This window comes from Micromonospora mangrovicola, from assembly GCF_047200535.1.
Taxonomy (GTDB): domain Bacteria; phylum Actinomycetota; class Actinomycetes; order Mycobacteriales; family Micromonosporaceae; genus Micromonospora.
Window position 1 is genome coordinate 56,735 of the sequence record NZ_JBJZOG010000001.1, and the last position, 56,717, is coordinate 113,451.

The window sequence follows — 56,717 nt, forward strand, 5'->3', positions numbered from 1 at the left end:
TTCGCGGTCTACTCCGACGCCTGACCCGGCTGCCCGGCCTCGCCGGGCCCCGCCGTCACGGCCCGGTTGGCCGCCGCGATCACCTCGGTCAGCACCGTGTGCAGGTGCCGCAGGTCCGCCAGCGGCAGGCCGAGCCGCGCCACGATCGCGGGCGGAATCTGCTCGGCCTGCGCCCGGAGGGCCTGACCGCTGGCCGTGAGCGAGACGGCGAGGCTGCGCTCGTCCGACGCATCCCGCTCCCGTCGTACGTAGCCTGCGGCTTCGAGCCGCTTGAGCAGGGGTGACAGGGTGCCCGGATCGAGCTGGAGCAGCCGGCTCAGCTCCCGCACGGACAGCGGCGCGTACTGCCAGAGCGCCAGCATGACCAGGTACTGCGGATGGGTCAGCCCCATCGGCTCCAGCAACGGGCGGTAGACCGCGACCACCCCCCGCGCGGCGACGGAGAGCGCGAAACACACCTGCTGCTCCAGCGCCAGGGGATCGCCCTCAAGCCTGTCGGCCACCCTCACCCCTCCTCATCGTCGTTGCGATCGTACCAACAATTGGTGTACCAATTATTGGTACACGAATGATGTCCGGTGGCGAGAGGGAGGCCAGGCGGATGAGCAGCGACGAGCAGGTGGGCGACGCTTCCGGTAAGGGCGGCCGCCTCATGGGCTGGGTGTTCCGGAACCTCGCCGGCCCGCCTGAGGTGCGGGGGGCGGTGCAGGGCGGCTCACGGCAGGCCCGCGACGCGTGGAAGCAGGACCTCGAGCAGCGCCGGCAGTGGAGCCGCGAGCAGCGGGAGCGCAAGCACGCCGAGCGGGAGGCCCGGCGCGCCGAGCGGTGACCGTCAGCCGTACGTGTCGCGGGGTCCGCGGCCGCGGACCCGGCGCGGCCCACGCGACCAGGACGGCGCGGCCGGGCCGTGGATGTGCAGCTTGCGAACCACGTTGTGGCCCACCTCGCGGGCGATCTGCTGGAGCAGCGAGCTGGCGAGCAGGCGCAGCTGGGTGGCCCACGCCGTCGAGCGGGCCTCCACGGTCAGCTCGCCGTTCTCCAGCTTCACCGGGCGGCTGTGCTGCGCCACCTCCGGCCCGACCACCCGCTCCCAGGCGCCGAAGACCGTCGCCTCGGCCGCCGGCTGCTGCCAGCCGCGCGCCTTGACCAACTTGTCCAGCACCGCGCCGAGCAGTTGTGGATCACGCGGATCCGGCCCGGGACCGGAGTAGCCCCGCAGCCGCCGCTCGCCGTCGCCGCGTACCGCGCTGCGCCGCCGGGCGGGAGCCGCCGCCTGCCGCCGGGCCTTCGCCGCGTCCAGCACCGCCCGGGCCAGCTCCGGTCCGGACGCCCCGGCGGGCAGGTCACCGGTCGCTTCGGCCGCGTCCGCCCCGGCCGCCGAGGGGCTCCGGCTACCGGGGGACGATCCGTCCCCGTCCGCGCCCCCCTCGGGCGTACGTGACGACCCGGCGTCCGGTGCGGCCCGCCGGCCACGAGCGGTCCCTGCCGTGCCGTCGCCCCTCGACCGTCCGGCCGAGCCCTCAGGAGTACGTCCCGGCCCCAGCCGGGCCGGCGGGAGCTGAACCTCGTCATCCGACACGGCGTACCGTCCCCTCGCCCACCGCGTACCGGGCGCCCCGCAGGGCCGCCGGCACGTCGTCGTCGACCGCGCAGGTCACCAGGAGTTGGCTGGCCCCGCCGACCAGCTCGGCCAGGCGCTCCCGGCGGCCGGCGTCCAGCTCGGCGAAGACGTCGTCGAGCACCAGCACCGGCTCGATGCCGTCGGCGCGCAACAGGTCGTACCCGGCCAGCCGCAGCGCGAGCGCGTACGACCAGGACTCGCCGTGGCTCGCGTACCCCTTGGCGGGGAGCGGGCCGAGCGTTAGGGCGAGGTCGTCACGGTGCGGGCCGACCAGCGTGGTGCCGCGTTCGATCTCCGCCGACCGCTGCGCGGTCAGCGCGGTGGACAGCGCCTCGGTCAGCACCGCCCGGTCGGTGGTCGGCTCGGACAGCTCCACCGACGGCCGGTACGCGATCCCCGCCGCGCCCCGGCCCGCCGCCACCGCGTCGTACGCCTTGGCCACGTGCGGGGCGAGCGCGGCAACCAGCTCCAGCCGGCCGGCGAGCAGCTCCGCGCCGTGCTGCGCCAGATGGGTGTCCCAGACGGCGAGCGTGGACAGGTCCCCGCCCCGCGAGCCGCCCGTCTTGCGGGCCAGGTACGCCGTGCGCAGCAGGGCGTTGCGCTGCTTGACCACCCGCTCGTAGTCGGCGCGCACGCCGGCGTACCGGGGCTGGCGGGTGACCAGCAGGTCGTCCAGGTAGCGACGGCGCTCGGCCGGATCGCCGCGCACCAGCTCCAGGTCCTCCGGGGCGAAGAGCACCAGCCGCAGCGCACCCAGCACGTCCCGGGCACGGCGGGTCGCCGAACGGCCCAGCCGGGCCCGGTTGGCCTTGCCGGGCACGATCTCGAGCTCCACCAGGAGCTCACGGCCCTCGTGCAGCACCGCACAGCGGATCACCGCCGAGGAGGCGCCCATCCGGACCAGGGGGGCGTCCGTGGCGACCCGGTGCGAGTCCAGGGTCGCCACGTAGCCCAGCGCCTCGACCAGGTTGGTCTTGCCGACGCCGTTGGCGCCGATCAGCACGTTCGGGCCGGGCTCCAGGTCGACGCCGACGCGCTCGTACGAGCGGAAGTCGACCAGTTCGAGCCGGCGGACGTACACAGGCTGTGGATGCCGGTCAGCGCTTGCGGACGGCGTGCCCGCCGAACTGCTGGCGCAGCGCGGCAACGGCCTTCATCGCCGGCGAGTCGTCCTGGCGGGAAGCGAACCGGGCGAAGAGGGAGGCGGTGATCACGTTCAGCGGCACGGCGAGCCGGACCGCCTCGTCCACCGTCCAGCGGCCCTCGCCGGTGTCCTCGGTGTAGCCGCTCAGCTCGGCCAGCTCCGGGTCCTCGTCCAAGGCGCGGTCGAGCAGGTCGAGCAGCCAGGACCGGACCACGGTGCCCTCGCGCCAGGACTTGAAGACGCCCGGCACGTTGGTCACCAGCTCGGACTTGGCCAGCAGCTCGTAGCCCTCGGCGTAGGCGTGCATCAGGCCGTACTCGATGCCGTTGTGCACCATCTTGGCGTAGTGCCCGGCGCCGACCGGGCCGGCGTGCACCAAGCCGAACTCGCCGGCCGGCTTGAGCGCCTCGAAGATCGGCATCAGCCGCCCGACGTGCTCCTCGGAGCCGCCGACCATCAGGGCGTACCCGTTCTGCCGGCCCCAGACCCCGCCGGAGACGCCCACGTCGATGTAGCCGATGCCCTGCTCGTTCAGCCGCTCGGCGCGCGGAGCGTCGTCACTGAACCGGGAGTTGCCGCCGTCGATGATGATGTCACCCTCGCCGAGCACGCCGGCGAGCTCGTCGATCGTGGCGTCGGTGACCCCCGCCGGGACCATCACCCAGACCGCGCGCGGCGACTCCAGCTTCTCGGCCAGCTCCGCGAGGCTCGCGACGTCGCTCAGCTCCGCGTCGCGGTCGTAGCCGACCACCTCGTGCCCGGCGGCGCGCAACCGCTCGCGCATGTTGCCGCCCATCCGGCCGAGTCCTACCAGGCCGAGCTGCATCTGCTGCTACCTCCGTACGTCTGGGTCTTGCTGCTGCGATCAGCGGGACACGCGGATCGGCATGATGAGGTACCGGTACCCCGGGATGACCTCGCCATCCTCGCCGGCGGGGGAAATCACCGCGGGCTTGAAGGCGTCGACGAACGAGAGCACAGCGTGCTGAGCGCCCAGGTTGGCCAGGCCGTCGATCAGGTACTGCGGGTTGAAGCCGATGGTCAGCGGGTCGCCGCTGAAGGTGGCCTCCATGGCCTCGCTGGCCCGGGCCTCCTCGGTGCCGCCGGCCTCGACGACGAGCCCGTCGGCGCTGAAGCTGAGCAGCACCGGGGTGGTTCGCTCGGCCACCAGGGCGACGCGCTTGACCACCTCGATCAGGGTGCTGACCGGCACCCGGGCCTCGGCGTTGTGGCTGGCCGGAAAGAGCGAGCGGACCGGCGGGTAGTTGGCGCCGTCCAGCAGCCGGCTGGTGGTCCGCCGGGTGCCGCCGGAGAAGCCGATCATGCCCTCGCCGGCGCCGCCCTGGGACAGCGCCATGGTCACCTGGCCGCCGAGGGGGCCGAGGGCCTTGGCGGTGTCGTGCAGCGTCCGGGCGGGTACCAGCGCGTTGAGGCTGATCTCCGGGTCGTCCGGGTTCCACTCCATCTCGCGCAGCGCGAGTCGGTAGCGGTCGGTGGCGAGCATCGCCAGCGTGCTGCCGGAGAGCTCGATCCGGACGCCGGTCATCATCGGCAGCGTCTCGTCCCGGCCGGCGGCGACGGCCACCTGGGCCACCGCCGCGGCGAAGGCGGCGGCGTCGACGGTGCCGGCGCTCTCCGGCATCTCCGGCAGGGCCGGGTAGTCCTCGACCGGCATGGTCGGCAGGGTGAAGCGGGCGCTGCCGCAGACAAGTTCCAGATGGGCACCGACGGCGGCGATGTCCACCGGCTTGGCCGGCAGGGCCTTGGTGATCTCGGCGAGCAGCCGACCGGAGACGAGAGCGGCGCCGTCGGCGTCACCCTGCACCTCGACGGTGACCTGGCTGGAGACCTCGTAGTCGAAGCCGGAAACCTGGAGGTTGCCGTCGGTGACCCGGAGCATCACTCCGGCCAGCACCGGTACGGAGGGTCGGTTGGGCAGGCTCTTGGCGGTCCACGCGACCGCCTCGGCGAGCGCGTCGCGCTCCACTCGGAACTTCATCAATGCCTCCGCGTCGACGTCAGCGACAACTCTCTCATGCCGACCGCTGCCACCCGTCCCGCCCGACCGTGCGGGTACCCATCGCACCTTAGGGCGCGTGGGCATCGGCTGTGCGCCCGACCCCGTGGATCCAGGTGCCGGAACGGGTGCCGACGGCAGCGTTCCGGCCCGATCCACAGGAAGTCCAACGGTGATGATTGGTTTTTGTTGTTTAGAAGAGATAACTCATCGTCTTCATCGCACCTGTGCAAACTGTGGAGAACCGACGTCCGCGCAGGTCAGACACGTTATCCACCGGTGGTTTGACTGTGGAGAACCAGGGGCAGAAACCGTGTTCCGGTCCACAGCCCGGCGCCGCCCCCAGGTTGTCCACGGCTGTCCACCGGTTGTCCACCGCTAATCCACGGGGTTTCTCCCCAACGTTGTGGACACCGTGGACGGCGTTGATCCGCGTCGTCCCCAGAACCTTCAACAGGCAACCCACAGGTCGACCGTCGTCGGTGGACAACGGGCCCGTCATCCCCAGGCGTCCACAGCACCTTCCCCAGGAGTTGTCCACAGTCTGTGGGTAACCGGCTCCAGACTGAGCGTGGTTTTCCACCGACTGTGACACAGGGGGTGTGGACAACCGGGCCGTGATGTGGACGAACATGACGTCGATCGTGGGCCCTGCACCAGGTCTAGGGTCAAGCTCGGGCCGTCCACGGGCATGAAAAAACCCGGCCGGGTGGGTCCGGCCGGGCGCTGGCGCTGTGACGTACGAGTCAGGTGGTCTGCTTGATCCGGTTGGTCAGCTCGGCGATCTGGTTGTAGAGCGAGCGGCGCTCGGCCATCTGCTGGCGGATCTTCCGGTCGGCGTGCATGACCGTGGTGTGGTCCCGGCCGCCGAACGCCTGCCCGATCCGGGGCAGCGACAGGTCGGTCAACTCCCGGCACAGGTACATGGCGACCTGGCGGGCGTTGACCAGGACCCGGGAGCGGGAGTGGCCGCGCAGATCCTCCAGGCTCACCCCGAAGTAGTCGGCGGTGGAGACCATGATCTGATCGGCGGTGATCTCGGGACCGGCGCCGTCGGGGATGAAGTCCCGCAGCACCTCCTCGGCGAGCGAAAGCTCGACCGACGAGCGGGTCAGGCTGGCGAACGCGGTGACCCGGATCAGCGCGCCCTCCAGTTCCCGGATCGAGTTCGACACCCGGGAGGCGATGAACTCCAGCACGTCCGGCGGGGCGTAGAGCCGCTCCTGGGCCGCCTTCTTCTGCAGGATCGCGATCCGGGTCTCCAGGTCCGGCGGCTGGATGTCGGCCAGCAGGCCCCACTCGAACCGGGTCCGCAGCCGGTCTTCCAGCGTCGCCAACTGCTTCGGCGAGCGGTCGGAGGTGATCACAATCTGCTTGTTGGCGTTGTGCAGCGTGTTGAAGGTGTGGAAGAACTCCTCCTGGGTCCGCTCCCGGTTCTCCAGGAACTGGATGTCGTCGATCAGGAGAATGTCCACGTCCCGGTAGCGGCGCTGGAACGCGCTGGTCTTGTCGTCCCGCAGCGAGTTGATGAAGTCGTTGGTGAACTCCTCGGTCGAGACGTACCGGACCGAGCGGGCGTTCCCGAGCGTGGTGGCGTAGTGCCCGATGGCGTGCAGCAGGTGGGTCTTGCCCAGCCCGGAACTGCCGTAGATGAAGAGCGGGTTGTACGCCTTGGCCGGCGACTCGGCCACCGCGACGCTGGCGGCGTGCGCGAAGCGGTTCGAGGATCCGATGACGAACGTCTCGAACATGTACTTCGGGTTGAGCCGGTTGCCGCCGGACTCCGCCCCGCCGGGCAACCGCCGGTCGGGCGACGCGCCGGGACGGTGATCCGGGCCACCCCGCCCCGGACCCGAGTCGGTGCCGCCGTCCCGGGGCAGGCCGCGCAGGTGCGTCGGGTCCGCCGGTCCGGCCGCCTCGCGGTAGCGGGGTTCATAACCGCGGCCGTCGGTGGCGGGCGCGTCGACCCGGGCCGGCTCGTCGAAGCTCCGTCGCTCGGGCGTGGCCCGCAGCGGCTCCGCGAAGGCAGCACTGAACAGGTCGTCCTGACCGTCCCGGCTGGCCGGGATGAGCTGCGGCCGGCCGCCGTCGGGCGTGCGCTGCCGGGAGGCCGGTTCCTCGGCCGAGGGCTCCGGCCGCGACTCGGTGTATCCGGGGGCCTCCGGCCGGGCCGGGAAGTCCAGCTCGGGGAAGCCGGGCGCCTCCCCGGAGGGGGCGGGCCGGTCGAAGCCGGTGTGCCGGTCCCGGGGGCCGTCGGGCTCGCCGGCCGGTTCCGGGCCAATCCGGTAGACCGTGCCGGCGGGGCGGGCCCCGGGATCCTCGGCGAGCCGCACGGTGACGGCCACCTGGATCGGCCGGCCGAGCCGGCGGCTCAACGCCTCGGTGATGGCCGGGCGGAGCCGGGACTCGATCACGTCCCGGGTGAAGGCGTCGGGCACGGAGAGCAGCGCGGTGTCCTCGACGATCGCCCGCAGCCGGGTGAGCCGGAGGTACGCCCGCTGCTGCGCGGAGATGATCTCGTCGGCGAGTTCCTCGGTCGTCGCCGTCCACACCGCGGCAAGGTCGGTCGCTCCGGTCACCGTCGTGCCACCCCCTCGCCTCTGCTCACGCCCGCCCGGACGGCTGACCGGTCGTCATCCACAAGTTATCCACAGCCTGTGTGTACCGACCGATTGTGGCCGCCCACCGGAAGCGGGTCGGACCTGCCCCCTGGTCTCCGGAGGCGTTGAAGCGGGTTCAACGTGCCGAACGATTCAATACCTTGTCCGGTCTTGCCGGTCAGCGACAACCCGGACCCCCCGACGCTGACCGCAATCGCGCACGCTAACAGCGCGGACCCCGCGCCATCAACCGTCGACGCCCTGGCAGCCTTGTCAACATCAGTGAAAACCGCCCCTTCGGTGTGCTCGGGGCGGATCGGCGGCGGGGTGTGATGTTTGACGGTCATTGCGCCCCTGCGTAGGCTGGAGCGGCTGCTCTTTCGCCCTCTGCTAGGGTGATGGGTGCTTGCTGTCCGCGGCCACACTCCCCGCATCGCCGAGGACCCGCGTCGGCGGGCAGCACCGAATCGGAGGCCACCGCCGAGGTGGCCTGGACCACCAAACGACCCTGGGCGATCCCCCGCGCGGGGCGTACGACAACGGAGAGCCTGACGTGAGCAAGCGCACCTACCAGCCGAACAACCGCCGGCGCGCGAAGACCCACGGCTTCCGGCTGCGCATGCGCACCCGTGCCGGCCGCGCCATCATCTCGACCCGTCGCGCCAAGGGCCGCACCCGCCTGTCGGCCTGAGGCCGACCGGTCCGGTCCGGGGACGTGGGCAGTCGTGCTGGCCGCCGCGCAGCGACTGCGGCGTAGTAGCGACTTCGCCGCAGCGGTTCGGGGTGGCCGACGCGTCGGACGTGGTGCCGTCGTGGTCCACCTGACCCTCCCCCAGCAGAACGGACAACCCGGAACAACCATGCCGGAGCCGGCGCGTGAGCGCGGTGCGGAGACCTCCGCGCCGAGCCGCGCCGGCTTCGTCGTGTCCAAGGCCGTCGGCAACGCCGTGGTCCGCAACAAGGTCCGGCGGCGCCTCCGCCATCTGGTCCACGAGCGCCTCGCTGCGCTGCCCGCCGGGAGCACCCTGGTGGTACGCGCCCTGCCGCAGGCCGCCGAGGCGTCGTATGCCCGGCTCGGGGCCGACCTGGACGCGGCTGTCGCCGCCGCGCGGGCCCCCCGGGGTCGGCGGTCCCGGTGAACGGTGGGACCGCCGCGCCGCGGCCGACTACTACCGGTGCCCGCATGCTGCTGGCACCCATCATCGCGTACCGTCGGTGGATAAGTCCGGCACTGCCGGCCCGCTGCCGCTTCTACCCGTCGTGCAGTGCCTACGCCGTCGAGGCGGTGTCCCGGCACGGTGCGCTTCGGGGAGCCTGGCTGGCGGTCCGGCGGCTGTCGCGCTGCCACCCCTTCCACCCCGGTGGACACGACCCGGTGCCGGAGCCGGGCGACCGCCGCCGTGCCGACGTGACTGGAGCCTGAGTGTTTAGTCTCGACTGGATCTACTACGCGATCTCGTGGATCCTGCTGACCTGGCACTCGGCCTGGGACGCCATCGTTCCGGCCGAAGCGGTGATCGGGACGAACTGGGCCTGGATCTTTTCGATCATCTTCCTGGTGGTCACGGTCCGGGTGATCCTGTTCCCGGTTTTCGTCAAGCAGATCAAGTCGCAGCGGGCGATGCAGGCGCTCCAGCCCAAGGTCAAGGAGCTTCAGGAGAAGCACAAGGGTGACCGGGAGACGCTCCAGAAGGAGATGATGGAGCTCTACCGGAAGGAAAAGGCCAACCCGTTGATGGGCTGCCTTCCGATGTTCCTCCAGATCCCCGTCTTCCTCGGCCTGTTCCACACGCTCAAGCGGCTGACGCCGGAGAACAGCCAGAAGACCCTGTACGGCTGGACGGTGCAGCAGTTCGAGAGCGCCTCGAACGCCAAGCTCTTCTCCGCGCCGATCTCCGGCCGCTTCGGCTCCACCGCCGAGCAGCTCGCCGGCCTGGGCGCGAGCACCAACACCGTGAAGATCGTCGCCGGCATCCTGGTGCTCATCATGATCGCCACCACGTACCTGACCAGCCGGCAGATGATCCTGAAGACCGGCTGGGCCGAGGACCCGCAGCAGCGCATGGTGCAGCGACTGATGCTCTACGGCATCCCGGTCTCGCTGCTGGTCTCCGGTTCGATCTTCCCGATCGGCGTGATCATCTACTGGGTCACCAACAACCTCTTCACCCTCGGCCAGCAGCAGTGGGTGCTCCGGAAGTTCCCGCCCCTGGTGCCCCCGAAGAAGGCCGGTACCGCCGCCCGGAACGGCCAGCCGGTCGCCAAGAGCGGCGGGCTGCTCGGTCGCAAGACCGCCCAGCCGGCGGCGAAGGCACCGGCGGCCGCCCCGAAGGTGGCCGCCCCGAAGCCCGGCGCCAAGCCGGTCAACCCGAAGAAGGGCCGCCCCGCCAAGCGACAGGGCTGAGCCCTCGGGCCGCCACCGACACCGGTGGCGGCCCGCTCCGGCGCCTGAGCTGCCGCCGTACGGTCGGCGCCGGGCCGGAAACCGCCGCGCGCAGCGCGGTCACGGGCGAAACTGGCCCGTACAGACGTGCCCGAGGGCACCGGCGAAACCTCCCGCCGGCCCCGGGAGACCAGCGGACCCGACGGTCCGGCCGAGCGAGTACGGAGATGACACCGTGACCGACACCAGCATCCCCAGCGCCGACCCGTCCGTGGACGAGGAGACCGTGCCGGCCGCCGCGGCCGAGGTGCAGGAGAACCAGGCCGAGTCGGAGGCCGGGGAGAAGAAGGCCCCGGCGGACAGCGACCTGTTCCGGCAGAGCGAGATCGCAGCCGACTACGTCGAGGGCCTGCTCGACATCCTCGACTACGACGGCGACATCGACGAGCTGGTCTCCGGCGGCCGTCCGGTCGTCGAGGTGGTCGGTGATCGCCTGCAGAACCTGATCGGCCAGCGCGGCGCCACCCTGGAGGCGCTCCAGGAGCTTGCCCGGCTGGCAGTCTTCCGGCAGACCGGCTCGCCGAGCCGCCTGCTGCTCGACGTCGGCGGCTACCGGGCCACCCGACGCAAGGAGCTCGCCGCCGTCGCCCGCAACGCGGTCGAGAAGGTCAAGGAGTACGGCGAGCCGGTGAGCCTGGAGCCGATGTCCGCGTTCGAGCGTAAGTGCGTGCACGACGTGGTGAACGCGATGAGCGGGGTGGAGAGCGAGTCCGAGGGCGTCGAGCCGAACCGCCGTATCGTCGTCCGGCCGGTGGACTGACGGGGTGACCCACGACGAGACGACGGCGGGTGCCGTGTCCGGCCCGGGTGGTACGCCGCCCGGGCCGTCGCCTGTGCAGCCGGACCCCACCGTCGACCCGGTTTTCTCCGACGGCGCCGTTGGCTCGGCGGCCGACCTGTCGCTTTCCGCCGCACCGTCGGCCTCGGCCGACCCGGCCTTCTCCGGCGAACCGGGGACGCCGGCCGGCCCCGCCTTCCCGGCCGACCCGGAGGCACCGGTTGACCCCACCTTCTCCGGCGAGCCGGACGCCTCGGCCGTGCCCGCTGGTCCGGCTGAGCCGTCGGTCCCTGCGGCGGGGGCGTCCGCGGCGGTGACCCCGGCCTTCTTCGGCGAGCCGGTGCCCGTCGCCCCCGGAACGGAGACCCCGGCCGGCGGCGAGAACCCGGTCGCACCGGCGGGCTCCGTGGACGCGGTGTTCGCCGAGCCGACCGCCCCCGCCGAAGCAGCCGGTCCGTCCTTCATGGACGCTCCCGACCGGCCTGCCGACGGGCATTCGGGCGAGCGTCCCGTGCCGGCCGACGTGACGTTGCCACCTGAGCTGGCGGGGGCTGCCCGTACCCTCTTCGGCGACCGGCTCGACCTGGCCGCCGCGTACGCCGAACTCCTGGCCACGGAGGGCGTGGTGCGGGGCCTGATCGGCCCGCGCGAGACGCCGCGGATCTGGGAGCGGCACCTGCTCAACTGCGCGGCAATGGCCGAGCGGATCCCCGAGGGCGCGAGCCTGATCGACGTCGGCTCGGGTGCCGGGCTGCCCGGTCTGGTGCTGGCCATCGCCCGGCCCGACCTCACCGTCACGCTCGTCGAGCCACTGGCCCGGCGGACCGCTTTCCTCGTCGAGGCGGTGCAGCAGCTCGGGCTGACCCGGACGGTCCGGGTGTTCCGCGGCCGGGCGGAGGAGGCCGCGGCTGGTACGCGCGACACCCCACCGCTCAGCGCCGACATCGTCACCGCCCGGGCGGTGGCCGCACTGGATCGGCTCGCGGCGTGGTGCCTGCCGCTGGCGGTGGCCGGCGGACGGCTGGCTGCGCTCAAGGGCGCCTCGGCAGCCGAGGAGATCGCCGAGCACGGTGCGGCCGTGGCGCGGCTCGGCGGCGGTGAGCCGGAACTGCACCGGTGCGGCGTCGGCGTGATCGACCCGCCCGCCACCGTGATCGAGGTGGTTCGGGAGCGGGCGGTCGGTCCGGTACGGAAGAAGGGGCCGAAGCGTTCGCGCGGTGGTCGACGCCGGGGTGGCCGTAACCGCGATCGCTGATCCCACCACGGCTTTCGGCCACCGGCCCGGTGTCGGGTCGGGTCCGGAAGAGTGGACCGATCAGAACCCGACGTGGACCGGCTGCGCCCGTCGGCCGTAGGCTGACCGCGCGTCGATAGTGTGGAACGGCGGTGCCGGGCGGCACCCGAACCCGACCGTTCCCGCCGGGCCGTGACGCCGCGCCATGGGGCGCGGGGCCTGATTTGACGGGTGCGGACCGACCATCCGGAGCGGGCAGGGATGACAGGTGCATGACGACGGCAGGTACGACGATCCACGGGTGAGCGGGCCGGAAGGGCGACCCTCGGCGGCCGACCCCGTTTCACGTGAAACCGACTACCAGGGTTGGCCGGGGAGCGGCGACTCCCGCGGCCCGTCCACGCGTCCGCCGGAGGGTGACCCGGCGGTCCGCCGGGACCTGCCCGGCCGACCGACCTCCTCCGTGCCGGCGAACGTCCCGCTGTCGCGGGAGCCGCACGACCCGACCGACGGGCCGGCGAACGCGCCCAGCGCCCGACCGGCCCCGGCGCGGGGCAACGCGGTCGTCCCCGGCCGGTACGAACCGCAGCCGCCGGTCTCGGGCGTGCCGCACCAGCCCGCCCCGCAGGCGGCCCCGGACGTGGTGGCCGGCGTGGTGGTCCCGTCCGACACGCCACCGATCACCGGCTACGACGCCGAGGCCGCCGGCAGCACGTACGTTTCACGTGAAACCCCGACGCGCGAAGAGGATGACCCACCGTTGGCTATGGAGGCTATGCGCGCCGTGCAGATCCTGAATCCCAGTGGCGAGGTGACCATGCCTCGCCCCGACCGGACCCGGGTGATGTGCGTCGCCAACCAGAAGGGCGGCGTGGGCAAGACCACGACCACGGTGAACCTGGCGGTGGCGCTGGCCCTGCACGGCAACCGGGTCCTGGTGGTCGACCTCGACCCGCAGGGCAACGCCTCCACGGGGCTGAACGTCCCGCACCACACCGGCATCCCGGACGTCTATGACTGCCTGATCGACAGCGTGCCGCTTGAGGAGGTGGCGCAGACCGTCGAGGGGATCCCGAACCTGTGGTGCGTCCCGGCCACCATCGACCTGGCGGGTGCCGAGATCGAGCTGGTCTCGGTGGTCGCCCGGGAGTCCCGGCTGGCCCGCGCCATCGCCGCGTACCCGGGGCACTTCGACTACGTCTTCATCGACTGCCCGCCGTCGCTCGGCCTGCTGACGGTCAATGCTCTGGTCGCCGCGCAGGAGGTGCTGATCCCCATCCAGTGCGAGTACTACGCGCTGGAGGGCCTCAACCAGCTGATCAACAACATCAACCTGGTTCGCCAGCACCTCAACCCGCGGCTCGAGGTCTCCACCATCCTGCTCACCATGTACGACCGGCGTACCCGGTTGGCCGACGCCGTGGAGCAGGACGTCCGGAACCACTTCGGCGACAAGGTGCTCCAGTCCGTCATTCCGCGGAACGTGCGGGTCTCCGAGGCGCCGAGCTACGGCCAGTCCGTCATGACCTACGATCCCGGTTCGCGGGGGGCGACGAGCTACTTCGAGGCCGCCCAGGAGATCGCCGAGCGGGGCGTCAAGGAGCCGGTGAGCCGGAATGCGTAGTGCGGAAGAGTCGCTGGGAGGCGTCGCATGAAGAACCGTCCTCGTGGCGGTCTGGGGCGAGGGCTCGGTGCCCTCATCCCCACCGGGCCGGTGCCGGGCAGCACCCCGGCGGCCACCGATGCCGAGAGCGGTCCCGCGACGGCCCCGGCCGTGCCGGTGGCCGGCGCGGCTGCCGCCATCGGAGTGCCCGTCCCGGTTGCGGAGCCCGAGCCGGAGCTGAGCCCGGTACCGGGAGCCCGCTTCGCCGAGATCCCCGTCGACGCGATCGTGCCCAACCCGAAGCAGCCGCGGCAGGTCTTCGACGAGGAGGCGTTGGAGGAGCTGAAGACCTCGATCCAGGAGGTCGGCTTCCTCCAGCCGATCGTGGTACGCCAGCTCGACGGCGAAAAGTTCGAACTCGTCATGGGCGAGCGGCGCTGGCGGGCGGCCCAGGCGGTGGGCCGGGAGAGCATCCCCGCGATCGTCCGAGACACCAAGGACGACGCGATGCTCCGCGACGCGCTGCTGGAGAACATCCACCGGGCGAACCTCAATCCGCTGGAAGAGGCGGCCGCGTACCAGCAGCTGCTGGAGGAGTTCGGCGCCACCCACGAGGAACTGGCCCGGCGGATCGGCCGGAGTCGACCGCAGATCTCGAACACCATCCGGCTGATGAACCTGCCGGCCCAGGTGCAGCGGCGGGTCGCCGCCGGGGTGCTCTCCGCCGGCCATGCCCGGGCGCTGCTCAGCCTGGACGACACCGAGGCGCAGGAGCAGCTCGCCAAGCGGATCGTGGCCGAGGGCATCTCCGTACGCGCCACCGAGGAGTTGGTGGCTCTGGCGCTGGCGGACGGCCCGGCCAAGACCCCGGCCGCCAAGCGCCGGTCGAAGCCGCACGCGCCGGCGTTGTCGGACCTCGCGGACCGGCTCTCCGACCGGTTCGACACCCGGGTGAAGGTCGACATCGGTCGCAGCAAGGGCAAGATCACCATCGAGTTCGCCACGGTCGACGACCTTGAGCGGATCGTGAGCATCATCGGTGTGGGGCAGGAGGAGGACCAGCCCGAGCAGTGACCCACCTCGTCGGCTTCGGCCGCGACGCCCCGCCCGGGGCGTCGCGGCCGAGTCGTTTCGGGGCTCCGTACCGGGGCCAGCGGAGCCAAGCTTGATCGTGGTGGCTGCGGAACCCTTCCTACGCCTCGCTCCGGGGTCGTCCGGGCCGGACGGCGGTTGGGGGACCGATCTTCTTGTCCGGCGGCTGTACGGGCCGCTGAGAGGCGGCAATGCTCGGCCCCTTCTCCGGCTCCGCGGGTGGCGGTGGGTCCGATCGGGTTTCTCCGCCCCCTGGGCGGAATGTGATTCCGCTCCGGGTGAGTCGGACGAACTGTTTCGCGTGAAACACCCACGTGGCACACCGGAGGTCTCCCGCGAGGCGGTTCCTCTCTCGCGACGGCGGTCCGTGGGGCTGACCGGAACGGTGGGCTGTGGTGCCTCGAGCACGATGCTCGTTTCACGTGAAACGACGCGCGGCGAAGGGGGGCTGAGCCGGGGCGGAGTCTCGCTTTCAACGGCGTCCGCGCCCAAGGCCCGGACGGGTCACCAGCGGGCTCGGCGTGGTCGTCGACCCCGAGGGCGGGTCTGCCGGATCTGCGCCACCGGACAGCGCACGGAGCGGAGGTGCCCGGCGCCCTTTTACCCCGGAGTTCGCCCACGGAGAGTCGGACGGTGGCAGCAAGGCGGTCCGGTGCCGACGGTCTGCCCGATCAATCGGCTCCAGCCGTGGTGACGCTCGACAGTCTCGTGCCGGGGCGGTGCACGGCCAGATCGCGGGCCGGGCCCCGACCGATCGACCGGGCCGGTCCAGTAGCGCCCGCTCGGCTGTCACCCGGTCCCCGGTCCGTTCGCCGCCGGATGCCCGCCCGCCGGGCCACCCGGCTGCCCGCTTCCCCGGCCGTCCACCGGCGCCCGGTTCCCCGGCCGTCCAACCGCCCCCGGGTCTCCGGCCGTCCGCCCGTACCCGGGTCCGCCGTCGTTCGGCCGCTCACCGGAATGCCCCGGGTGACGATGCCGGCCACCGTCAGATCGCCGGCCGTCGCGGGTCGACAGGGCGGGGTGGGTGCGGGTCCGTTGAGGGTGCCCCGCCGTTGGCGGCTCTCGCGGTGCTGCGGCATCCCGCCGTCGGCGGGCTCCGGCTCTCCGGCCCCGGGGCCTCCGCCTTCGGCCAGCGGCTCAGGCGTCGAGCGGTTCGCGCCGAGGCTCGACCATGGGCCGGGGATCCAACCAGGCGGCTCCCGGCCGGTCCGGTGTCGTGGTCCAGTTCCGCGGCCCGAGCCATGAACCTGATCCCGGCGCTCGCTCCCCGGGCTTCGGTCCGGCTGCGGCCACCGGTGCTTCGCGCCCCCGGCGCGCTACTCGATCTGCGGCTGCTCGACTCCCGGAAGCCGCCACACCGCCGGACGCCGGCCACACAAGCCGGCACGTCCTTGCCGGCCGAGCCGGCCCGGCCCGGTTGAGTCGCTACCCCTGAGGTGGCCGGCGGTCCGCGCGGCCCAAACGCCGTCGCCGGCCGACCTCGCCCGGCCCTCCCACCGGGGTGTGGGTGCGGACGGGCGGTGCCGTCCCCAATCGCCAGGGGCCCGACCCTGGCACGGCGGATCGTTCCGCGCGCCCGTGCCCGGCGACCCGACCGCGTCGACGGCGCCCGTGGACTTCTCCTGGCAGCCTCTCTTCATCACCGTTTCACGTGGAACACCGGACGGCGTTCCGGGTCGGCCGGATCCGCCGTGCCGCAAAGTAGCCGGCCGTCGGGAAGGCCGGCCGTCGGGAAGGCCGGCCGTCGGGCGGGGCCGGCCGTCGGGAAGGCCGGCCCCGGGAGCCGGCCGACGAGCGCCAGGACGTCCGGCGGCCGGAGTGAGGGCGGGCGGAGTGAGGGCGGGCGGCAATACCTCCGGAGGCGGCGCGTCGGCCCGTCGCGAACGCGGAGCGCTTCGGGGCCGGTACCAATCGGCGGTTCGGTCGTTGAGCAGAAGGTGGCCGCGCCCGGTGGACAACTCGCTCCGGCGGTGCCCCGCACTTATCCACAGTCGTTTTCCACAGGGCATCCCTGTTTCACGTGAAACAGCGCGGCGAAAGCCACGCTGACCTGTGGATGACGCGGTGTGGTGGTGATCTCAGCGGCCTGTGGACAACCCGGTGGACAACCGTCGCCGGGCCACGTCGGGCTGCTGCCGGTAACTGGCGATCGCCGATGAATCAGGTAGGGACAGGCGTCGCCGACTCGGTTAGGGTCAGCGTCGTGCAGGACACCCCTCCCTCAGTCCCGGACTTCACCCAATGGCCCTCCTTCCCCTTCGAGGGCGACATCCGCGTCAAGCAGCTCGACGATCCGGTGCCGGTCGAACCTCCCCGCCGAGGGGAGGGAAACCGGGAATGCACCGCCTGCAACGCGCCCGACGAGGCGTACATCTGGGTCGGCGAGCGGTGGCGGGTACGCGCGATGGACCGCCCCACCGGCCTTCCGATGGTGCTGATCCTGGAGTCCCGGTCCCACCTCGATCTCGGCGACCTGCCGAACCTGCTCGCCGCCGAGCTGGGTGTGATGACGGTCCGGCTCGAACGCGCCATTCGGTCGCTGGACGGCGTCGCCCGGGTGCACGTGAACCGGTGGGGCGACGGCTCCGCGCACCTGCACATGTGGTTCCTGGCACGGCCGTACGGGCGGCTGCAGCTGCGGGGCACCTTCCTGTCCCTGTGGGACTCGATTCTGCCGCCCATCAGCGAGTCGCAGTGGCGGGAGAACCTCGCCCTGGTCGCCGCCTGGCTGGCCGAGTTCGGCGGTCGTCCGCTGGCGGAGCCGCCACGGATCCAGTGGCAGGCACCATCGAGCCTGTCGGCGTCCCCCGCCGAGAGCGCGGAGTCCGGCGAGGAGGAGGCGGCCTCCGTGATCGAGGCGGCCGAGGAGATTCCGGAGCCCGCGGAGATTCCGGAGCCCGCGGAGGCTCCGAAGCCCGACGAGACCTTGGAACCGGGGGCGGGGCAGCCGGTGGCGGATGAGTCGAAGACCGGACAGCCGTAGGCCGGCTGAGGCAGAGCTGGCGGAGGTTAGCGGCGGCGGGCGGCGGCTCGGCTCACCAGCGAGCCGAGCACCCGGCCGAAGTCCAGCTCGGCGGCCTGGACGGCCAGCGGCAGCAGCGAGGTCTCGGTCATCCCCGGGGAGACGTTGACCTCCAGCACGTGCGGCTGCCCGTCCGAGCCGACGATCAGGTCGACCCGGGAGAGGTCGCGGAGGCCGAGCGCGGTGTGCGCGGCGAGGGCCGCTTCGGCCACCCGCTCGGTCGTCTCCTGGTCGAGCCGGGCCGGCGCGTGCCAGGTGGTGCGGCCCGCGGTGTAGCGGGCGGCGTAGTCGTAGACCCCGTTGCGGGGGACGATCTCCACCGGCGGCAGGGCCTGCGGGCCGTCGCCCAGGTCGACCACCGAGACGGCCACGTCCATCCCGGGCACGTACCGCTCGACCAGCGCCGTCTGGTCGTACGCGAAACAGCCGACCATCGCGGCCGGCAGCGACGCGGCGTCCCGGACCACGGCGGCACCGAGGCCGGAGCCGCCCTGCGCCGGCTTCACCATCAGCGGCACGCCGAGCCGGTCGACGATCCGGTCCAGCACGGCCACCGCACCCAGCTCGGAGAAGCGGTCGTGCGGCAGGGCCACCCAGTCGGGAGTGGGGATGCCGGCCTCGCGCAGCACCGCCTTCGCGGACGGCTTGTCCCAGGCGAGCCGGGAGGCGCGCGCGTCGCAGCCGACGTACGGCACGCCGCAGAGGTCGAGCACCCCGCGCAGCGAGCCGTCCTCGCCGGTGGCGCCGTGCAGGGCGATGACCACGGCGTCCGGCGGGTCGGCGGCCAGCGCGGGCAGCAGCGCCACGTCCGCGTCCCGCAGTTCGGCGTCCACGCCGACCGCCCGCAGCGCGTCGAGCACCCGGCGGCCCGATCGCAGCGAGACGTCCCGCTCGTACGAGAGCCCACCGGCGAGCACCAGCACGTGCAGCTCGTCGGCGGGGTCGGTCACGGATGCCTGGTTGGCAGGGCTGACGGCCATGCAGGAATCATGCCAAGTCGGGACCGGGCGTGTCCGAGCCGCCCTGCCGGCGCCGCGGCCCGGAGCCGCCGACCGCGCCGAAGACCTTGCGCATGGCGAGCTCCTGCTCCATCACCCCGGACAGCCGGCGGACGCCCTCCCGGATGCGCTCCGGGGACGGGAAGGAGAAGTTGAGCCGCATGTTGCCACCGCCCGTGCCGTCCGCGTAGAAGCCGGTGCCGGGCACGTAGGCGACCCGGGCGGCGATGGCGCGCGGCATCATCGCCTTGGAGTCGAGGCCGTCGGGCAGGGTCGCCCAGACGAAGAGGCCGCCGCCGGGGGTGGTCCAGGTGGTCCCCTCCGGCATCAGATCCGCCAGCGCGTCGAGCATCGCGTCCCGGCGCTCCCGGTAGACCTCGCGGTAGACCTTCAGCTGCTGGCGCCAGGGCATGGTGCCGAGGTACGTCGACACGGCGGCCTGCGCGTAGCCGCTGGGGCAGAGGATCTGCGCCTCGCTGGCGATGACCAGCTTGTCGCGGACCGCGTGCGGGGCGAGGATCCAACCCACCCGCAGACCCGGGGCGAAGGTCTTGGAGAAGGTGCTCAGGTAGAAGACCCCGTCGCGCCGGCGGGCCCGCAGCGGAGCCGGAGCCTCCCCCTCGAAACCGAGCTGACCGTACGGATCGTCCTCGACCACCAGCAGCCCGGCGCGCTCGCAGATGTCGAGCACGCGCTCCCGTCGCTCCTCGCTCAGCGTCACGCCGGTCGGGTTCTGGTAGGTGGGGATGGTGTAGAGAAACTTGACCCGCCGACCGGCGCGGGCCAGGTCGGCGATGGCCGTCTCGAGCGCCTCGGGAATCAGCCCTTCGTCGTCCATCGGGACGTGGGCAACCTGGGCCTGGGCGGCCTGGAACACCCCGAGTGCGCCGACGTACGTCGGGCCCTCGGCGAGCACCACGTCACCCGGGTCCAGGAAGAGCCGGGCCACCAGGTCGAGCGCCTGCTGGCCGCCGACGGTGACCACCACGTCCTCCGGTGAAGCGCCGCAGGAGGCGTCGATCCCGGAGAGGGCCATCACCTCGCAGATCCGTTCGCGCAGCTCCGGGGTGCCCTGGCCGATCCCGTACTGCAGGGTGGTCGCGCCGTGTTCGGCGCCGAGCCGGCCGAGCATCTCGCCGACCGCGTCCAGCGGCAGTGCCGCGATGTACGGTGCCCCACCGGCGAGCGAGACCACCTCCGGCCGGCTGGCCACCGCGAAGAGCGCTCGGATCTCGGAGGCGGTCATCCCCCGGACCCGGCGGGCGTACCGGTCGGTGTAGTCGTCGAGCGTCGTGCCGGTCATGACGTCACCTCGATCGGGTGTCGGCGGGGCTGCCGCCCGGTGTGGTACCCGCGATGCCGGCAACCATGGCGGCGCGGGCGCCGGTTGGTCGATCGTAGTCCGCCGCGGTCGGCACGGGAGGGGCCGTGTGGGTACGTCCACATCCCGGACCGGCCCTCCCCGTCTCGGGTGAGCGCTTGCGCGTCCACTCCCATAGCGTCGGGCGGGGGCGTACGATCGCTCGTCGGGGGCAGGGGAAGGCGGCGGCGTATGAGCACCGCGGTGGTTTCCGCTCCGAGCCTATTGGTGGGGATGCGCTGATGTCGCGACGTCTGGTCAGTCTGACCCTCGACACCCTCGAGGATCTGCCCCGCCCGTGCCGTGAGTGCGTCTACTGGGAGCTGGACCCGGTCTCCGCCGACCGGGCCTGCGCCGCGGGTGACCCGGGGCTGGAAAAGGAGGCCTGGGTCTCCCAGACCCTGCTGGAGTGGGGTTCCTGCGGCAAGCTCGCGTACGTCGACGGGATGCCCGCCGGTTTCGTCATGTACGCCCCACCCGCGTACGTCCCGCGCTCGATGGCCTTTCCCACCTCGCCGGTCTCCGCGGACGCCGCGCTGCTGATGAACGCCACCGTGGTACCCGCCTTCGCCGGGGGCGGGCTGGGCCGGATGCTGGTGCAGGGCGTGGCGCGGGACCTCACCAAGCGCGGCATCAAGGCGATCGAGGCGTTCGGGGATGCCAAGTTCGGCGACGGTACGGAGAACGACCCGACCCGGGCCTGCGTCGCGCCGGCCGACTTCTTCCTCTCGGTGGGCTTCAAGACCGTCCGCCAGCACCCGCGCTACCCGCGCCTCCGGCTGGAGTTGCGGACCGCGTTGAGCTGGAAGTCCGACGTCGAGTACGCGCTGGAGAAGCTGCTCGGCTCGATGAGCCCGGAGACGCTGCTCCGCCCGGTCCGCCCGGTCCCGGCCACCCGCGCCACGGGCTGACCGGCCCGCCGCGCCGGCGGGTCAGTCCACCACCGTGCCGGCGGCGACGATCGCCCGCAGCTCGCTGACGTCGATCGAGCCGGTCGGGACGTCCCGCTCGATCGGGAAGTACATCCGCTGCACGGCGGCGACGATCGCCTCCACGACCTTGTCCCGGAACCGGGGATCGACCAGCCGGCCCCGGTCCGCCGGGGAGGTCAGGTAGCCCACCTCGACCCGGACCGCCGGCATCTTCGTCAGCCGCAGCAGGTCCCAAGCCTTGGCATGGGTACGGCAGTCACGCAGCCCGGTCCGGGCCACGATCTCCCGCTGCACCAGCCCGGCCAACCGCTCCCCGGTGGCCGAGGTGACGCCGTTGTCGGTGCCGTAGTGGTAGGTGGCCACCCCGTCCGCGGCCGGGTTGGCGTGCCCGTCGGCGTGCAGCGAGATGAAGACGTCCGCGCCCAGCGAGTTGGCCAGTTCGGCGCGGTCGGCGTCCGGCAGGCAGTTCCGCGGCGACGGGCCCCGGGTGAGCTGCACCCGTACGCCCGCCGCGGCGAGCCGCCCCTCCAGCCGGCTGGCCAGGTCGTACACGATGTCGGCCTCGATCCAGCGCAGCGGGCCGTCGGGCACCACCTCGCCCGGGTCGGTGCCACCGTGCCCGGGGTCGATGACCACGGTCCGCCCGATCAGGGCGGGGCCGGCCTGGCGGATCGCGTCGGACTCGCGGAGCCACTGGGGGCGCCCGCCGACCACCTTTCGACCGAGGCGGCGCAGCGTGTTCATGGTGTGCGGGCCGCAGGCCCCATCGGGTTTGAGGCCCATCTCCCGCTGGAACTGGGCGACGGCGCGGGAGGTACGGATCCCGTAGATGGCGTCGGCGCGGCCGACGTCGTATCCCATCTCAAGGAGGCGTTCCTGGAGCGTCCGGACGTCCTCGCCGATCAGCGGCTCGGGCACGGCGTGGTAGAGGGTGCGGGCGCCGAGCCGCCAGCGGGCCGCGTCCAGCGCCCGCCAGGTCTCCGCGCCGACCCGCCCGTCCACGCTGAGGCCCCGGGACTGCTGGAACGCCCGCACGGCCCGCTCGGTCTCGGTGTCGAACTCGTCGCCGCCACCACCGGAGGGGAGCAGGTCGAGGCCGGTGAGGACGGTACGGATCTCGGCCACCGCGGGTCCCCGGTCACCGGGTCGGATCGGACGCACGACGACCTCCTCTGCGCGGACGCTGGCTGGCCGGAGACTCCGACGGAGGTGCGCGCCCCGGACTGGGCACGCCTACGGAGCGTACCGTGGCCGGTTACCGGGCGGCTTCATGTTCGGCCAGGTCAGGAAAGCCGGAACCCCCGCCGCCCGGGGACGGGCGACGGGGGTTCCGAGAATGTCGGGCGGCGGGTCAGAGCGCCGACTGGATGAGCCGGACCAGCTCACCCTTGGGCTTGGCCCCGGCGATGGACTGCACCGGCTCACCGTTCTTGAAGATGGTGAGGGTCGGCACGGACATCACCCGGTAGGCGCGCGCGGTCTCGGGGTTCTCGTCGATGTTGAGCTTGACGATGTCGACCTGGTCGCCCATCTCGCCGGCGATCTCCTCCAGCAGCGGCGACACCTTGCGGCACGGCCCACACCACTCGGCCCAGAAGTCGACCAGGACCGGCTTGTCCGACTTCAGCACGTCACTGGCGAAGCTGGCGTCGGTGACCGCCTTGGTTGCTCCCACTATGAACCCCTCCTCCGGGAACTGTTTCTGAAGATGTTTCAGGCTTGCAGGGTGGCGATGAAGCGCTCGGCGTCGAGTGCGGCAGCGCAGCCCGTACCGGCAGCGGTGATCGCCTGCCGGTAGGTGTGGTCCACCACGTCGCCGGCGGCGAAGACACCCGGCACGTTGGTCCGGGTGCTCGGTGCCTCCACCTTCACGTATCCCTCGTCGTCGAGCTCCACCTGGCCGCGGAACAGCTCACTGCGCGGGTCGTGACCGATCGCCACGAAGACGCCCGTGACGTCGAGCACCTTGCTCTCGCCGGTGTGCACGTTGCGGACCCGGACACCGCTGACCTTGCCGTCCTCGCCGAGGATCTCCTCGATCACGGTGTTCCACTCGACCTTGATCTTGTCATTGCCCAGCGCCCGCTCGGCCATGATCTTGCTGGCTCGGAACGAGTCCCGCCGGTGGATGATGGTGACCGACTCCGCGAACCGGGTGAGGAAGCTGGCCTCCTCCATCGCCGAGTCGCCGCCGCCGACGACCACGATGTGCTGGTTGCGGAAGAAGAAGCCGTCACAGGTGGCGCAGGACGACACACCGTGGCCCAGGTACTCCTGCTCGCCCGGCACGCCCAGCGGGCGCCAGGCCGAGCCGGTGGAGAGGATGACGGCCTTGGCCCGGTATGCGGTCTCGCCGACCCAGACGGTGCTGACCGTGTCGGAGCCGACCTCACCGGTGTCCTTCAACTCGACCCGGGTCACGTCGTCGGTCAGGAACTCGGCGCCGAAGCGCTCGGCCTGCTTGCGCATGTTGTCCATCAGCTCGGGGCCGAGGATGCCGTCCGCGAAACCGGGGAAGTTCTCCACCTCGGTGGTGGTCATCAACGCACCGCCGGACTGCACGCCCTCGATCACGAGCGGCTTGAGGTTGGCGCGCGCGGCGTACACCGCCGCCGTGTACCCGGCCGGCCCGGAGCCGATGATGATCAGGTTGCGGACCTCGTCCACTGCCGTCTCCCGATTTGTGTGTTCGTCACCGGCGCGCACCGATGTCCGATCCCGAGTGCCGACGGCTCAGCGGCGCCGGCGCCTGACTTGCAGAACGTCATCGTACGAAGCGGGGATTCCCGAGCCGGTCATCCGGTGGGTCACGTCACGCAGAACGGCATCCGCCGATGACCGCGCCCTCACCCTACCCGCGTACGGAACCGGGTGTCCGCGCCGGAGCCGGGTACACCGCAGTCCGGTCCGCTCGCCCACGCCCAGCGTGCGCCCGCTGGGTCGACGAAGGTCACCACCAGGGCGGGACTCCCCTGGAACGACGCGTAGTCGACCAGCTGCACGGTGATCGGCCCGGACCCGTGCTCGGCGTCGATCGCGGTCAGGCAGGCGTCCAGCGCCGCCGGCCGGGTGAGCCGTTGCAGCCCGGTGGGAGCGGAGCGCTGCCCGCCCTTTGGGGCCAGTCCCGGCCCGTGCGGGTCGGCCTTGGCCACCGACGGGCTGCCGAACGCGGTGACCGGGCCGCCGGACAGCCGATCCGGGGTGTAGTCGGTGCCGCTGCTGGCGGTGGGGACGGCGGTCCGGTAGGGCCCGTTGCGCCCCGCCGCCGGTGCCGCCTCGTCCCGCGCGGAACTTCCCGAGCCCCCGACGCCGGTGCCGGCCAGGTTGCTCAGCCCGAGCCCGACCGCGGTGATCGAGGCGGCCGCCACGGCGACCGGTGCGGCGATCCGGGCCCAGCGCCGCCCGCGTCGACCCGGCCCGGTGCGGCGACCCGGGCCGTCCGCCGGCCGGGTGGTGCCCGCGGCCCGGCGGCTACCTCCGGTCGGCTGGGCCGGCACCACCACGGGTGTCGCTCCGGCGGGCCGGGCCTCGCCCTCGACACCGGGCAGGTCGAGCGGCGCGTCCTCGGCCGGGGCCGGTCCGGCCCCGGCGAGCGCCGCCGTGATCCGGTCCGCCACGGCCGGGGGCAGTTCCGGCGCCGGGCCGGCCGCCCAGTCGGCCAGGTCGGCCCGCACCAGGTCCAGCGCCCGCACCAGCTCGGCGTACGCCTCGCCCCAGGCCGGGTCCGCCTCGACCAGCCGGGCGACGGTGTCCTGCTCCGGGGTGCCGTCCAGCGCCCCGCCGACGTAGTCGGCGAGCAGGTCGTGGTCGACCCCGCTGAACTCCCGGGCTGTCACGTCTCCTCCTGGCTGGCGTCCCGCCGGGGCCACCCCGACGTGGATCCGACGCCCTCGGGCGGGCGTGGGTTCCCCCCGGTGACCCGGCGCACGTCCGCCCCCTCGTCCGACCCGGTGCGCAGGTGCCCGAGGAGCACGGCCAACCGGGCCCGGCCCCGGGCGCACCGGCTCTTCACCGTCCCCTCGGCGACGCCGAGGATCCGGGCCACCTCGGCCACCGGGTACCCCTGCACGTCCACCAGCACCAGCGCGGCCCGCTGCTCGGCGGGCAACTCGGCGAGGGCCTGCCGGACCACCAGCGCGGTCTCGTGGTCGCGGGCTGGGGCGGCGGGTTCCACCCCGCCGGTGTGCCGGCCGGGCTCCCCGTCGGGGTGCACGCCGTCCGGCAGCGGGACGGTGGCGTGGGTCTGCCGGCGCCGTATCCGGTCCAGGCAGGCGTTCACCACGATCCGGTGCAGCCAGGTGGTGACCGCCGAGTCGCCGCGGAAGCGGGCGGCCGCGCGGTGCGCCGAGAGCATCGCGTCCTGGAGCGCGTCCGCCGCCTCCTCGCGATCGCCGGCGGTACGCAGGGCGACCGCCCAGAGCCGGTCCCGGTGCCGGTGGAACAGCTCGGCGAAGGCGTCCCGGTCACCGGCCACGTGCGCCCGCAGCAGGTCGAGGTCGGCGCGCCCGGCCGGCGGGCCGACCCCGGTCACCGGCTCGGGGGTACGCCCGCCGCGACCCGTCATCACCACGCCCGGGAGCGGCGGTGCGGGGGGCGCGGCGGCCGGTTCACGAGCCCTGGACCGTGATCTCCTGGACCCCCACCTTGTAGCCGCTGCCGCCGTCCTTCTCCGGCAGCTCGGTGATCCAGAAGAGCAGGTACCGGTACTTCTTCTCCGGGTCGAACCCGTTGAACGTCATCTTGGTGCCGTCGTGCTGCTCGAACGGCTGGCCGATGGCGGTCTTGTAGCTCTCCACGAGCTGCTTGTCGCCGGCCGACGTGGAGGGGAACTCGGCGGTGCCGGCGAGAAGCTGAGCGGAGGCTCCGGTGGCGGAGAGCACGGCCTGCACCGACTTGACGGTGTGCGGGGAGCCGAGGTCGATCCAGACCCCCATGCCCCGCTTGAGGTTTCCGAAGTTCGCCCGGGTGTAGGTGTCGGTATCCCAGCCCTCGTCGAGGTTGCCGTCGATCACCTTCTCGGCGTCGTCCAGCTCGTCACGGGACTTGCTGTCCGGGTCGATGATCCGGACGTCCTCGACCGGAAGCTGCCGGACCTCCGGGGCCGGGCTGGCGTCGGAGGAGGACGGCGCGCTGCTGGACGGGCGGGCCACCGGCTCGGTCTTCGGGTTCTTGTCGTCGCCGCCCAGGGCGCTGATCCCGATGAGCAGCCCGACCAGGGCGACCGCCAGCAGGCCGGCGATGCCCAGGGCGACCTTGCGGCCACCGACGGAGGCCAGCGGCGACGGCTCCTCACCGGTGTCGGCGGTGAACCGGAGCGGGCCGGCCTGCTCCAGGAAGTGGTCCTCGACGGGGATGTCCAGCCGGCTCAACTCGGCCGCGAGCACGTCCGACGAGGGCGGGGCGATCTCCGGGTCGAGCAGGTCCATGGTGAGGTCGTCGAGGTACGCCGGCACCCCGGCGCGCACCTGGCGGGGCGCGGCGATCGAACCGGCGGCGTCGCGGACCGCGTCGGGAAGGGCGGCCCGGCCGTGCCCGGCGGTGGCGCCGTGCAGCGGGGCCTCGCCGTGCGGCCAGTGCCCGGTCAGCGCGAAGTAGAGCACCCCGCCGACCGCCCGGATGTCGGTCTCCTGGCTGTCCGCGCCGTCGGTACGCGCGTCGGCGAGCACCACCCGGCCGTCGTCGCTGATCATCACGGTGCCGGGGTGGATGTTGCCGTGCACCATCCCGGTGGCGTGCACCGCGGCGAGGGCGCTGGCCACCGCGTTGCCGATGGCGGTCGCCCGGGCCGGGTCCAGCGAACCCTCCTCGGCGACCAGCTCGCGCAGCGACCGGCCGTCCACCCACTCGCGGACGACGTACGCCCGGTCGGCCTCGTCGATCGCGTCGTAGACACCGACCAGATTGGGGTGGATCACCCGACTGGCCGCCACGGCGGCCTGGAGCATCTCGGTGGCGGAGTCGCCACCCGGGTAGCGGAGGACCACCGCGACGGGACGGCGCAGCACGACGTCGACCCCGCGCCAGACCAGCCGGCCCGCGCTGTCGTTGTTGATGTGCTCGACCAGCTCGTACCGCTCGGCAAGGATCTCACCGGCTGTGGGAGCACCGAAGGTCATGACCGGAGGGGCGTTCTCCTCCGCCTCCTGACCCTCGCCGACCTGGGTCACCCGTCCTCCCTCGGTGATCGTGTCGATCGATGGACCCGTGCTGCTGGGCATGTGGCTTTCCGCTCTGCCTTCGAAGGCACTGGCAGACCGGTGCCGACGCCCACGTCGGAACCTGCCGTACCCGTCGAGAGCGACCTTACCCGGGATGCCCGGTTCTTCGACATGTCATCTTCCCGCCGTAGCCGGCGAGACGCCAGTGACGACGGTGGCCGACCGCAATTCGGTCGCGTCCAGCCTCGTCACTGACAACACGCTCCAGCCAATCTAGAGGTTGACGGCAAGTAGTCGGCGCAGGGGCACACCGGTGTCTGCGGCCGTGCAACTCAGCTGGGCATTCCCCCGGATCGGGCCACCCACCCTCATCCTTACGGATGGTTGTCCACAGGCCGAGAGGTCCACTGGGCGGCGCAAGTCCGAGTTATCCACAGCCGTATCCCCAGGCTGGTGATCCTCGTTCACCGTCCGTCATCAGCGCCGGTCAGCGACCCAGGCGACGCCGCACCATGCCGACCACCTCGGTGATCTCGCCGATCCGCAGCACCATGGCCAGCCCGAGATACGTCGCGCCGATCACCGCGCCGCCGATCACCAACTGGACGGCCGCCGCGAGCCAGCTCAGGTCTGCCGGGTCGCCGGGCAGCAGCTTCACCACCAGCAGGCCGACCAGCGCCGCCCCGAGCGCGGCGACGAGCACCCGGCCCATGGTGCGCATGATCCCGCCGAGCCCGATCCGACCCACCCGGGGACGCAGCAGTACCGCCGAGACGATCGCCGCCGCCAGGTACGAGACGGCGTTGCCGAGCATCATGCCGGCCGCCGCGAAGGTGGCCGAGAAGGCGAGGAAGAGCCCCACCTGAAGCAGCACCCGCAGCGCCACCACCGGGATGTTGACCAACGCTGGGGTGCGGGTGTCGGGCAGCGCGTAGAAGGCGAAGGTGAAGAGCTGGCTGATCGCGAACGGGACCAGGCCCACCGCGGCGACCAGCAGCACCGTCGACGTCGCGCGGGCGTTGGCGCCGCTGAATGCGCCGTACTGGAAGACGACCCGGGCGATCGGGCCGGCCAGCACCGCGTAGCAGATGGCGACCGGGGCGAGCACCGCGGTGACCATCCGAGTGCCCCGGGACAGGTCGGCGGTGAGGTCGCGGAAGCGGCCGTCCGCAGCGGAGGCGCTCATCCGGGGCATCAGCGCGGTGATGATCGAGACGGCGATGATGCCGTGCGCCATCATCAGCAGCAGGAAGACGTTGTTGTAGATCAGGATGCCGGCCCGGCTCTTGCCGTCGCCGTCGTCGCCGGCCGCCCTGGTGAGCAGATTGACCACCACGAAGAGGCCGAGCTGGTTGACCGCGACGTAGCAGAACATCCACCCGCCGAGCTTGGCCAGCTCGCGCAGCCCCAGCTCGCGGAAGTCGTACCGCCACTTCCAGCGGAAGCCAACCTTGCGCAGCGCCGGCAGCAGCCCGGCGGCCTGCACCGCCACGCCGAGCAGGGTGCCGCCGCCGATCAGCAGGATCCGGCCCCAGCCCATCTCCGCCGGCTTGAGGATCTTCGCGCCGAAGACCGCGATGTAGAGGGCGCAGGTGCCGATGACGACCAGGTTGTTCAGGATCGGCGCCCACATCGGCGCGGCGAAGTGCCCCCGGGTGTTCAGCACCGCAGCGATCAGCGCGCTCACTCCGGTGAAGAACAGCATCGGCAGCATCAGGTAGGACAGGTTGTTGACCAGGCCCGTGTAGTCGGGGCCCTTGCCGCTGGCGTAGAGCGCGGTCAGCACCGGCGCCAGGATCACCGCGATCAGCGCGGCGGCGGCCAGCGCGATCACCGCCAGGCTGAGCAGCCGCTGGGCGTACGCCTCGCCCCGGTCCGGGTCGACCTTGCGGCGGCGCACCAGCACCGGGATCAGCACGCTGGTGAGCACCCCGCCGAGCAGGAACTCGTACACCTGGTTGGGCAGGAACTGGGCGGTGGTGTAGGCGTTGCCGACCAGGCCGCCGCCGAGGGCGGCGCCGATCATCAGGTTGCGGATGAAGCCCGTACCCCGGCTGACCAGGCTCCCGACCGCCATCACCGCGCTGTTCGCGGCGGCGCTGGTCTCGGCGACCACCTCCTGCGGCGGCGCCACGGCCTCCGCCGCCGGCTGGTTCAGCGGCTCGGCCGAGATGAAGGTGGCCTCGTCCTCCGGCGGTCGGCCGCCGCTGTGCGCGTTGGCGCTGCGGTAGAGACCGCCGCTCATCTCCAGCCTCCCAGGGGTACGTCCGAGCCGGACCTCCGGGCCCGCACGCCCAAGACGATAGTCAACCTCGGTGGCTTACCCGCGCCCGGCGCGGTTGATCCCGTCCCGGACCGATAGTCTGGCGATCCCATGTCCGAAGCCTCCGCATCCCACGCCGTCGACCGCCGTGAGCTGACCGCTGCGCAGCGCAACGCCGTCGCCGAACTGCTCCGCGTCTCACCGGTCGCCGATGAGCTGGGCCGGCGCTTCGCCCGGGCCGGTCACGAACTGCACCTGGTGGGCGGGTCGGTGCGCGACGCCCTCCTCGGCCGCCTCGGCGAGGACCTCGACTTCTGCACCGACGCCCACCCCGACCAGACCCTGAGGATCGTCCGGGGCTGGGCGGAGTCGATCTGGGAGACCGGGCGGGAGTTCGGCACCATCGGCTGTCAGCGCGACGGGCTCCGCCTGGAGATCACCACCTTCCGGGCCGAGGCGTACGACCAGGTCAGTCGCAACCCGATCGTCGAGTACGGCACCAGCCTGGAAGACGACCTGAAGCGCCGCGACTTCACCGTGAACGCGATGGCGGTCAGCGTCCCCGACCACCGGTTCACCGACCCGCACGGCGGCCTCGCCGACCTGGCCGCCAAGATCATCCGTACCCCGGGCACGCCGCGGGAGTCCTTCGGCGACGACCCGCTGCGGATGCTGCGCGCGGCCCGGTTCGTCGCCCAGCTGCGCTTCACGGTCCATCCCGAGGTCCGCACGGCGATGACCCGGATGGCCGAGGACCTGGACCGGATCACCGCCGAGCGGATCCGGGACGAGTTCACCAAGCTGCTCTGCGGCGCCGACCCGATCACCGGGCTGCGGCTGCTGGTCGACACCGGGCTGGCCGAGCGGTTCCTCCCCGAGCTGACCGGGCTGAAGCTGACCATCGACGAGCACGCCCAGCACAAGGACGTCTACGAGCACACCCTCACCGTGGTCAGCAACGCGATGGCGCTGGAGGAGGACGGCTGCGACTTCGTGCTGCGGATGGCCGCCCTGATGCACGATGTCGGCAAGCCGGCCACCAAGGCGGTCGGCCCGGACGGCCGGGTCAGCTTCCACCACCACGAGGTGGTCGGCGCCCGGCTGACCAAGACCCGGCTGAAGGCGCTGCGCTACCCCAAGGACGTGACGTCCCAGGTGGTCAAGCTGGTCGGCCTGCACCTGCGCTTCTACGGGTACGGCCGGGGCGAGTGGACCGACTCGGCGGTCCGCCGGTACGTCACCGACGCCGGCGAGCTGCTCACCCGCCTGCACAAGCTGACCCGCTCCGACTGCACCACCCGCAACCGGCGCAAGGCGGCCCAGCTCGCCTCGGACTACGACGCGCTGGAGGAGCGGATCGCCCGGATCGCCGCCGAGGAGGACCTGGCCCGGGTCCGCCCCGACCTGGACGGCAACGCGATCATGGAGCTGCTCGGCGTACCGCCGGGACCGGTGGTGGGGAAGGCCTGGCAGCACCTCAAGGAGCTGCGGCTGGAGCGCGGCCCGCTGGACCGCGACGAGGCCGAGGCGGAGCTGCTGCGCTGGGCCCGGGAACAGGGCGTCATCTCCTGACTGCTTGTTGAGAAGGCCCCGGTACGACGACTGGCGTCGTACCGGGGCCTTCTTTGCCGGTCAGGCGTCGACGGCGGGCTTGGTACTGCCGTTGCCGTTGCCGTGCGCGCTGCCGAGCCTGGCGAGCAGGCCGGCCAGGTCGATGCCGGTCAGGTCGCTGCCGAGCTGGAGCCCCTGCGCCACGTTCCCGGCCACCGACTTCGTCAGCGAGGAAGCGCCGTCGGTCGAGATGACGGTCATCTTGTCGATCGCACCGATCGGGGCGCTCGCCGCCTCGACCACCTGCGGCAGCACCTTGACCAGCAGGTCCAGCACCGCGGCCTCGCCGTACGCGGCGAACGCCTCGGCCTTGCGGGCCATCGCGTCGGCCTCGGCCTGTCCCCTGGCCAGGATGGCCGCCGCCTCGGCCTGGCCCTCGCGCTCGACCGCCTCGGCGATCGCGCTGCGCCGGCGCTGCTCGGCCTCACCCTCCTTGGCGCCCTCGATCGCGTTCGCCTCGGCGAGCGCGGCCCGGCGGGCCCGCTCGCCCTCACCGGTGAGGCGGGCCTGCTCGGCGGCGGCCTGCGCGGCGGCGATGGTCCCCTGCCGCTGGGCGTCCGCGCTGAGCACCGCCGCGTTGCGGGCCGCCTCGGCCTCCTGCTCGACCTTGTAGCGGGCCGCGTCGGCCGGCTTGCGCACCTCGGTGTCGAGCTGCCGCTGCTTCAGCTCGGCGTTCCGCTCGGCCACCTTCTGCTGCTCGGAGAGGATCGCCTGGTCCCGCTCGGCCTGGGCGAGCGGGCCGGCCGCCGCCGACTTCGCCTTCGCCGCGTCGATCTCGGCCTGGATGGCGGCCTGCTTGAGCGCCAGGTTCCGGTTCGCCTCGGCGATCGCCTCCTCGGCGAGCAGCCGCTCCTGCTCGGCCTGCTGGCGGGCCCGGGCCTCCGCGATGGCCGCGTCCTTGAGCACCCGGGCCGCCTCCGGCCGGCCCAGGTCCTGCAGGTACGAGCCCTCGGCCAGGATGTCCTGGAGCTGGAAGGTGTCCAGCACCAGGCCCTGGTTGGTCATCGAGTGCTCGGCCTCCTCGGCGACCGCGCTGGCGAACGCCGCCCGGTCCCGGATGATCTCCTCGACGGTGAGCCGACCCACGATCGAGCGGAGCGCGCCGGCCAGCACCTCCCGGGTGAAGTTGTCGATCTCATCCTGCTGGTGCAGGAAGCGTTGGGCGGCGGCGCGGATCGCGTCCTCGGTGCCACCGACCTTGACGATGGCGACGCCGTGCAGGTCGGTACGGATCCCCTGCTTGCTCACCGCGCCCCGGATGCTGACGTCGATCCGGCGGCTGGACAGGTCGAGGGACTGGAGCTTCTGCACCACCGGCAGGACGAAGACCGAGGCGCCGAGCACCACCTTCTGCCCGGACATGTCGGTGGACCGCCCGCCGTCGGCGGTCTGGGTGGTCCGACCCTTGCGGCCGGTGACGATGAACGCCTGGTTCGGACCGGCCACCTTGATCCGGGAGAGCACGAACAGGACGAGGAGGACGGCGAGGAGGACCGCGCCGCCGATGGCGACGAGCAGAGGCATGGGCGTTCCCGTCTGTGCGAAGGAATCAGTAGGTCTCGACGTGCACGCTGGTCTCGCTGAGCGTCTCGACCACGAAGATCCGGGTGCCGACCGGGAGCGGATGGTCGGCACGGGCGTTGAGCTTGACCGGTTGACCGGCGAGCCGCACCCGCACCTCGCCGTAGCCGTCGGCCGGGATCGGGGTGACCACCAGGCCGGTCGCACCGACCAGGTGGTTCCGGGTGGGGGTGGTGTCGGTCCGCATGTTGCGGGCCGCCCGGCTGAGCCGGGCCGCCAGCCAGGCGGTGGGCACGGCGGCGACCGCCCCACCGGCCACCGCCGCCGCGACCATTCCGGGGGTACGCCCGCCGAGCAGCTCGTTGACGATGGCGGCGCCGAAGCCGAAGGTGCCGGTGAACCCGGCGACCGCCTCCAGCGACACCGGGCCGTCGACGTCAGGGTGGCCGATCTGCAACAGCCCCGAGCCGACCAGCGCGAGGGCCAGCACGGCGACCCCGGCACCGCCGATGATCAGGAAAATGAGCGTCCCGGTGGCCACGACCTGCACGGTATCGACGACACGCAAGGTCCGGACCGGCCGAACGGTCAGCCCGGGGCGACGGTCAACTCAAGATCGACCAGCTTCCTCGGTAGCGGCTGGCGGACCAGTGTCCGGCCGGCCGGATCGGCGAGCGCGAAGTCTCCGGCCCCGAAGGGAAGACGGTAGAGCAGCCGGTCGTCGCCGACCCAGACGACGTCGGCGGAAGGCAGCGGGTTGACCACCCGGCCGGTCGCCGTCTCCACCAGCAACGGCTCCTGCTGCCCCTGCACGACCACGAGCTTCCCGTCCGGTGACCAGGCCTCCGGGCGGGCGGGCTCACCCGGCATGGTGATCAGACGGGTGGGCCGGCCATCGTCGGCTGAGAAGACCTGCACGCCCTTGGCGAGATCCCGCGGGGAGCTCTCCGGTCCCTTACGGGCGGCCAGAGTGAGCCCCACCTCCCGGCCGTTCGGCAACCAGATGAAGTCGCAGAAGTTGGCGCAGGGCCAGCCCAGCGGGCCGTTCAGCAGATGGGTCTTCCTGGTGCCGTCCGTGTCCAGCACGATGAAGCCGAAGTGGTCGACCCGGTGGGTGGTGAAGAGCAGCCGCCGCCCGTCCGGTGACCAGCGCGGCACGGAGAGCGCGCCATCGACCCGGTACCACCGGGTCTTCCCGCTGGCCAGGTCGATCAGGCCGACGTCCTTCGGCCGGTCGTCGTCGTGAATCGCGACCAGTGAACCGGTGGGCGCCGGGAAGATGCCGTCGTAGCGGTCGGTCGTAATGTAGCGGCCCCGCTTCCGGTCCAGCAGGAAGCCGTAGCCCGACCCGCCGGCGCGCTGCGCCCGGGTCACCACCCAGCCACCGGGTAGTACCAGCGGCTTCGTGGCCCAGTCCGCCCCTGGCGCGGCCAGCCGGGTCGGGGAGGGGGTGACCGTCGGGGTCGGCGTCGCGGGCGGGGTGGGCGGGTCCGGTCGGAGCAGCACGAAGGGCAGGGTCATCGCGGTGGCCGCCACCAGCGTGGCGGCGGCCGTGGCAACCCGGCGGCGACGGCGCAGCCGGCGACCCCGGTCGAGCGCGCGGGCGGCGAGGTCGGGCACCGGCCCCGCCCCGTCCGCGAGGTCCAGCACGGCCGCCCGCAGCGTCTCGTCCAGCGTCCTGGTCATCGGGTCACCTCCGCACGGTGGGTCAGCTCGTCCAGGCCGGGCACCAGCTGCCGGAGCCGGGTCAGGGCCTTGGCGCTCTGGCTGGCCACCGTGCCGGCCCGGCAGCCGAGCAGGGCGGCGGTCTGTTCGACGCTGAGGTCCTCCAGGTAGCGGAGGGTCAGCACGGCCCGCTGGCGGGGTGGCAGCGCCCGCAGCGCCTCTCGCAGCAGCAGCCCCAGGTCGGTGTCGGGGCCGACGGCCGCCCGCTCCGGCAGCTCCGCCACCGGGACCTCCGCGCGTCGCCCGCGCCGTCGCCAACCGGAGACCTGGTCGTGGTAGAGGATTCGTTTCACGTACGGCTCGGCGTCGCCCCGGATCCGCGGCCAGCGGGCGTACGCCTTGGCCAACGCGTTCTGCAGCAGGTCCTCCGCCGCGTGCTGGTTGCCGGCGAGCGCGTACGCGACCCGGAGCAGGGCGGGACCCCGTTCCGTCACGAACGCGGTGAACTCCCCGTCGATGACCTCTGCCACCGTCCACCTCCGGTACCTCAGACGCGGTCCGGCTGCGGAAGTTTGCCTCATCGGCGCAGAAAGTTCGGCCCGACGAGCCGCGACGCCGCCCGGTGGTGAAGGGTTCACACTGTGTGGCCCGTCAGGCTACCCCGCCGACCGGACGGGACGGAGAAGAGTGATGTCGTCCGACACCCGTACCACTGCGGGGATCCTGCTGATCACCGTTGTGGCGGTCGCCTACGGCGGCCTGACCCTCCTCGTTCACCTGGCCCGACGCCGGCCCGGCTACCTGGACAACCCGGTCCGGCGCGGACTGTGGACGGCCGGCCACGCGCACGCCGGCGTCCTCGTGCTGCTGGTCCTGGTCGCGCTGCCCTACGTCGACCAGACCGCAGCGTCCGACGGCATGCGCACGCTGATTCGGACGCTGCTGGTCGCGGGGCCGATCCTGATGCCGCTGGGCTTCTTCCTCTCCGTGCCCGGTCCCGCGGACACCCGGCCGAACCGGCTCATCTGGCTCACCGTGGCCGGCGGGGTGAGCCTGGGCGTCGGCGCGGTGCTGCTCGGTGTCGCGCTGCTCTGACGGCCCGGTGGTGGCGGCAGGGGCAGCGGAGGGACAATCGGTTTCATGCGCTGGACCGTGCTCGACTCGCCGATCGGCGAGTTCTCCGTCGCCACCGACGGCGTGGCCGTCCGCGCGGCACATTTCGGGCGGGTGGAGTCGGCGACCGAGGAGCCCGGCGACGAGCTCGCCGGTCGGGTGCTGGCCGAGCTGCGTGACTACTTCGCCGGGGAGCTGACCGAGTTCAGCGTCCCGGTGGCGGTGCTGCGCGGTTCGGAGTTCGAGCGAGCGGTGTGGCGGGAGATGACCCGCATCCCCTACGGCGAGACGCTCACCTACGGCGAGGTGGCGAAGGCGGTGGGTGACCCGGGGGCGGCCCGGGCGGTCGGGGTGGCCTGCAACCGCAACCCGATCCCGGTGATCGTGCCCTGCCACCGGATCGTCGGGGCGGGCGGCAAGCTGGTCGGCTTCGGCGGCGGCCTGCCGCGCAAGGTGACCCTGCTGGAGCTGGAGGCGGCGGTGGCGCTGCGCCACGCCTGGTCCTGACGCACGCCGACGAAAGGGGCCGGGTCCGTGCGGACCCGGCCCCTTTCGCTGCTCGTCAGCGCGTCAGCGCTCGACCTCGCCGGCGATGAACGCCTCGACGGCGGCGTGCGCGTCGTGGTCGGCGTACTGCTCCGGCGGGGACTTCATGAAGTACGAGGAGGCGGAGAGGATCGGGCCACCGATCTTCCGGTCCAGCGCGATCTTCGCGGCCCGGACGGCGTCGATGATGACACCGGCCGAGTTCGGGGAGTCCCACACCTCGAGCTTGAGCTCGGCGTTCAGCGGGGTGTCACCGAAGGAGCGGCCCTCCAGGCGGATGTACGCCCACTTGCGGTCGTCGAGCCACGGCACGTGATCGGACGGGCCGATGTGCACGTCGCTCTTCAGCATCTCGTGCGGGATCTGGGAGGTCACCGACTGGGTCTTCGAGATTTTCTTCGAGACCAGGCGGTTGCGCTCCAGCATGTTCATGAAGTCCATGTTGCCGCCGAAGTTGAGCTGGTACGTGCGCAGCAGCTCGACCCCGCGGTCCTCGAAGAGCTTCGCCAGGGCGCGGTGCACGATGGTGGCACCGACCTGGCTCTTGATGTCGTCGCCGACGATCGGCAGGCCGGCGTCGGTGAACTTCTTGGCCCACTCCGGGTCGGAGGCGATGAAGACCGGCAGGGCGTTCACGAACGCGCAGCCGGCGTCGATCGCCGCCTGGGCGTAGAACTTGTCGGCCTGCTCGGAGCCCACCGGCAGGTAGGAGACGACCACGTCGACCTGCGCGTCACGCAGCGCCTGGGCCACGTCGACCGGCTCGACGTCCGACTCTTCGATGATCTCGCGGTAGTACTGGCCGAGACCGTCGAAGGTCGGCCCGCGCTGCACAGTGACGCCGGTCGGCGGCACGTCGCAGAGCTTGATGGTGTTGTTCTCGCTGGCCACGATGGCCTCGGCGAGGTCCATGCCCACCTTCTTGGCGTCCACGTCGAACGCCGCGACGAACTTCACGTCCGAGACGTGGTAGTCGCCGAAGGTGACGTGCATGAGACCCGGGACGCGGTCGTTCGGGTCGGCGTTCCGGTAGTACTCCACGCCCTGCACGAGGGACGAGGCGCAGTTACCCACACCGACGATGGCGACGCGGACGGAGCCCATAGCGTCTGCCTCCTTCTTCTTCATCACGGCCGCTCTTTCCTGGACTCTCCAGGCGGGGGCGGGCTGTCGTTTTCTCGTCGGCCGCCGGCCGTCCCGGGTTCCGGGACCGTCGGGGCTCGGCCGGAGCGCTCGTTGGCGATGAGCTCCTCCAGCCAGCGAACCTCGCGCTCACAGGCGTCGAGCCCGTGGCGTTGCAGTTCCAGGGTGTACGCGTCGAGCCGCTCGGCCGCCCGGCCGAGCACGTCACGAAGGCCCTCGCGACGTTCCTCGATCTTCCGACGGCGACCTTCCAGGATCCGGAGCCGGGTGGCCTGGTCGGTCCGGGCGAAGAACGCGAAGTGCACCCCGAAGCCCGTGTCGTCGTACGTCTCGGGCCCAGCCTGCGCTATCAGCTGGGCGAAGCGTTCCTTGCCCTCCGCGGTAATGGTGTAGACCACCCGACCTCGTCGGCTGGTCAGCGCGGGAACCTCCTCGGCGGTCGCGGGCGTCTCGGCGGCTTCGGCGATCCAGCCCGCCGCCTGCAGCCGGCGCAGGGTCGGGTAGAGGGAGCCGTAGCTGATCGCCGCCCGGATGGCGCCGAGCTTGGCGGTCAACTCCTTGCGCAGTTCGTAACCGTGCATCGGAGCCTCCTGCAGGAGGCCCAGGATGGCGAACTCGAGCACGGGCCACCCCTTCTTACCCCCGGCGCGGAGCGGTAACCGCCGCGATGTATCGGACCGATACATCGCACGTTAGCGGAGACGCATGATCAGGGCAAACCCCTGTTTACGCACTTCTGTCATCACGGATCGTGACGGTGGTCGCCTCGCCCCGCCGGACCGCGTACCCTTTGCCGCATGCGTACGCAGCGCCAGGTCGTCGACTACTCGCTTCAGAAGCGAGCGGTGCTGCGTGAGCTCCTCGCCGGCCGGATCGGCACGTACGACGTCTGCGATGCCTCGCCGTACCTGAAGAACGCCGCCCGGTTCCACGGCGAGCCGACCGAGGAGCGCTGCCCGATCTGTCGCAGCGACAACCTCATCCACGTCCACTACATTTACGGCGACGAGCTCAAGCAGTCCGCCGGCCAGGCGCGTACCCGGGCGGAGTTGCCCGTCCTGGCGATGACGCTGCGTGAGTTCCAGGTCTTCGTGGTGGAGGTGTGTCCCGGCTGTGACTGGAACCATCTCGTCGAGCAGTTCCTGCTCGGCCGGGACGGCCTGGCCAGCGGCGTCGAGGACGGATCGGAGCAGGAAGCGGTGAGCGGCGCGTCCGCCCCGAACGGTGCCACCCCTCGTCGAAGGCGAGAGGCGCAACGGTGAATTCGGCTGTCCGGGTCGAGTCCCGCCAGGCGGGTGGGTGGCGTATCCGACAGCTACGACGTCTGATTGGTCCGAATGGGTCGGATTTGACGGCTGCGCCCCGGCACGCCCGCGGTGTAGCGTCTCGTGTTCCAGCTCACGGCAACCCGGTGGTGGCGCCCCCGCGTCCCACCGCGACCGGCAGGGTGTGAGGAATGAACTACGGCGATCCCAGTTCTTCGCGTGGGCGGGCCCAGATCCCGGGCCCGAACGGCGACCCCGATTCGCCAGGGAGCCAGCGCGGGAATGGTTGGTCATCCGGCTCCGAGGGCCGTGCCGCCGTGCCGCCGTATGGCGCGTCCGGCGGGCGCGCCTCGGTCGGCGGTGCGGCCCCGGCGCCCCGCGGCGCCTCGGGCTCGGCCTCGGTGGGGCGGGCCGGCGCTGGCCGCGCCTCGGTGCCGGTGTCCCCGGCTCCCGGCGGCACCGGTCGCGCCTCGGTCCCGGTTTCTCCGGCGGGTCCCGCCGGCCGGGCCTCGGTCGGCGCGGCGAGCGTGGGTACGGCCGGTCGGGCGAGCGTCGGCTCGGCGGCCGTGGGCGGCCGGGCCGCGGTGGCCCGCGCCGGTGTGCCCGGCATGGCGGGCGGCGGTCCGGGTGGACCGGGCGGGCCGGGCGGGCCGGGCGGGCCGACGGGACCCGGCCGGGGTGGTCGCGGTGGCGATCCGGGGGCGGCGGCCCGGGCGAAGAAGCGTCGGCGGATCAACATGCTGATCGCCGGCTTCGCCGTCTTCATCATGCTCGCCGGCATCGGCGTGGTCGGCTTCACCTGGTACTCGACCAACGTCATCCTCCCCGAGGACACCATTCCGCCGCTGTCGACCACGATCTACGACAAGACCGGCAAGACCGCCATCGCCAAGGTCGGCGACCAGAACCGCCAGCTCATCACCATCAAGGACATCCCGGAGTACGTGCAGCACGCGGTCGCCGCGGCCGAGGACCGGAACTTCTACCGGCACTCCGGCGTGGACTACAAGGGCATCGCCCGCGCCGCCTGGAACAACTTCACCGGCGGCGACAAGCAGGGCGCCTCGACCATCACGCAGCAGTACGCCCGCAACGCGTTCGACAACCTCAACCAGGACACGTACGGCCGCAAGGTGAAGGAGGCGATCCTCGCCTCCAAGCTGAACGACCGGTACGACAAGCCGACGATCATGCAGCACTACCTGAACGTGATCTACTTCGGCCGGGGCGCGTACGGCATCGAGGCCGCGGCGCAGACCTACTTCGGCAAGCACACCAACCAGCTGACCGTGGCAGAGGCCGCGGTGCTCGCCGCGCTGATCAAGCAGCCCGAGCCGAGCGCCACGCACAAGGGCTACGACCCGGCGATCAACCCGCAGGCCGCGCTGGACCGGTGGAACTACGTCATCCAGGGCATGATGACCGAGAAGTGGCTCGACGCGCCCGGCACACCGCCGCACCCCACGGAGTACCCCAAGACGGTGAAGAAGTGGGACCCGAAGAAGGGCAACGGGGCGGACTTCGGCGTCAACACGCCGTACGGCAACGTGATCAACTATGTCTCGCAGGAAATGCGCGAGATGAACCTGTGCACCGACGACGAGGCCGCGGCCACCCCGCAGCGGCCGCTCTGCTCGCAGGCGCTGAGCCGGGGTGGCTACCGGATCACCACCACCATCGACAGGAAGATGCAGGAGGCGGCGCTCGCCGCGGCCCAGCGGGCCAAGAAGGGCTCTGAGCTGTACAAGCAGCCGAAGAACCTGATGGCCGCAGTGGTGGCGATCGATCCGAAGACCGGTGCGGTGCGCGCCTACTACGGCGGTGACAACGGCACCGGCACCGACTACGCCGGCAAGAACATCGACAACGGCGTGCTCAGCGGCGGCCACTCCCCGGGTTCGAGCTTCAAGATCTACACTCTGGCCGCGGCGCTCAAGGCCGACATCTCCGTCAAGTCGCGGTGGAAGGCTTCGGCGTTCACCCCGGAGGGCACGAAGTTCAAGGTCAGCAACGCCGGCTCCGACCGGGTCTCCTGTGGCGACTCCTGCACCCTCGAGTTCTCCACGCTGCACTCGTACAACGTGCCGTTCTACTACATCACTGAGAAGATCGGCGCGGACAAGGTGCTGGACATGGCCAAGCAGGCCGGCGTCACCACCATGTGGCGGACCGACACCAACCCGGCCAAGGATTACGACCTGACCAAGAGGGACCCGAAGGATCTGGCGCCGTCGCCCTTCTTCAACGTGATCGGCTACGGCCAGTACCCGATCACCGTCCTGGACCACGCCAACGGTGTCGCGACCTTCGCCAACCAGGGCGTCTACAACAAGGCGCACTTCGTCAAGAAGGTGGAGAAGCAGAACCCGAGCACCGGCAAGTGGGACGTGGTCGGCGGCGAGAAGCTCAAGCCGCAGCGGCGCATCGACAAGAACATCGTCGCCGACGTCACCTCGGTGCTGGAGCAGTACCCGAAGGGCGTCCACCGCGAGCTGGACAACGGCCGGAAGGCCGCCGAGAAGACCGGTACCTGGGAGCTCGGCGACCCGAAGCAGCCCACGGCCAACGGTGACGCCTGGATGATCGGCTACACGCCGCAGCTGGCCACCGCCGTCTGGGTCGGCAACGTGGGCGACCGCAAGGCGATCGTCGACAAGGACGGCAACAAGATCAGCGGTGCGCGGATGCCGGGCGCCATCTTCCAGCGCTTCATGAGCGCCGCCCTCAAGGGCCAGGAGAAGCTGGACTTCCCGCCGGCCGCGCACATCGGCAACGAGGAGGCCGGCAACGGCGAGATGCCGGCGCCCGAGCCGACGCAGCCCGGCTGCCAGGACCCGCTCGGCCTGTTCTGCCAGAATGGCAACAACAACGGCGGCAACAACGGCGGCGGTAACAACGGGCCGGGCTTCCCGCCGCCGCCGGGTGGCGGTGGTGGCGGAGGCGGCATCCTGCCGACCACACCACCACGGCAGACGTACTGAGGTAGGCACCGCACGACGGCGGTCGGGCCTCGGCCCGGCCGCCGTCGGTGTCTCCGCGCACCGGAAATCTGCGGTCGAGGCGGGACGTGGAGGCCCGACGTACGGCAGGATGCCTCTCCATGAGCACCCAGTCGACGGCCGGCATCGACGACACCGGGACCACGGACCACCCGTCCCGCTCGGACGGCTTCGTCCGCGGGGCCTCCGAACTGTTCGGCGGTCCGCTCGGCGACCACGCGGTCGCCCTGGACCGGCCGGCCGGCCGGGAGGGTCGCTTCTGGACGGCCGCGCGGATCGTGCTGGCCCTGGTCTGCCTGACCCTCGCCCTGCACTGGGTGCAGAAGTCCCCCTGCCAGGACGGTGCCTGGCAGAACAACGTCCAGTACACGCGGATGTGCTACACCGATGTGCTGGCGCTCTACTACGCCGAGGGACTCAACGAGGGCAAGGTGCCCTACGCCGACCACCCGGTGGAGTACCCGGTGCTGACCGGCTACTTCATGGGCGCGCTCGGGCTGCCGGTGCACGCCCTCGGCGTCCACGACCCGGGCATCAACCAGGGCCGGTGGTTCTACAACGCCAACGCGCTGGTGCTCGGCGCCCTCGCCGTGGCCACCGTCGCCGTCCTCCTCAACCTGCGCCGGCGACGACCGTGGGACGCGGCGATGTTCGCGCTCGCCCCGGCCCTGCTGCTCACCGCCACCGTCAACTGGGACCTGCTCGCCGTCGGGCTGGCCGCCTTCGGGCTGCTGGCCTGGGCGCGACGCCGTCCGGCGGTGGCCGGCGTCCTGCTCGGCCTGGCCGGGGCGGCGAAGATGTGGCCGCTGTTCCTTCTCGGCCCGATCCTGGTGCTCGGGCTGCGCGCCGGCCGGCTACGCGCCGCGCTCACCGCCACCGGCGCCGGGCTGGTGGCGCTGGTCGTGGTCAACCTGCCGGTGGCGATCCCCTACCGGGACAGCTGGAGCCGGTTCTTCGACCTGAACACCACCCGGCCCATCGACTGGGGCACCCTCTGGTACATCGGGCGGTACCTGGACGGCAAGATCAGCCCCTCGACCCCCGGTGACCTCGGGCCGTTCGAGTGGCTGAACGCCCACGTCTCCACCCTCAACTGGGTGTCGTACCTGCTCTTCGGCCTGGCCTGCGTCGGGGTGGTCGCGCTGGCGCTGTTCGCCCCCCGCCGGCCCCGACTCGCCCAGCTCGCCTTCCTGGTGGTCGCCGCCTTCCTGATCTTCAGCAAGGTCTGGTCCCAGCAGTTCGTGCTCTGGTTGCTTCCGCTCGCGGTGCTCGCCCGGCCGCGCTGGGGCGCGTTCCTGGCCTGGCAGGTCGCCGAGGTCTGCTACTTCGTCGCCTTCTACGGCGAGCTGCTCGGCGCGGCCACCAGCCGGCCGGTCTTCCCCGAGGGTGTCTTCGTGCTCGCCGCCAGCCTGCGCCTGATCACCGTGGCGGTGCTCTGCGGCTTCGTGATCCGGGACATCCTCCGGCCGGAGCGCGACGCGGTGCGCGGCACCTACGCGGACGACCCGGACGGCGGCGTCCTCGACGGTGCCGACGACGTTTCCTGGCTGCCACGCCCACGCGGCGTGGGCGGCCGACCGCAGCCGGAGCCGGTCACCGCCTGACCGCTCCGGCTGGGCTCCGCCCTACCTCGACGTGAGGTGGTAGACCACCGCCTCGCCGACGTCCTCCCGGGTGATCCCCCACCCGTCGACCGGCTTGTCGAGCATGCCCTCCCACGGCGTGCCGCCGAGCTGGGTGCGGAGCACCACCACGTTCCGCACGCCGAGCTGGCGCAAATAGTCGATGCTGGGCTGGTCGGGGAAGCCGACGGTGACGTCGCGTACCTTCGCCTGGGTCTCCGGGGTGAAGCCGCTGCCGCCGTTGACCATCTGCTGGAACCGGCTGGTCGACCAGACCATCACCGGCTGGTCCAGGTTCTGGCTGCTGGGCAGGACCAGCATCGGCCCGTCCACCGTCCGCATGACCGCCGGCTGCTGGGGCGCCACCGGGTGCGGCGTGACGTTCAGGCCCTCGACGATCACCAGCAGCAGCGGCAGCAGGGTCGCCAGCCGCAGCCACGGCCCGGGCCACGGGGGGACCCGCTCGGCGGCGAACTCGCGTACCCGGGCGCAGAAGGCGGTGACCGCGCCCGCAGCGAGCAGGCCGAGGAGCAGGGTGGCCCAGAGCATCAGCCGGCCCGGCGTGCGCAACCCGTTCCAGCCCGGCAGGTACTCGAAGAGCGGCACGAAGGTGTACGTCCCGCCGAAGAACCGGGTGCCCATCGCCAGGACCATGCTGACCAGCACCCCGGCGAGCAGGTAGAGCCGGTGCCGGACCCGCCAGACCGAGAAGAACAGCCCGCCCGCGGCCAGGGCGTAGAGCGCGAAACCGGGCAGCAGGGTCATCTCGGGGTGCCAGGGCAGCACCGCCCGGGCACCCTCGTGCAGCTCGCCCCAGATCCGCGACTCCGCCGGGGCGGTGAGGAACCCGCTCGCCGGTGGCGAGTAGATCGCGATGTCGCCGAGTGTCCGGGCCGCGTTCGGGTGCAGCTCCGCGACCTTGAAGAACGGCACCGCCAGCAGCGCCCCGACCGTGCCGAAGAGCAGCCCGCCGAGCAGGTCCGCGAGGAACAGCCGGCCGCCGAACGGGCGCTTCACCGGCCGGACCACCCAGCGCCGGGCGAACCAGATCACCGTCGACACCAGCACGACGCCACCCAACAGGTACGCGAACATCAGGCCGATGCCGAAGCCGAGACTGAGCTGCCACGCGGCCACCAGCCAGCCGGTGAACGCCCAACCGGCGTGCCGGCGCTCCGGGCGGTACCCGTACCGCAGGGACCAGCCGTGGCCCCGGGCGAGCATCGCCAGCGCCAGCGGGATCCCACCGTTGGAGAGGATGTGCAGGTGCCCGGCCTGCGCCAGCAGCCAGGGGGCGTACGCGTAGCTCGCTCCGGCCACCGCGGCCCCGATCCGGCCCGCACCGAGCTGGCGGGCCAGCGCGTACGCCCCGAGCGTGGCGAGCGCGTGCGCCAGCACGAACATGATGTTGTAGCGCACCAGGGCCGCCTCGGGGCCGTGACCGATCATGCCGGCCGGGGCGTAGCCGAGGAGAGTGTCCGAGAAGGCGAAGCTCCACGGGTCGGGGAAGAAGGTGTTGGCGTTCCAGAGCTGCGCCGGGTCGGTCAGCAGGATGTGCCCCGACCAGGCCATCTGCCAGGCCTGGAGGCTCGGGTCCCAGTAGTCCTGCGGCAGCGTGTAGGCCGGGTAGCGCAGCGTGGGCCAGGTCATCAGGACGGCCAGTGCCAGCGCGGCCACGGTGGCCAGGGTCCACTCGTGGACCAGGAACCGGCCGACCGCACCGACCGCCCGGCGGGGACGGCCGACCACCGGGTCCGGGGCGGGGCCGAACGCGACAAAGGGGTCGTCCGGCTTCGTCTCCTCGGCGGGCTCGTCGCCGGTCTTCCCGGTCGGCTCGGTGTCGGTCTTCGCCGGACCGGCCGGGTCCGCCTCCGCAGTACGACCCGCCTCGTCGGCGGCCGGTCCGTCGGCGCCGGCCCGCCCGGTGTCCGGGCCGGCCTTGCCGGCGGTGTCGCCGGAGTCGGCCGTCCCGGCGGTGTCGCCTGCGCGGGCCTTTGCGGCCGTGCCGGCCCCGGCGGCGGTCCCGTTCGCGGTGGTACCGGGGTCGTCCGCGCCGGCCGTCGCGTCAGCGTCGCCCGCTGCGGCCGGGGACCCGGTATGCGCCGCATCGGCCCGTCCGGCGGATTCGGCGGCGCCGGAAGCCGGCCCCGGCTGTTCGCCCGTCGTCCGCACCGCCGGTTCCGGTCGGGCGTCCGACCGGTCGGATCCGTCGGTGGCTGGCTGCGGGTCGCCGGCGACCACGGGCTCGGCGGGGCGACCGTCGGTGATCGCGTCGGACTGCTCGGTGGTCATGCCGCGGTCCCCACCTGCTCGCGCAGGAAAGCGATGTCGGCCGCCTGGCCCGCCACACCGCCCGGGGTCTCCACGATGACCGGCGCCCCGGCCGCCCGGATCACCGCCACCACCAGCTCGGGGTCGATCGTCCCGCCGGTGAGGTTGTCGTGCCGGTCCTGCCCGGAGTTGAACGCGCCCTTGGAGTTGTTGGCGTGGATCAGGTCGATCCGGCCGGTGATCGCCTTGACCCGGTCGACCAGCCCGAGCAGTTCCTCGCCGCCGGCATACGCGTGGCAGGTGTCGAGGCAGAAGCCCACCTCGTAATCGCCGAGCGCGTCCCAGAGCCGGGCCAGCGCGTCGAGGTGGCGGGCGCAGGCATTGTCCCCACCCGCGGTGTTCTCGATCAGGACCGGCAGCGGGAAGCCGCCCGAGTCCGCGGCGTACGCGAACGTCTTCCGCCAGTTGTCGAAGCCGACCGCGAGGTCGTCACCGGCATTGACGTGACCGCCGTGCACGATCAGACCCTTGGCACCGACCGCCGCCGCGGCCGACGCGTGGCCGAGGAGAAGTTTGCGGCTCGGGATGCGGATGCGGTTGTTCAGGGTGGCCACGTTGATCACGTAGGGCGCGTGGACGTAGAGGTCGACGTCGGCGTCGCGCAGCCGTTCCGCGTCCTCCCGGGGCTTCGGGGCCTTCCATCCCTGTGGATCGGAGAGGAAGAACTGCACGGCTTCGGCGTCCCGGGCGGCCGCCTCGGCCAGCGGGTCGGTCGGATCGACGTGGGCTCCGATTCGCATGGAGGGCAGCCTACGTCGCGGCCCCGACGCACGGGGCGACCGCGGCGCGCCGGTTCCGGCGCGGAACGGCGGGTCCGGGCCGAGGTCCCGGCGGGGGCCGGCGTCACCAGTCGGCCCGGTGGTCGTTGTCCGAGGTGGGATCGATGGTCGACGCTCCGCCCGGGCGCGGTCCACAGCGCGTCCGGTCGAGCGGAGACCCCCGGAAACGGGACGCTCCGCCGTGCGGCCCGGCACGGCGGGGCGTGACCCGGCTCGTCAGATCGAAGGGCAGCGCGCAGAGCTGTCGGTCGAATTCCTCCATTTGCCCCAAGAGGTGACGAGAGTCGTTGTATGGTCAGACCAGGTGACAACACGATAAAGCTCCGCGGGGCGCCCTCGATCCAACCTCATCGGTGTGGTCGTTCCTCCCCAGGTCCCACCCAAGGAATGCGGACGGGACGCCCCGCGGCCCCGTGGACAGGGGTCCACCTTCGATGCACGACGCCGGAGGTGGACCCCTGTCGCCGCGCCCGGGACGCCGCGTCCGGCCTCCCCGGGCATGATCGTCCGGACCGGGTATCCTGGTCCGGTTGTCCGCGTCCGGTCGGGTTCCCCCGCGCCGGGCACGGGCCACGACGCACGACCTCCTGCCACGGAAGGACCGTGGCCGCCTAGCCCACAGGAGGTGAGCACGTCTTGCGTCATTACGAAATCATGGTGATCCTCGACCCCAGCCTCGAGGAGCGCACCGTCGCCCCGTCGATCGACACGTACCTGAACGTGATCCGGACCGCGGGTGGCTCGGTGGAGAAGACCGACGTGTGGGGCCGCCGGCGCCTCGCGTACGAGATCAACAAGAAGGCCGAGGGCATCTACGCCGTCGTCGACCTCCAGGCGACGCCGGAGGCGGTGGCCGAGCTGGACCGTCAGCTGCGACTCAACGAGTCCGTGCTGCGCACCAAGGTCATCCGGCCGGAGATGCGCTAACCGCATTCGACCCCGGCACGTCCGGATCAAGCCTCATCGACGGTGTCGGAGGGCTCTGAGAGCCTGTACGGCAGAACGATGAGTGCGCGAGGAGATGGTCATGGCAGGAGACACCACCATCACGGTCATCGGCAACCTGACCGATGACCCCGAGTTGCGGTTCACCCCCTCCGGGGCGGCGGTCGCCAAGTTCCGGGTCGCCTCGACGCCCCGTTTCATGGACCGGGCGTCCGGCGAGTGGAAGGACGGCGAGCCGCTGTTCCTCTCGTGCACGGTCTGGCGGCAGGCCGCCGAGAACGTCGCCGAGTCGCTGCAGCGCGGCGCCCGGGTGATCGTGTCCGGCCGGCTGCGTCAGCGGTCGTACGAGACCCGCGAGGGTGAGAAGCGCACCGTCATCGAGCTGGAGGTCGACGAGATCGGCCCGTCGCTGCGCTACGCCACGGCGAAGGTGCAGAAGATGTCCCGCTCGGGCGGCGGCGGTGGCGGCTTCGGTGGTGGTGGTGGCCAGGGCGGCGGAGGCAACTTCGACGACCCCTGGGCCTCGGCCTCCCCGGCTCCCTCGCGCGGTGGTTCGGGCGGCGGAAACTTCGACGAGGAGCCCCCGTTCTAATGGCGCCGAGCGCCCGCGATCGCAAACCAGGAGCAAGAGCAATGGCCAAGGCTGCGGCACTTCGCAAGCCGAAGAAGAAGGTGAACCCGCTCGACAAGGACGGGATCACCTACATCGACTACAAGGACACCGCGCTGCTGCGCAAGTTCATCTCCGACCGCGGCAAGATCCGCGCTCGGCGGGTGACCGGCGTTACCTCGCAGCAGCAGCGGCAGATCGCCCGTGCGGTCAAGAACGCCCGCGAGATGGCGCTCCTGCCGTACACGGCCACGACCCGCTGAGAGGAGGCACCGACATGAAGATCATCCTGACTCAGGAGGTGTCCGGCCTCGGTGCCCCGGGCGACATCGTCGAGGTGAAGAACGGCTACGGCCGTAACTACCTGCTGCCGCAGGGCTTCGCGATCGCCTGGACCAAGGGTGCGGAGAAGCAGGTCACGGTCATCAAGCGGGCCCGCTCGGCCCGTGAGATCCGCGACCTCGGCCACGCCAACGAGGTCAAGGCCCAGATCGAGGGTCTGAAGGTCAACCTGAAGGCCCGTGCCGGCGACGGCGGCCGACTCTTCGGCTCGGTCACCCCGGCCGAGATCGTCGAGGCCGTCAAGACCGCCGGCGGTCCGAACCTGGACCGTCGCCGGCTGGAGCTGCCCGGTCACATCAAGTCGCTCGGCTCGTATCCGGTCAGCATCAAGCTGCACCCCGAGGTGACCGCCAAGTTCGACCTGAATGTCGTCAAGGGCTGACACCCGACAGCACGACGGAAGGGCCCGCACCGGACTCCCGGTGCGGGCCCTTCCGCATGCGGGAGAGGGCGGCTCGGACCGCGCCGGAACTCAGCCGATCGGCCGGCCGGTCACCGCGCTGATCATCACGGTGGAGAGGCCGCCGCCGACCACCGCCGCCGCCAGCGCCACCGTCGCCGACCGCCACGTCGTCCCGACCCGACGCAACACCACCGCGACGACCAGGCTGCTCACCAGCGCCAGCCCGAACCGCGGGGCCCCCGCGATCAGCGAAGCGAAGGCGTGCGCCCGCGGCGAGTCGCAGCCGCCCCCGGTGATGTCCGTGACACAGCCCGCCGGGGCTCGCCCGTCCAGGAACAGCAGCCCGACGAAGACCAGCAGCGCCGGCGCCAGGTAACAGGCCGCGGTGTACACCAGCGGCCGGATCGGCCCGCCCGGGTCCGGGTCGAGCAGGTCGTCCTCCAACCGGCGGCTCCACGACCCGCCGCCGACCGTCTCGGTCCGCCGCCGCTGGGTCGACGCCGCGCCCCAGCCCGCGTCCGCCGGATCCACCGGCCGACGCCGGGGCGCCGTTCGCGGCCGGGGCGCGGTGTACGGGACCACCGGAGAGCGCGGTGCGGACGCCGGGGTCTCCGTCCACCGCGGATCGTCACCGGCCAGCCGGGTCCCGGACCAGAACGCCTCGGCCTGCTCCGTTGACGCCCAACCCTCCCGGGCCGGTCTCGGGGGCACCGTCCGATCCCACGGGTCGACCTCGGCGTACCGGCTCCCCTGCCCGGTGTCGCCGGACCCCCGCCACTGACCCGCGTCGGTGGACCGGTCCCACTGGCCGGTGTCGGTGATGCGGTCCCACTCGCCGGTGTGCTCCGCGCGGTCCCACCGGCCCGTGCCGTCCCAGCGATCGACAGCGGCGGAACGATCCCAGGCGTTCACCCCGGACGCGTCCCACGGGTCGACCGCCGGCCGCTCCGCCGGATCCGGCTCGACGGACCGGCCCCGGCTCCACGGGTCGGCCGCCGGCCGGGACGAGGCGTCCGAGGACCCCGCCCACCGGGCCTGCCCACCGATCGAACCGGACTCCGGCCGGTCGCTCTCCCCGCCCGGCGACGTGCCGTCCTCCAGGCCCGACCAGGTCACCTGTGGCCGCCGGGCCGGCGCGCGCCGGATTCGGCTGCGCGGGGCCGGCCCGGACACCGGATCGTCCTCGCCCGAGTCGGCCCGCCGGCTTCCGACGTACCCCTGCTCCTGCGGGGTGTCGAGGGTCCATTCGGCGGTGTGCTCGCTCGCCGGGCCGGCACCGATGGCGCGCAGTTCGCGGCGGTCGCCCGACTGGTGCCAGCCGCCGTCCGCGCCCGCCCGCCAACTGTCGCCCGAGTACGGCGGTGCGCCGTCGTCATCGTCGTCGGGGGCGGCGTGCCGGCCTCCGCCGTCCGCCCGGCGTACGCCCGACTCCAGTGCCCACCGGGGAAGGTACGTGTCGACCGGCTCGTCCTGGCCGCGTTCGATGGCGCGGCGACGGCTCGGGGTGCGGTAACGCGCGGAGACGTACGGGTCTGCCGGGAGCGGCTCGGCGGGATCCGCCCACGGGGCGATCGGCTGGCGCTCGCGCGAGCTGCCCTCCCCGCTTCCCCAGTCCCGGTAACTCACGGCCGGAGCGTGACCCTTCTCAACCGAAAGTGCAATCCGCTGTCCAGGTGTAGCCGTTCGCAGAGATAGTACGGGACGAACGGCTCCGAAGCTTCACCCGAAATCTTTCGTCCACAGGGTGGGGATTGCATAACCCCAGTTCAGGATGCTTGTGCACGGAACCCGCCGTCACTTTTCCACACCCCTGTGCACACCCTGCGCACATGCGCTTCCCTTGGCGTCCACAGGTTGTCCCGAGGCTCGTCCACCGGCATTGTTGAGGGGCTGACCTCGGCTTCCGTATCGTTGTCCCCCGACCGTCCGGGCGGTGGCCCCCGATCGACCGGAGGGTCGTCGGAGTTGTCATACCCCGGCGGTAGAGCTGGATTCGATCCGACGCAGCAAGGGGGGACCCGTGTCGGTCACCGACGACCAGCGGACGGAGCGGACCGGGGGGCCGTCGTCCGCGCCACCGCAGCGGGACGGGCAGTTCGAGAAGACCCCGCCCCAGGACGTGGCCGCCGAGCAGTGCGTCCTCGGCGGCATGCTGTTGTCCAAGGACGCCATCGCCGACGTCGTCGAGATCCTCAAGTCCAACGACTTCTACCGCCCCGTGCACTCCACCATCTACGACGCGATCCTCGACATCTACGGCCGCGGGGAGCCGGCCGACCCGATCACCGTCGCGGCCGCCCTGGCCGACTCCGGCGATTTGGCCCGGATCGGTGGCGCGCCGTACCTGCACACGCTGATCGCCAGCGTGCCCACCGCCGCCAACGCCGCCTACTACGCCCGCATCGTCGGCGAGCGCGCGGTACTGCGCCGGCTGGTCGAGGCCGGCACCAGGATCGTTCAGCTCGGGTACGGCACCGCCCAGGGCGGCAGCCGGGACGTCGACGACGTCGTCGACCTGGCTCAGCAGGCCGTCTACGAGGTCACCGAGAAGCGGGTCAGCGAGGACTTCGCCGTCCTGGCCGACATGCTCCAGCCGACGCTCGACGAGATCGAGGCCGTGGGCGCCCAGGGCGGCGTGATGACCGGCGTGCCGACTGGGTTCAGCGACCTCGACCGCCTGCTCAACGGCCTGCACCCCGGCCAGCTCATCATCGTGGCCGGCAGGCCGGGTCTGGGCAAGTCGACCGCATCTATGGACTTTGCCCGAAATGCCTCGATCCGCTCCAACCATGCTTCGGCGATCTTCTCGCTGGAAATGAGCAAGGTCGAGATCGTGATGCGGCTCCTCTCGGCCGAGGCCCGGGTCCCGCTGCACGTACTGCGCAGCGGCCAGCTCTCCGACGACGACTGGACCAAGCTGGCCCGCTGCATGGGCGAGATCAGCGAGGCCCCGCTCTTCGTCGACGACACGCCGAGCATGAACCTGATGGAGATCCGCTCCAAGGCGCGGCGGCTCAAGCAGAAGCACGACCTCAAGCTGATCGTGGTCGACTACCTCCAGCTGATGGCCTCACCGAAGCGCACCGAGAGCCGACAGCAGGAGGTCGCGGACCTCTCCCGTGGCCTGAAGCTGCTGGCCAAGGAAGTCGAGTGCCCGGTGATCGCGGTGAGCCAGCTGAACCGCGGCCCCGAGCAGCGCACCGACAAGCGACCGCAGCTGTCCGATCTACGCGAAAGTGGATCAATTGAACAAGACGCGGACGTTGTCATCCTGCTGCACCGTGACGACTACTACGACAAAGAGTCGCCGCGCGCCGGAGAGGCGGATTTCATTGTTGCCAAGCATCGAAATGGCCCGACCGACACCGTGACCGTGGCCGCCCAGCTGCACCTGTCCCGCTTCGTCGACATGGCCATCGTCTGATCCGTACCGCCGCGAGCCGACCTGGCAGGCAGCCGCGCTGACCCTCGCCGCCGGACCGGTGAGCGAGGCGGCCAGCTTCGACGGCGCGCTGCTCCCCGCGTGTCGCCTGCCGGCGTGGCTCTGACCAACGACCTGAGGGATGCCCGATCCCGGCCGCGCCGGACAGGTTGGAGATCAAGCCAGGGCGGGGCTCAGCCGAGCAGCGGGAACCAGCCGGCGGCCTCGCCCAGGTCGCGCCGGTCGCGGTCGGTGAGCGGCAGCCGGCCGGTGGCCTTCAGCAGATACTCCGCGTCGTCCCAGCCGGTCGGCCGGACGGCGTCGTCGCTGAGCAGGCCGTCCACGGCGGCCACCGCGACGGCGGTCGCGGCGGCACCGGGCAGCGGGGCGCCCGGCAGGTCCGCCACCAGGTCGAGGTGGTGAACGACCGCCTCGGTGGTCAGGGTGGCGAGGAAATCGGGTACGCGCAGCACGTGCCCCTGGGTGGCGACGTGCCCGTCGGGGTCGGCGGCACCGGCCGCGCGGACAGCGGCGGGTGCGGTGTCGGCCCAGAGTCGCACGATGCCGGCGGGCCGTTCGAACGCGGCCGCCGAGCGGCGGACCCACCAGGCGTGCCGCGCGCCGGCGTCGCTGTCGCCGCCGGCGAAGGCGCGCCAGTAGCTGACGTCGTCCACGTCGGCGGGGCCGTCGGCCGGGCTGGCCAGCGCGACGAGGGCCCGCTGGGCGTCGCAGAGGACGTGGAAGAGCAGGTCGGCGACGAGCCAGCCGCGGCAGCGCGTCGGCCGTTGCAGGTCGGCGTCGTCCAGGTCACAGACCACCCGCATGATGCCGTCGTATGCCTGTGCCAGCGCGATGTGCTGCCCGCGGACCCTCATGGGGGCAGCCTGCCACGGCCGGCCGTGCCCGGCACGGACGCGGCGGCCGGGTCGGCCCGGCCGCCGCGCACCGCTCAGTCGAAGAGCTCGCCGAGGAAGCCGTGACGCTTCTTGCGCTTGTAGTGGCCGTGGTAGCCGTAGTGGCCGCCGTGGCCGTACGCGGGCTGCGCGTAGCCGTGACCGGGGGGTGGCGGCGGGACGGTGCCGTACCCGGGCTGGTGGGTGGCGGGGGGCGGCGGTGGCGGGGTGAAGCCGCCGGTCGCCGGGGCCGCCGGCTGTGGGGCGGCGTGCTGCCGGTTCCAGTTCGCCTCGGCCTCGAACAGCTTCTCGAGCTCGCCGCGGTCGAGGAAGATGCCGCGGCACTCGCTGCACTGGTCGATGATGACTCCGCTGCGCTCGTACTGGCGCATGTCTCCGTGACATTTGGGGCAGGTGAGCTGCATGGGACCGACGGTACCCGGTGGGCTCACGCGGTGGCCTTCAACGTTTCCGTCACCTCGTCGTCGGAGACCTCGTGGAAGTCCTCGTAGTACGCGCCGACCGCCATGAAGTCGGGCGGCGCCTCCAGGATGACCGCCTGGTCGGCCTCGGCGGCCAGCATCTGGTACGCCTCCCGGGAGCCGACCGGCACGGCCACGACGACCCGGGCCGCGCCCAAGTGGCGGGTGACCTGCACGGCGGCGCGGGCGGTGGCGCCGGTGGCCAGTCCGTCATCGACGATGACCGCGGTCCGCCCGGTGAGGTCGAGCGGCGGGCGGCCGGTGCGGTAGAGCCGCTCACGGCGCTCCAGTTCGGCCTGCTCCCGCTGCCGCACCTCGGCGCGTTCGGCCTCGCTGATCCGGTCGGCGACCATCTCGTTGAGCACCTGCACCCCGCCGGGACCGAGTGCGCCGTAGGCCACCTCGGGCGCGTACGGCACGCCGAGCTTGCGGACCACGAGCACGTCCATGGGTACGCCGAGCCGCTCGGCGACCACCCGGGCGACCTCCACGCCGCCACGTACCAGGCCGAGGACGACGGCGTCCGGCTGTCCGGCGAGGTCGGTGAGCTTGTCGGCCAGGCTCCGGCCCGCCTCGGCCCGGTCGCGGTAGGTGGTCATGTCCTCAGGTGTACGCCCTGCGGGTGCCCCGCGTCAGGGAGTTGCCGGAAAGCCGGTCAGGCGGGCACCGGCCGACGGGCGCGGGTCTCCGCCAGCATCAGGGCGGGGGCCGACACCAGCAGGGCGACCGGGTAGAGCAGGTAGCCGAACCGGGTGGAGGGCATCAGCAGGATCGCCGCGAGCAGCCCGTACCCGCAGATCAGCACGGTGGCGGCGGCGGTGCGCGGCGGGCGGCGCAGCAGTCGGACGGCGATCGCCAACCCCACCGCGACCAGCAGCGCGGCGGCGACGATCCGGCCGCCGGGCAGCATGGCGGCGATCAGGTGCCCGGGGAACGGGGACTGGGCCGGGCTGGTCACCAGCCCGTGCCCGAGCGGGAAGCGCAGCACGTTCTCCACCAGGGCGTCCCGGTCGACGAGCAAAGCGGGCAGGAGTGCGAGCACGGGCAGGCAGAGCGCGCCGAGGGCGGTGCGCAGGCCGGCCCGGCGGGTGGCCGCCCAGCAGACCAGCACCAACGCCACCGGCCAGGCGAAGAGCTTCAGCGCTCCGGCCACCCCGACGGCCAGGCCGGCCCGGCCGGGACGGCCGGCGGCGGCGAGTGCCAGCGCGAGCAGGCAGAGCGCGAGCACGGGCAGGTCGTCGCCGCCGGTGGCCAGGGTGAGCGCGCAGACCGGCAGGACGGTCGCCGCCTGGACGGCGCGCAGCGCGGCGGCGTCCCGGCGGGGCGCGTCGGCGGTGGGCGTGCCGCGCAGGGTGGCCACGGCGGCGGCCAGGACCAGCGCGGTGACCAGGGCGAACCACACGCGGGCGTCGGTCCACCAGGCGTCGGCGGCGGCCCGGGGCAGCCCGAAGAGCGCCATCCCCGGCTGGTACGGGGTGTAGCCGAGCAGCCGTTCCCCGGGCCGCAGCGCGGCGATGGCGTCGTGGCCCAGGTAGGGGGTCCCGTGCTCGGCGAGCCGGATGCCGGCCTGCTCGACCACGGTCACCTCCTCCTGCGCCCGGTCGGTACGCCCCGCCGCCCGCTGCACGCTCTGCGCCACGATCGGTAGCAGCGCCGTGGTGGCCCAGACGAATCCGGCTACCGCCCAGCGGGCCGGGAGCCCGGCCAGGGCGGTGGCGGGGTGGCGGCGTCTGTTGAGGAGTTGGCCGGTCACCAGGAGCGCCGCCAGCAGGTAGCCGACGGCGGCGATGGTGCCCCAGGCGCGGTGCGAAGCCAGGGTGGAGGTGGCGGCCGTGACCCCGGCGAAGACCGCCGACACGGTGTAGAGACCCAGGTCGAGGGCGAGGCCGCCGGCGGCGGAGTCCACGGCCTGCCAGCGGCGGGCGGCGGGGGCGGCCCGGTCGGGGTCGGCGGTCACGCCGGCCAGTCTGGCAGACCCCACCCAGCCCGCCGCGCCGCGCTCGCCGCAACCAGGTCCTCGCCACCCGGCTCGACCTGCCGGGTCCCGGCCGCAGGGCGTCCCGACCTGCCGCAAGCCGCGGCGTCCCGGCTGCGGGCATTCTCGACCTGCCGCAAACCGCGGTCTCCCGGCCGCAGGACACCCCGACTGGCCGCACTCAGAGTGGATGAAGGAGGTCAGCGGGCGCCGGGCTCGCCGGTCCGGCCGGTGGCGGCGTTGCCGGCGGTCCGGCTCCGACCACCGGTGCGCCGGCCCGGTAGGCGGATCACCGCGCCCGCGTCGTGCAGCGGCGGGGCGAGCTTGCCGGGCCGGCCGCCCGCGCCCCGCTGGAGGGCGGCGAGCAGCGCCCCGGCGGGCAGCGGCCGGGCGAACAGGTGGCCCTGCCCGGCGGCGCAGCCCAGCTCCCAGAGAGCCCGGCGCTGGGGTTCGCTCTCCACGCCCTCGGCCACCACGGTCAGGTTGAGGCTGCGCCCGAGGTCCAGCGTGGAGCGGATCACCGCGGCGGCCTCGGCGCTGCCCTCCATGGCGGTGACGAAACTGCGATCGATCTTCAGCTCGTGCACCGGGATGCGGGAGAGCAGCGAGAGCGAGGAGTAGCCGGTGCCGAAGTCGTCGAGGGCCAGCCGTACGCCGGAGTCGCGGAGCCGGCTGAGCACCTGGTCGACCACGTCGAGCTGGCTGAGCGTGAGGGTTTCGGTCAGTTCCAGCACCAGCCGGTCGGGTGGCAGGTCGTGTGCCCGGAGCCGGGCCAGCACCGACCCGGGGAAGCGCGGGTCGAGCAGGCTGCGCGGGGACACGTTCACCGACACCGGCAGGTCGAACCCGGCGGTCCGCCAGGTGCCGGCGGCGATCAGCGCCTGGTCGAGGATCGCCTCCGCGAAGGCGGGCAGCAGCCCAGAGCGTTCCACCGCCTCGAGGAAACGCAGCGGGTCGATCATGCCGTGCGTCGGGTGGTGCCAGCGGGCCAGCGCTTCCGCGCCGATGGCCTCGCCGCTGCCCAGGTCGACGATCGGCTGGAAGGTGACGGTGAACTCGTGGTCGGCGACCGCCCGGGGCAGTTCCCCGCCGAGGGTGAGCCGGCCCAGGTCGGCGGTGTCCCGGGTCGGGGCGTAGGTGGAGACCCGCTGGCCGGCCCGCTTGGCCTGGTACATCGCCACGTCCGCGCGGCGGAGCAGCTCGGGCATGCCGCCGCTGGACGGGGCGACGGCGATGCCGCCGCTGGCCTCCACGCTGATCCGCATGCCGTCCAGGTCGAGCGGCTCGTGCAGCGCGTCGAGCAGCGACTCGGCCCGGTGCGCCGCGACCGCCGGGGCGGGCAGACCGCGCAGCAGGACGGCGAACTCGTCGCCGCCGAGCCGGGCCACCAGGTCACCGGGGCGGGCTGCCGCGCGCAGCCGGTCGGCGACCTGCGACAGCACCTGGTCGCCGGCGCCGTGCCCGAGGGTGTCGTTGACCTCCTTGAAGTGGTTGAGGTCGATCAGCACCAGCGCGGTGACCCCGTCGGCGTGCCGGGCGCTGAGCTGCTCGGTGCCCTCGTCCAGCAGGTGCCGGCGGTTGGAGAGCCCGGTCAGCGCGTCGTGGGTGGCGGCGTGCGCGTGCTCCTCGGCGATCCGGGCCAGCTCGGCGTACGCCTGCGCGTTGCGGACCGCCGTGCAGAGCGCCGAGGCGAAGGTACGCAGGGTGTACTGCTCTCGCTCGGACAGCTCGACCGGCCCGGCGAAGCGCAGCCGGAGCACACCGAGGTCGCTGTGCTGATCATGCC

At 72.3% G+C, this 56,717-nt stretch carries 52 protein-coding genes (2 of these 52 running past the window's edge); 23 read left to right on the forward strand and 29 right to left on the reverse strand.

What is annotated here, in order from left to right:
- A protein-coding gene (locus tag ACL02O_RS00265; RefSeq protein WP_412815869.1) for a hypothetical protein crosses the window boundary here: on the forward strand, positions 1-24 show its end. It extends 531 nt beyond the left edge of the window; 24 of the gene's 555 nt are visible here — the last part of the coding sequence; its start codon lies beyond the left edge, outside the window; its stop codon occupies positions 22-24.
- Here the strand turns inward: ACL02O_RS00265 and ACL02O_RS00270 are convergent.
- Entirely contained in the window at positions 9-503 is a 495-nt protein-coding gene (locus ACL02O_RS00270) for a MarR family winged helix-turn-helix transcriptional regulator (RefSeq protein ID WP_412815870.1), read from the reverse strand. The two genes, ACL02O_RS00265 and ACL02O_RS00270, sit on opposite strands and share 16 nt — an antisense overlap.
- A 98-nt stretch (positions 504-601) precedes the next feature.
- Here ACL02O_RS00270 and ACL02O_RS00275 point away from each other — a divergent pair, with 98 nt between their 5' ends.
- The gene (locus ACL02O_RS00275; protein WP_412815871.1) at positions 602-829 is read left to right on the forward strand and encodes a hypothetical protein; all 228 of its coding nucleotides are present in this window, start codon (positions 602-604) and stop codon (positions 827-829) included.
- Between the two features lie 3 nt (positions 830-832).
- Here the strand turns inward: ACL02O_RS00275 and ACL02O_RS00280 are convergent, their stop codons facing one another.
- The 5 genes from ACL02O_RS00280 to dnaA form a co-directional block, all read right to left on the reverse strand.
- Positions 833-1,342, reverse strand: a complete 510-nt coding sequence (locus ACL02O_RS00280; RefSeq protein ID WP_412815979.1) for a DciA family protein — start codon at positions 1,340-1,342, stop codon at positions 833-835.
- Between the two features lie 226 nt (positions 1,343-1,568).
- Positions 1,569-2,702 carry a DNA replication/repair protein RecF gene (gene recF / locus ACL02O_RS00285; RefSeq protein WP_412815872.1) on the reverse strand — a complete coding sequence of 378 codons (1,134 nt, stop codon included), beginning with the start codon at positions 2,700-2,702 and terminating at the stop codon, positions 1,569-1,571.
- A 16-nt stretch (positions 2,703-2,718) separates the two neighbouring features.
- On the reverse strand, positions 2,719-3,591 hold the full coding sequence (gene gnd, locus ACL02O_RS00290) for a phosphogluconate dehydrogenase (NAD(+)-dependent, decarboxylating) (protein WP_412815873.1): 873 nt from the start codon (positions 3,589-3,591) through the stop codon (positions 2,719-2,721).
- A gap of 39 nt (positions 3,592-3,630) precedes the next feature.
- Positions 3,631-4,764: a DNA polymerase III subunit beta gene (dnaN, locus tag ACL02O_RS00295; protein ID WP_412815874.1), complete on the reverse strand. Its 1,134-nt coding sequence runs from the start codon at positions 4,762-4,764 to the stop codon at positions 3,631-3,633.
- 764 nt (positions 4,765-5,528) lie between these two features.
- Positions 5,529-7,361, reverse strand: coding sequence for a chromosomal replication initiator protein DnaA (gene dnaA / locus ACL02O_RS00300; protein WP_412815875.1), 1,833 nt, complete (start codon positions 7,359-7,361; stop codon positions 5,529-5,531).
- Positions 7,362-7,935: 574 nt separating this feature from the next.
- On the opposite strand from dnaA, the gene rpmH reads away from it, so the two are divergent.
- The 9 genes from rpmH to ACL02O_RS00345 all read left to right on the forward strand — a co-directional run bounded on the left by rpmH (position 7,936) and on the right by ACL02O_RS00345 (position 17,515).
- Positions 7,936-8,073 carry a 50S ribosomal protein L34 gene (rpmH, locus tag ACL02O_RS00305; RefSeq protein ID WP_074478258.1) on the forward strand — a complete coding sequence of 46 codons (138 nt, stop codon included), beginning with the start codon at positions 7,936-7,938 and terminating at the stop codon, positions 8,071-8,073.
- A 34-nt stretch (positions 8,074-8,107) separates the two neighbouring features.
- A complete protein-coding gene (rnpA, locus tag ACL02O_RS00310; RefSeq protein ID WP_412815876.1) occupies positions 8,108-8,521 on the forward strand; it encodes a ribonuclease P protein component in 414 nt (137 codons plus the stop codon).
- Between the two features lie 44 nt (positions 8,522-8,565).
- Positions 8,566-8,805: a membrane protein insertion efficiency factor YidD gene (yidD, locus tag ACL02O_RS00315; RefSeq protein ID WP_412815877.1), complete on the forward strand. Its 240-nt coding sequence runs from the start codon at positions 8,566-8,568 to the stop codon at positions 8,803-8,805.
- Positions 8,806-9,786, forward strand: a complete 981-nt coding sequence (yidC, locus tag ACL02O_RS00320; RefSeq protein ID WP_412815878.1) for a membrane protein insertase YidC — start codon at positions 8,806-8,808, stop codon at positions 9,784-9,786. It abuts the gene before it with no gap.
- 214 nt (positions 9,787-10,000) lie between these two features.
- Positions 10,001-10,585, forward strand: a complete 585-nt coding sequence (locus tag ACL02O_RS00325) for a Jag family protein (RefSeq protein WP_412815879.1) — start codon at positions 10,001-10,003, stop codon at positions 10,583-10,585.
- Positions 10,586-11,066: 481 nt separating this feature from the next.
- Positions 11,067-11,858 carry a 16S rRNA (guanine(527)-N(7))-methyltransferase RsmG gene (gene rsmG, locus ACL02O_RS00330; RefSeq protein ID WP_412815980.1) on the forward strand — a complete coding sequence of 264 codons (792 nt, stop codon included), beginning with the start codon at positions 11,067-11,069 and terminating at the stop codon, positions 11,856-11,858.
- Between the two features lie 247 nt (positions 11,859-12,105).
- Positions 12,106-13,461: a ParA family protein gene (locus ACL02O_RS00335; protein ID WP_412815880.1), complete on the forward strand. Its 1,356-nt coding sequence runs from the start codon at positions 12,106-12,108 to the stop codon at positions 13,459-13,461.
- Positions 13,462-13,488: 27 nt separating this feature from the next.
- A complete protein-coding gene (locus ACL02O_RS00340) occupies positions 13,489-14,514 on the forward strand; it encodes a ParB/RepB/Spo0J family partition protein (protein ID WP_412815881.1) in 1,026 nt (341 codons plus the stop codon).
- Positions 14,515-16,735: 2,221 nt separating this feature from the next.
- The gene (locus ACL02O_RS00345) at positions 16,736-17,515 is read left to right on the forward strand and encodes a hypothetical protein (protein ID WP_412815882.1); all 780 of its coding nucleotides are present in this window, start codon (positions 16,736-16,738) and stop codon (positions 17,513-17,515) included.
- 26 nt (positions 17,516-17,541) lie between these two features.
- On the opposite strand, the gene ACL02O_RS00350 is transcribed toward ACL02O_RS00345, so the two are convergent.
- Both ACL02O_RS00350 and ACL02O_RS00355 read right to left on the reverse strand, forming a co-directional pair.
- Entirely contained in the window at positions 17,542-18,534 is a 993-nt protein-coding gene (locus ACL02O_RS00350) for a D-alanine--D-alanine ligase family protein (RefSeq protein WP_412815883.1), read from the reverse strand.
- 7 nt (positions 18,535-18,541) lie between these two features.
- A complete protein-coding gene (locus ACL02O_RS00355) occupies positions 18,542-19,855 on the reverse strand; it encodes an aminotransferase-like domain-containing protein (RefSeq protein WP_412815884.1) in 1,314 nt (437 codons plus the stop codon).
- 299 nt (positions 19,856-20,154) lie between these two features.
- Here ACL02O_RS00355 and ACL02O_RS00360 point away from each other — a divergent pair, with 299 nt between their 5' ends.
- Entirely contained in the window at positions 20,155-20,823 is a 669-nt protein-coding gene (locus tag ACL02O_RS00360) for a GNAT family N-acetyltransferase (RefSeq protein WP_412815885.1), read from the forward strand.
- A gap of 21 nt (positions 20,824-20,844) precedes the next feature.
- Here the strand turns inward: ACL02O_RS00360 and ACL02O_RS00365 are convergent, their stop codons facing one another.
- The 7 genes from ACL02O_RS00365 to murJ form a co-directional block, all read right to left on the reverse strand.
- Positions 20,845-22,005, reverse strand: a complete 1,161-nt coding sequence (locus ACL02O_RS00365; protein ID WP_412815886.1) for an N-acetylmuramoyl-L-alanine amidase — start codon at positions 22,003-22,005, stop codon at positions 20,845-20,847.
- Between the two features lie 190 nt (positions 22,006-22,195).
- Entirely contained in the window at positions 22,196-22,519 is a 324-nt protein-coding gene (gene trxA, locus ACL02O_RS00370) for a thioredoxin (RefSeq protein ID WP_412815887.1), read from the reverse strand.
- 38 nt (positions 22,520-22,557) lie between these two features.
- Positions 22,558-23,511 carry a thioredoxin-disulfide reductase gene (gene trxB, locus ACL02O_RS00375; protein ID WP_412815888.1) on the reverse strand — a complete coding sequence of 318 codons (954 nt, stop codon included), beginning with the start codon at positions 23,509-23,511 and terminating at the stop codon, positions 22,558-22,560.
- 179 nt (positions 23,512-23,690) lie between these two features.
- A complete protein-coding gene (locus ACL02O_RS00380) occupies positions 23,691-24,680 on the reverse strand; it encodes a hypothetical protein (protein ID WP_412815889.1) in 990 nt (329 codons plus the stop codon).
- The gene (sigM, locus tag ACL02O_RS00385) at positions 24,677-25,408 is read right to left on the reverse strand and encodes an RNA polymerase sigma factor SigM (protein ID WP_412815981.1); all 732 of its coding nucleotides are present in this window, start codon (positions 25,406-25,408) and stop codon (positions 24,677-24,679) included. The genes ACL02O_RS00380 and sigM overlap by 4 nt, the downstream gene beginning before the upstream one ends.
- Positions 25,409-25,451: 43 nt before the next feature.
- A complete protein-coding gene (locus ACL02O_RS00390) occupies positions 25,452-27,062 on the reverse strand; it encodes a protein kinase family protein (RefSeq protein ID WP_412815890.1) in 1,611 nt (536 codons plus the stop codon).
- Between the two features lie 427 nt (positions 27,063-27,489).
- Positions 27,490-29,247: a murein biosynthesis integral membrane protein MurJ gene (gene murJ, locus ACL02O_RS00395; protein ID WP_412815891.1), complete on the reverse strand. Its 1,758-nt coding sequence runs from the start codon at positions 29,245-29,247 to the stop codon at positions 27,490-27,492.
- A gap of 129 nt (positions 29,248-29,376) precedes the next feature.
- Here murJ and ACL02O_RS00400 point away from each other — a divergent pair, with 129 nt between their 5' ends.
- Positions 29,377-30,837 (forward strand): CCA tRNA nucleotidyltransferase, encoded by a 1,461-nt coding sequence (locus tag ACL02O_RS00400; protein ID WP_412815892.1) that lies wholly within the window; start codon positions 29,377-29,379, stop codon positions 30,835-30,837.
- A 60-nt stretch (positions 30,838-30,897) separates the two neighbouring features.
- Here the strand turns inward: ACL02O_RS00400 and ACL02O_RS00405 are convergent, their stop codons facing one another.
- Genes ACL02O_RS00405 through ACL02O_RS00420 form a run of 4 tightly spaced genes read right to left on the reverse strand, consistent with a single transcriptional unit; the run spans position 30,898 to position 34,592 of the window.
- The gene (locus ACL02O_RS00405; protein ID WP_412815893.1) at positions 30,898-32,400 is read right to left on the reverse strand and encodes a flotillin family protein; all 1,503 of its coding nucleotides are present in this window, start codon (positions 32,398-32,400) and stop codon (positions 30,898-30,900) included.
- Positions 32,401-32,425: 25 nt separating this feature from the next.
- Positions 32,426-32,947 (reverse strand): NfeD family protein, encoded by a 522-nt coding sequence (locus ACL02O_RS00410; protein ID WP_412815982.1) that lies wholly within the window; start codon positions 32,945-32,947, stop codon positions 32,426-32,428.
- Between the two features lie 38 nt (positions 32,948-32,985).
- Positions 32,986-34,083: a TolB family protein gene (locus ACL02O_RS00415; protein ID WP_412815894.1), complete on the reverse strand. Its 1,098-nt coding sequence runs from the start codon at positions 34,081-34,083 to the stop codon at positions 32,986-32,988.
- The gene (locus ACL02O_RS00420; protein ID WP_412815895.1) at positions 34,080-34,592 is read right to left on the reverse strand and encodes a SigE family RNA polymerase sigma factor; all 513 of its coding nucleotides are present in this window, start codon (positions 34,590-34,592) and stop codon (positions 34,080-34,082) included. The genes ACL02O_RS00415 and ACL02O_RS00420 overlap by 4 nt, the downstream gene beginning before the upstream one ends.
- Positions 34,593-34,752: 160 nt before the next feature.
- On the opposite strand from ACL02O_RS00420, the gene ACL02O_RS00425 reads away from it, so the two are divergent.
- Together ACL02O_RS00425 and ACL02O_RS00430 are read left to right on the forward strand one after the other, a co-directional pair.
- On the forward strand, positions 34,753-35,157 hold the full coding sequence (locus ACL02O_RS00425; RefSeq protein ID WP_412815896.1) for a hypothetical protein: 405 nt from the start codon (positions 34,753-34,755) through the stop codon (positions 35,155-35,157).
- Between the two features lie 45 nt (positions 35,158-35,202).
- Positions 35,203-35,682: a methylated-DNA--[protein]-cysteine S-methyltransferase gene (locus ACL02O_RS00430; RefSeq protein ID WP_412815897.1), complete on the forward strand. Its 480-nt coding sequence runs from the start codon at positions 35,203-35,205 to the stop codon at positions 35,680-35,682.
- A 63-nt stretch (positions 35,683-35,745) separates the two neighbouring features.
- Here ACL02O_RS00430 and ACL02O_RS00435 read toward each other — a convergent pair whose 3' ends face one another.
- Both ACL02O_RS00435 and ACL02O_RS00440 read right to left on the reverse strand, forming a co-directional pair.
- Positions 35,746-36,825: an inositol-3-phosphate synthase gene (locus ACL02O_RS00435; RefSeq protein ID WP_412815898.1), complete on the reverse strand. Its 1,080-nt coding sequence runs from the start codon at positions 36,823-36,825 to the stop codon at positions 35,746-35,748.
- Between the two features lie 23 nt (positions 36,826-36,848).
- Positions 36,849-37,487: a PadR family transcriptional regulator gene (locus ACL02O_RS00440; protein ID WP_412815899.1), complete on the reverse strand. Its 639-nt coding sequence runs from the start codon at positions 37,485-37,487 to the stop codon at positions 36,849-36,851.
- Positions 37,488-37,661: 174 nt separating this feature from the next.
- Between ACL02O_RS00440 and ACL02O_RS00445 the strand changes: the two genes are divergently transcribed.
- The 3 genes from ACL02O_RS00445 to ACL02O_RS00455 all read left to right on the forward strand — a co-directional run bounded on the left by ACL02O_RS00445 (position 37,662) and on the right by ACL02O_RS00455 (position 42,732).
- Positions 37,662-38,126 carry a DUF5318 domain-containing protein gene (locus ACL02O_RS00445; protein ID WP_412815900.1) on the forward strand — a complete coding sequence of 155 codons (465 nt, stop codon included), beginning with the start codon at positions 37,662-37,664 and terminating at the stop codon, positions 38,124-38,126.
- Between the two features lie 194 nt (positions 38,127-38,320).
- Positions 38,321-41,110, forward strand: a complete 2,790-nt coding sequence (locus tag ACL02O_RS00450) for a transglycosylase domain-containing protein (protein ID WP_412815901.1) — start codon at positions 38,321-38,323, stop codon at positions 41,108-41,110.
- A gap of 119 nt (positions 41,111-41,229) precedes the next feature.
- Positions 41,230-42,732: a glycosyltransferase family 87 protein gene (locus tag ACL02O_RS00455; RefSeq protein ID WP_412815902.1), complete on the forward strand. Its 1,503-nt coding sequence runs from the start codon at positions 41,230-41,232 to the stop codon at positions 42,730-42,732.
- Positions 42,733-42,753: 21 nt separating this feature from the next.
- Here ACL02O_RS00455 and ACL02O_RS00460 read toward each other — a convergent pair whose 3' ends face one another.
- Positions 42,754-45,042: a hypothetical protein gene (locus ACL02O_RS00460; RefSeq protein ID WP_412815903.1), complete on the reverse strand. Its 2,289-nt coding sequence runs from the start codon at positions 45,040-45,042 to the stop codon at positions 42,754-42,756.
- Positions 45,039-45,821, reverse strand: coding sequence for a deoxyribonuclease IV (locus tag ACL02O_RS00465; protein ID WP_412815904.1), 783 nt, complete (start codon positions 45,819-45,821; stop codon positions 45,039-45,041). The genes ACL02O_RS00460 and ACL02O_RS00465 overlap by 4 nt, the downstream gene beginning before the upstream one ends.
- A gap of 675 nt (positions 45,822-46,496) precedes the next feature.
- Here ACL02O_RS00465 and rpsF point away from each other — a divergent pair.
- The 4 genes from rpsF (at position 46,497) to rplI (ending at position 48,139) form a co-directional block, all read left to right on the forward strand.
- Positions 46,497-46,787 carry a 30S ribosomal protein S6 gene (gene rpsF, locus ACL02O_RS00470; protein WP_412815905.1) on the forward strand — a complete coding sequence of 97 codons (291 nt, stop codon included), beginning with the start codon at positions 46,497-46,499 and terminating at the stop codon, positions 46,785-46,787.
- 82 nt (positions 46,788-46,869) lie between these two features.
- Positions 46,870-47,397, forward strand: coding sequence for a single-stranded DNA-binding protein (locus ACL02O_RS00475; protein WP_412815906.1), 528 nt, complete (start codon positions 46,870-46,872; stop codon positions 47,395-47,397).
- A 41-nt stretch (positions 47,398-47,438) separates the two neighbouring features.
- Positions 47,439-47,678 carry a 30S ribosomal protein S18 gene (rpsR, locus tag ACL02O_RS00480; protein ID WP_013289355.1) on the forward strand — a complete coding sequence of 80 codons (240 nt, stop codon included), beginning with the start codon at positions 47,439-47,441 and terminating at the stop codon, positions 47,676-47,678.
- A gap of 14 nt (positions 47,679-47,692) precedes the next feature.
- The gene (gene rplI, locus ACL02O_RS00485) at positions 47,693-48,139 is read left to right on the forward strand and encodes a 50S ribosomal protein L9 (RefSeq protein WP_412815907.1); all 447 of its coding nucleotides are present in this window, start codon (positions 47,693-47,695) and stop codon (positions 48,137-48,139) included.
- A gap of 90 nt (positions 48,140-48,229) precedes the next feature.
- Here the strand turns inward: rplI and ACL02O_RS00490 are convergent, their stop codons facing one another.
- Positions 48,230-49,786, reverse strand: a complete 1,557-nt coding sequence (locus ACL02O_RS00490) for a hypothetical protein (RefSeq protein ID WP_412815908.1) — start codon at positions 49,784-49,786, stop codon at positions 48,230-48,232.
- A 394-nt stretch (positions 49,787-50,180) separates the two neighbouring features.
- Here ACL02O_RS00490 and dnaB point away from each other — a divergent pair, with 394 nt between their 5' ends.
- Entirely contained in the window at positions 50,181-51,584 is a 1,404-nt protein-coding gene (gene dnaB, locus ACL02O_RS00495; RefSeq protein ID WP_412815909.1) for a replicative DNA helicase, read from the forward strand.
- A 191-nt stretch (positions 51,585-51,775) separates the two neighbouring features.
- Here the strand turns inward: dnaB and ACL02O_RS00500 are convergent, their stop codons facing one another.
- The 5 genes from ACL02O_RS00500 to ACL02O_RS00520 all read right to left on the reverse strand — a co-directional run.
- Positions 51,776-52,456, reverse strand: coding sequence for a maleylpyruvate isomerase N-terminal domain-containing protein (locus ACL02O_RS00500; protein ID WP_412815910.1), 681 nt, complete (start codon positions 52,454-52,456; stop codon positions 51,776-51,778).
- 74 nt (positions 52,457-52,530) lie between these two features.
- Positions 52,531-52,899 carry a TFIIB-type zinc ribbon-containing protein gene (locus tag ACL02O_RS00505; RefSeq protein WP_412815911.1) on the reverse strand — a complete coding sequence of 123 codons (369 nt, stop codon included), beginning with the start codon at positions 52,897-52,899 and terminating at the stop codon, positions 52,531-52,533.
- Between the two features lie 23 nt (positions 52,900-52,922).
- Positions 52,923-53,555 (reverse strand): phosphoribosyltransferase, encoded by a 633-nt coding sequence (locus ACL02O_RS00510; RefSeq protein WP_412815912.1) that lies wholly within the window; start codon positions 53,553-53,555, stop codon positions 52,923-52,925.
- A 56-nt stretch (positions 53,556-53,611) separates the two neighbouring features.
- Complete coding sequence (locus tag ACL02O_RS00515; protein WP_412815913.1) at positions 53,612-54,913, reverse strand: glycosyltransferase 87 family protein; 1,302 nt, start codon at positions 54,911-54,913, stop codon at positions 53,612-53,614.
- Between the two features lie 218 nt (positions 54,914-55,131).
- On the reverse strand, positions 55,132-56,717 hold the 3' portion of the coding sequence (locus ACL02O_RS00520) for a putative bifunctional diguanylate cyclase/phosphodiesterase (RefSeq protein WP_412815914.1). The gene runs 988 nt beyond the window's last position; only the last 1,586 of its 2,574 coding nucleotides appear in the window; its start codon lies beyond the right edge, outside the window — the gene reads right to left on this strand; its stop codon occupies positions 55,132-55,134.

Excerpts from the sequence above, each read along its gene's own strand:
- ACL02O_RS00275 (WP_412815871.1), top strand. The coding sequence starts at position 602 with ATGAGCAGCGACGAGCAGGTGGGCGACGCTTCCGGTAAGGGCGGCCGC.
- gnd (WP_412815873.1), bottom strand. The coding sequence starts at position 3,591 with ATGCAGCTCGGCCTGGTAGGACTCGGCCGGATGGGCGGCAACATGCGC.
- dnaN (WP_412815874.1), bottom strand. The coding sequence starts at position 4,764 with ATGAAGTTCCGAGTGGAGCGCGACGCGCTCGCCGAGGCGGTCGCGTGG.
- yidD (WP_412815877.1), top strand. The coding sequence starts at position 8,566 with ATGCTGCTGGCACCCATCATCGCGTACCGTCGGTGGATAAGTCCGGCA.
- rsmG (WP_412815980.1), top strand. The coding sequence starts at position 11,067 with ATGGACGCTCCCGACCGGCCTGCCGACGGGCATTCGGGCGAGCGTCCC.
- ACL02O_RS00340 (WP_412815881.1), top strand. The coding sequence starts at position 13,489 with ATGAAGAACCGTCCTCGTGGCGGTCTGGGGCGAGGGCTCGGTGCCCTC.
- ACL02O_RS00350 (WP_412815883.1), bottom strand. The coding sequence starts at position 18,534 with ATGGCCGTCAGCCCTGCCAACCAGGCATCCGTGACCGACCCCGCCGAC.
- ACL02O_RS00355 (WP_412815884.1), bottom strand. The coding sequence starts at position 19,855 with ATGACCGGCACGACGCTCGACGACTACACCGACCGGTACGCCCGCCGG.
- ACL02O_RS00360 (WP_412815885.1), top strand. The coding sequence starts at position 20,155 with ATGTCGCGACGTCTGGTCAGTCTGACCCTCGACACCCTCGAGGATCTG.
- sigM (WP_412815981.1), bottom strand. The coding sequence starts at position 25,408 with ATGACGGGTCGCGGCGGGCGTACCCCCGAGCCGGTGACCGGGGTCGGC.
- ACL02O_RS00390 (WP_412815890.1), bottom strand. The coding sequence starts at position 27,062 with ATGCCCAGCAGCACGGGTCCATCGATCGACACGATCACCGAGGGAGGA.
- murJ (WP_412815891.1), bottom strand. The coding sequence starts at position 29,247 with ATGAGCGGCGGTCTCTACCGCAGCGCCAACGCGCACAGCGGCGGCCGA.
- ACL02O_RS00400 (WP_412815892.1), top strand. The coding sequence starts at position 29,377 with ATGTCCGAAGCCTCCGCATCCCACGCCGTCGACCGCCGTGAGCTGACC.
- ACL02O_RS00405 (WP_412815893.1), bottom strand. The coding sequence starts at position 32,400 with ATGCCTCTGCTCGTCGCCATCGGCGGCGCGGTCCTCCTCGCCGTCCTC.
- ACL02O_RS00415 (WP_412815894.1), bottom strand. The coding sequence starts at position 34,083 with ATGACCAGGACGCTGGACGAGACGCTGCGGGCGGCCGTGCTGGACCTC.
- ACL02O_RS00425 (WP_412815896.1), top strand. The coding sequence starts at position 34,753 with ATGTCGTCCGACACCCGTACCACTGCGGGGATCCTGCTGATCACCGTT.
- ACL02O_RS00430 (WP_412815897.1), top strand. The coding sequence starts at position 35,203 with ATGCGCTGGACCGTGCTCGACTCGCCGATCGGCGAGTTCTCCGTCGCC.
- ACL02O_RS00435 (WP_412815898.1), bottom strand. The coding sequence starts at position 36,825 with ATGGGCTCCGTCCGCGTCGCCATCGTCGGTGTGGGTAACTGCGCCTCG.
- ACL02O_RS00445 (WP_412815900.1), top strand. The coding sequence starts at position 37,662 with ATGCGTACGCAGCGCCAGGTCGTCGACTACTCGCTTCAGAAGCGAGCG.
- ACL02O_RS00450 (WP_412815901.1), top strand. The coding sequence starts at position 38,321 with ATGAACTACGGCGATCCCAGTTCTTCGCGTGGGCGGGCCCAGATCCCG.
- ACL02O_RS00455 (WP_412815902.1), top strand. The coding sequence starts at position 41,230 with ATGAGCACCCAGTCGACGGCCGGCATCGACGACACCGGGACCACGGAC.
- ACL02O_RS00460 (WP_412815903.1), bottom strand. The coding sequence starts at position 45,042 with ATGACCACCGAGCAGTCCGACGCGATCACCGACGGTCGCCCCGCCGAG.
- ACL02O_RS00465 (WP_412815904.1), bottom strand. The coding sequence starts at position 45,821 with ATGCGAATCGGAGCCCACGTCGATCCGACCGACCCGCTGGCCGAGGCG.
- rpsR (WP_013289355.1), top strand. The coding sequence starts at position 47,439 with ATGGCCAAGGCTGCGGCACTTCGCAAGCCGAAGAAGAAGGTGAACCCG.
- rplI (WP_412815907.1), top strand. The coding sequence starts at position 47,693 with ATGAAGATCATCCTGACTCAGGAGGTGTCCGGCCTCGGTGCCCCGGGC.
- ACL02O_RS00500 (WP_412815910.1), bottom strand. The coding sequence starts at position 52,456 with ATGAGGGTCCGCGGGCAGCACATCGCGCTGGCACAGGCATACGACGGC.
- ACL02O_RS00505 (WP_412815911.1), bottom strand. The coding sequence starts at position 52,899 with ATGCAGCTCACCTGCCCCAAATGTCACGGAGACATGCGCCAGTACGAG.
- ACL02O_RS00510 (WP_412815912.1), bottom strand. The coding sequence starts at position 53,555 with ATGACCACCTACCGCGACCGGGCCGAGGCGGGCCGGAGCCTGGCCGAC.